Raw genomic sequence first — 57671 nt, 5'->3', positions numbered from 1 at the left:
GTTTGAATAACCTGCGCGACAAAACACTAAGATTAAGCGGCCGTTTTAGTTTGCACCTGTCTCTCTGGGTTCTAAACCAATTGGAATGAACCTCAATTCTTCGTCAATGTTCTCATGAAGCCGTGTTCCCATTACGGCTCGCATCGTTCCCAGCGTGTTATCAACATAAGGAAAGCCGCGAACAAGCTGACCCCACATCTTACGGCCACATACTCGAATTTCCGGAACATTTAGCGCGCGAACGCTATGAAGCCATATCATTGCACCCGCCGCATCAGATGGCTGCCCGATTTTCTGGAATTTCTTTACACCATTTACTAATTTTAACGAACACATGTCACATTGATGCATAACGTCCTCATCCCGAGGGATGCTTAGGTCGAGTGCTGCGGCTGGAATCACACCGCTATCTAACATTCTAAGCCTTAAAATATTTTCTATAACCAACATTGTTGAAATTTCTTCGGCATCAGCACCTTCTAAGCCAGCCGTGAAGCGCTCGATATCGTTTTTCATTGCATCCGCGGATGCGTTTAAAACTCGTTTTTTCAACCATCCAAACATAATTTTTCCAATCGTTTTAATACCAATCTATTGGCTTTTTTGGACGTGTTGGCAGGCAACAGCAACGGGAATGCCAACTTCGATCGCCTCGAATTATTGTTTGGTTTTTTATGCTCTTTCTTTCCACACCAGTTTTATGACCCCGGCTTCACGCTCGCCGTCACATAATTCACGCTCAAGTCCCGGTCCGAGATCGACCAGCTCCACAAGATCGGGTTGAACACAAACCCCTTGCGATCCACCGGGTCCAGCCCGGCCTGGCGCAGTAGCTCGAACAGTTCGTCAGGTGTGATGAACTTGTTCCACTCATGCGTGCCGCGCGGCAACCAGCGCATGACCACCTCGGCCCCGAAGATCGCCATCGCGTATGATTTCGGATTACGGTTTATGGTGGAACAAATCTGCAGCCCACCGGGTTTCAGCAAGTGTTGCGTGGCGGTCAGGAAGCTTTGCGGGTCGGCCACGTGTTCAACCACTTCCATGTTCAGCACGACGTCGAACTGCTCACCAGCGGCTGCCATGTCCTCGGCAGTGGTGTGGCGATAGTCAATCTCCAAGCCCGATTGTTCCGCATGGATGCGAGCGACAGGAAGATTGCGTTCGGCGGCGTCGGCACCCACGACCGCCGCGCCCAAGCGCGCCATCGGTTCACTGAGCAACCCACCACCGCAGCCGATATCCAGCAGGCGCAAACCCTCGAACGGGTTTTGCGCGGTCAGATCACGGTCAAACTCACCTGCGATCTGCTGTGTGATATAATCCAGACGGCACGGATTCAGCATGTGCAGAGGTTTGAATTTCCCGTGGGGATCCCACCATTCCGCCGCCATCGCCTCGAATTTTGCGATCTCGGACGGGTCCACAGTGCTCGGATGCGCTTGCATTCCTGTCTCCGTATGCTCTTTTACGCTTAAGGACTATATAGGGCCATAATGGACAAGTACCCGGACCAAAAGCGCGCAGTTCAATATCTGTACCCGCCGATCGACCCGTTCGATCAGCGCATGGTCGATATGGGCGATGGGCACCGTATCTATGTGGAACAATGCGGCAATCCCGATGGGATACCGGTTGTTATCCTTCACGGAGGCCCAGGGGGCGGCTGCAGCCCTGCTATGCGGCGCTATTTTGATCCGCGTGCGTACAGGGTGATTCTGTTTGATCAACGCGGATGTGGTCGGTCGCGGCCCACAGCATCGGTCGAAAACAACACGACGTGGCATCTTGTCGCTGATATCGAACGGCTACGCGAACTGTTCGAAATTGATGAGTGGATCGTTTTTGGCGGCAGCTGGGGGGCGACGCTGGCTCTGATCTATGCGCAGACGCATTCTGATCGGGTCAGCCGTCTGGTGCTGCGCGGTGTGTTTCTGGCCACGCAGGCCGAGTTGGACTGGTTCTACGGCGGTGGGGCCGGACGGTTCTGGCCCGAGCACTGGCAAAAATTCACCGCTCTGCTGCCCGAGGGTGAGCTGGACGATACAATTGCTGCTTATAATAAGCGCCTGTTCTCGGGCGATCGCGCGACCGAGATCCTGTATGCACGCGCCTGGTCGCATTGGGAAAATGCGCTGGCCTCGATCCATACCAACGGATCGGTGGGCGAAAGTCCGGGTGAATACGCCCGCACCTTTGCGCGGCTCGAGAATCACTATTTCATCAACAAGGCGTTTCTGGAGAGGGATGGGCAGATTCTGGATCAGATGGATCGGATCGCCGATATTCCCGGACATATCGTTCAGGGGCGGTACGACATGATCTGCCCGCCTCAGGCCGCATGGAATCTGGCTGAACGCTGGCCCAATGCCGAGTTGAAGATGGTGCGGCAGGCGGGCCATGCGTTGTCTGAACCCGGCATCAGCGCCGAGCTTGTGCGCATCATGGATCGCGTGGCGGAGGGTGTGGCATGACCCGGATTGACCGCCGTGCCTTGTTTGCGTCAGGTGCCGCTGCCGCGCTTTTGGCGGCGACCGGTGCGTCCTTGGCGGACACGCCGAAGAAAGGCGGCACGTTGCGTCTGGCCGTACCGCGCGACGACAGCCTTGAACAAGTTGCACGCGGGGCTGTTTTCGACTCTTTGACCGAGATCGCGCCCGACGGAACGCTGCGGGGTGAGCTTGCAACAGGGTGGCAGACCGACGCCGACGCACGGGTCTGGACCTTTGATCTGCGTGATGATGCGGTTTTCCACGATGGTACACCGTTGGAAATTACGGACGTTCTGGCCGTTCTGGCGGAAGTTGGTCGCGCCGAAGCCATGGCCCCCAATCGCGTGCACTTGGAACTGGCTCAGGCCAATCCGGGTCTGCCCTTTATGTTGGCAGACAGCCGGTTTGTCGTCAAACGATCGGGTCAAACTGTGTCGCCATTACATGCCGCCAACGGCACTGGCTGTTACCGCGTCGAACGGGCCGAAGACGGGCGACATTTCCTCGGTCGCCGTGTGGTGGGGCATTACAAGGATGGTCAGGCCGGATGGGTCGATGCCATCGAGGTTATCGTAATTCCGGACGCGGGGGTTCGGGCCGAAGCGCTGCGCGATGGTTATGTCGATGTGGCGGCTCTGCCGGATAAGGCGGAAATGCAGGGTGTCCGCGGTCTTCGGTTTCACCCGTCCGAAGCGGACATGGCCCTTGCTGTAGCTGGTGCTGTCGGAATGCCGCGCCATATTGCAGGACCTTCGGTTTTGGACGACGGCCGTATCGCAGAACGGTGGTGGATGGCGTAAATTCGGCTGCGAATCCCGCCGGGGGTTGCAGACTCGGACCATCCTGCGTATATGCAGTTTCAACAGCGGCGCGTTGGACTTCTGGTTCAAGGCTCCACCGGAAAATTCGACGGGCCGCGCGCCCGTTTTTTTGTGCCCGATTAAAGGGTAGAGCACCTGATGACAAACGACTTGATAGCCAAAGCTGCCATTGACCGGCGACTGGCCGAGATCATCGCCCCCGTGATCGAGGATCTGGGGTACGAACTCGTGCGTATCCGCCTGATGAGCGGTAAGCAGACCACGCTGCAGATCATGGCGGACAAGCCCGACGGCGGCATCGAAGTGGACGACTGTGCCGAGATTTCGAACGCGGTCAGCGCCACGCTGGATGTCGAAGACCCGATCCTTGATGCCTATACGCTGGAAGTGTCCAGTCCCGGTATCGACCGCCCTCTCACGCGCCTCAAGGATTTTGAGACGTTTGAAGGCTATGAGGCCAAGATCGAAACGGCCGAGCTGATCGACGGTCGCCGCCGCTTCAAAGGTGAATTGGCCGGGATCGAAGGGGATGAGGTTCTGATCAACATCCCCGAGGGAGATGAGACGATCACCATCGGTCTGCAATTCGACTGGTTGAGCGACGCCAAGCTGGTCCTGACCGATGATCTGATCAAGGAAATGCTGCGCCAGCGCAAGGACGCCGGCGCCCTGAACGAAAACGCTTTCGACGAGATTGAGACCGAAGGGTCCGAAGAGGAGACGAACTGATGGCAATCACCTCAGCCAACCAGCTGGAGCTGCTGCAGACCGCCGAGGCCGTGGCCCGCGAAAAGATGATCGACCCCGGTCTGGTTGTCGAAGCGATGGAGGAATCGCTCGCCCGTGCCGCCAAGAGCCGTTACGGCGCGGAAATGGACATTCGCGTGTCCATCGACCGTAAGACCGGCAAGGCGACCTTTACTCGTGTGCGCACCGTGGTCGAGGATGAAGAGCTTGAGAACTATCAGGCGGAAATGACTGTCGAACAGGCGCGCCAGTACATGGAAGCGCCCGAGGTTGGTGACGTCTTCGTCGAAGAAGTGCCCCCCGTGGAAATGGGCCGTATCGCAGCGCAGTCCGCGAAACAGGTGATCCTGCAAAAAGTCCGCGAAGCGGAACGTGATCGTCAGTACGAAGAGTTCAAGGATCGTGCGGGCACCATCATCAACGGTGCAGTCAAGCGCGAGGAATTCGGCAATGTCATCGTCGATCTGGGCGGTGCCGAGGCTGTTCTGCGCCGCAATGACAAGATCGGTCGCGAAAGCTATCGCCCAAATGACCGCGTTCGTGCGTATATCAAGGAAGTGCGTCGTGAGGTTCGTGGCCACCAGATCTTCCTGTCGCGCACCGCGCCAGAATTCATGGCGGAACTGTTCAAGATGGAAGTGCCGGAAATCTATGACGGCATCATCGAGGTCAAGGCCGTGGCCCGTGACCCCGGCTCGCGCGCGAAGATCGCCGTGATTTCGTATGACGGTTCGATTGACCCCGTCGGTGCTTGCGTCGGTATGCGCGGCAGCCGCGTACAGGCGGTTGTGAACGAATTGCAGGGCGAAAAGATCGACATCATTCCGTGGAACGAAGATCAACCGACCTTCCTGGTGAACGCGCTGCAGCCCGCCGAGGTCTCCAAGGTGGTTCTGGACGAAGAAGCCGGCAAGATCGAAGTTGTGGTCCCCGAGGAACAGCTTTCGCTGGCCATCGGCCGCCGTGGTCAAAACGTACGTCTGGCCAGCCAGCTGACGAATCTGGACATCGACATCATGACAGAAGCCGAGGAATCGGCGCGTCGTCAGAAAGAATTCGAAGCCCGCACCCAATTGTTCATGGAAACGCTGGATCTGGACGAGTTCTTCGCTCAGTTGCTGGTGTCCGAAGGCTTTACTAACCTCGAAGAGGTTGCCTATGTCGAAATCGAAGAACTGCTGGTCATTGACGGCGTTGATGAAGGCACGGCACAGGAACTGCAAACCCGTGCACGTGAATTCCTGGAAGCGCAGGCCAAGGCAGCACTGGACGCAGCCCGTGCGCTGGGCGCTGAGGACAGCCTTATTGAATTCGAAGGCCTGACACCCCAGATGGTAGAAGCGCTGGCCAAGGACGATGTGAAGACTTTGGAAGATTTCGCAACCTGCGCGGACTGGGAACTGGCCGGTGGCTGGACCACGGTTGATGGCGAACGCATCAAGGATGACGGTGTACTTGAACCTTTTGGCGTGACGCTGGAAGAGGCACAGGACATGGTCATGACCGCGCGCATCCTGTTGGGTTGGGTTGATCCGGCCGAGTTGGAGCAGGCGGAAGAGGATGTCGACGGCGACGCAGAAGACGAGGAGGTCGAGGCCTGATCTCAGGCCTCGGGTGGCGCGTATGGGTCGCGGTGGCGTCCATAAAGATCGGTCTGACGGACCCGAACGCAAGTGCATTGCCACGGGCGAGGTTCAGCCGAAATACGGTCTGATCCGCTTTGTGACGGGACCGGACGGTCAGGTTTATCCCGATGTTGCGGCAAAGCTGCCGGGGCGTGGGGTCTATGTGGCGGCAGATCGCGCCGCGCTGGACAAGGCCGTTGGCAAAAAGCTGTTTGCGCGCGGGTTCAAGGCGCAGGTTTCTGTGCCGAGCGATCTGAGCGACGAAGTTGAAAAACAGATCGCGCGCCGCGTGGTTGAGTTGCTCAGTCTGGCGCGCAAGTCCGGTGACGCGGTTGCCGGGTATGAAAAGGTCAAGACGTGGCTGGACCGAGAAGAGGCGCAGGTGCTGCTTCAGGCCATTGATGGATCGGGGCGCGGCAAGTCCAAACTCAGCACGCCGCACTTCGGAAAATACATTGGTTGGCTGACTGCGGACGAATTAGGGCAGGCATTTGGACGCCAAACGGTGATTCATGCTGCCATGGCCTCTGGCGGACTCGCCAAACGTGTTGTAGAGGAAGCGCAGCGCTTGCGTGGCTTGCGCGAAACGGATGACGGCGGCAGGGGCCGCGCGGAAGGGTAAGAAGCTTTATGAGCGATAATGACGGCAAAAAGACATTGGGTCTTCGTGGCGGGGCACGCCCCGGAAATGTGAAACAGAGTTTCAGCCACGGACGCACCAAGAATGTCGTGGTGGAAACCAAACGCAAGCGCGTGGTGGTCCCCAAGCCGGGCGCGGCAAAGCCAAGTGGCGGTGCTGCACCTTCGGGTGATCCGTCGCGTCGCCCGGCGGGTATATCCGACGCGGAAATGGCGCGCCGCATGAAGGCGCTGCAAGCAGCCAAGGCGCGCGAGGCTGAAGAGGCCGCCGCCCGTGAGGCCGCTGAAAAGGCGCGCGAAGAAGAGCGCGCCCGCCGCCGTGCGGAACAGGAAGCCAAGGAGCGCGAACAGCGCGAAGCCGAAGAGCGTGCACGCCAGAAGGCGGAAGAAGAAGAGCGCAAGCGCAAAGAGGCGGAAGAAGCTGCCAAACGTGCTGCTGCAGCGCCTGCGCCGGAAGAGCCGAAAGCGGCACGCGCTCCGGCCAGCAAACCTGCGCCTGCTGCGACACCGCGTAAACAGGATCGTGAACGCGAGCAGCGCGGTCGCGGCAAAGGTCGTGAAGATAATCGCCGTTCTGGCAAGCTGACACTGGGTCAGGCCACTGGTGGCGAAGGCAACCGCCAACGCTCGATGGCTGCGATGAAACGCAAGCAAGAGCGTGCGCGTCAGAAAGCCATGGGCGGCACGGTTGAGCGGGAAAAGGTGATCCGTGACGTGCAGCTGCCCGAGGCCATCATGGTCTCGGAACTGGCCAACCGTATGGCCGAACGTGTGGCTGACGTTGTCAAATCGCTGATGCAGATGGGCATGATGGTCACACAGAACCAGACCATCGACGCTGACACGGCTGAACTGATCATCGAAGAATTTGGCCACAAGGTCACGCGTGTTTCTGACTCGGATGTTGAAGACGTCATCAAAGAGGTCGAAGACAGCGATGAAGATCTGAAGCCGCGCCCGCCGGTCATCACCATCATGGGTCACGTTGACCACGGTAAAACCTCGCTGTTGGATGCAATCCGCGATGCGCGTGTTGTGGCGGGCGAGGCCGGTGGCATTACCCAGCATATCGGCGCCTATCAGGTGAAAACCGAGGGCGGCACCACGCTGACCTTCCTGGATACACCGGGCCACGCAGCGTTTACGTCGATGCGTTCGCGCGGTGCTCAGGTCACGGATATCGTGGTTCTGGTTGTTGCGGCTGACGACGCAGTGATGCCGCAGACGATCGAGGCGATCAACCACGCCAAAGCGGCAGAAGTGCCCATGATCGTGGCGATCAACAAGGTCGACAAGCCGGACGCAAACCCGGACAAGGTGCGCACCGATCTGCTGCAACACGAAGTGATCGTCGAGAAAATGTCGGGTGAGGTTCAGGACGTCGAAGTGTCCGCGATCACCGGTCAGGGTCTGGACGAGCTGCTGGAAGCCATTGCGCTGCAAGCCGAAATTCTGGAACTGAAAGCCAACCCCGACCGCGCCGCCCAAGGTGCTGTGATCGAGGCGCAGCTGGATGTTGGTCGTGGTCCTGTGGCCACCGTTCTGGTTCAGAACGGCACGTTGCGCCAGGGCGACATCTTCGTTGTGGGTGAGCAATACGGTAAGGTCCGCGCGCTGATCAACGACAAGGGTGACCGCGTCAAAGAAGCTGGCCCATCGGTTCCTGTCGAGGTTCTGGGCTTGAACGGCACGCCCGAAGCCGGTGACGTTTTGAACGTGACCGAGACCGAAGCACAAGCCCGCGAAATCGCCGCTTATCGCGAACAAGCTGCCAAGGACAAACGCGCCGCCGCTGGTGCCGCAACGACCCTTGAACAGCTGATGCAAAAGGCGAAAGAAGACGAGAACGTGGCCGAGCTGCCGATCCTCGTCAAAGCTGACGTGCAGGGGTCTGCCGAAGCTATCGTTCAGGCGATGGAAAAAATCGGCAACGACGAAGTGCGCGTGCGCGTGCTGCATTCGGGCGTGGGCGCGATCACCGAGACCGACGTCGGCCTGGCCGAAGCATCAGGCGCGCCAGTCATGGGCTTCAACGTTCGTGCCAACGCATCGGCCCGGAACACCGCGAACCAGAAGGGTGTTGAGATCCGCTATTACTCGGTGATCTATGACCTTGTGGACGACGTGAAAGCAGCTGCATCCGGCCTGCTGAGCGCCGAGATCCGCGAGAAGTTCATCGGCTATGCCGAGATCCGCGAAGTCTTCAAGGTCACCGGCGTCGGCAAAGTTGCCGGCTGTCTGGTCACCGAAGGTGTTGCCCGTCGTTCGGCAGGTGTCCGCCTGCTGCGCGACAACGTGGTGATCCACGAGGGCACGCTGAAGACGCTCAAACGCTTCAAGGACGAAGTGGCCGAGGTTCAGTCGGGTCAGGAATGCGGTATGGCGTTCGAGAACTACGACGATATTCGCCAAGGAGACGTTATCGAAATCTTCGAGCGCGAAGAGGTCACCCGGACACTGGATTGATCCGGTTCAAAACGAAATTAGAGAAAGCGGCCCCCTTGGGCCGCTTTTTTGTTGGTTCTTGTTGGGTTTCAACATCTGCCGCGTGGGCAAAACCAATCTTGGATTCCGCACCTTTTCTGACGCAGCATCCTGACGCATTCGCGGCAACTGCATTTCCTCTCAACACTGCGTTGGATGGTGCCTTTGTTCCAAATGTATGGACATCTTCGGGTGCAGCAGCGGCTGAATAGTACGAGTTCGCCTTTTAGTTGGTCGCGCTCTCAAACCGGGATCCCGTTTAGCCAAGTAGGGGGTTGGACTTGAGGCACTCGGCGGCAAAATCCACAAAGGCGCGCACTTTCGCAGACACGGTTCGGCCCTCTTGATGCACAAGATGGATGGGAACCTCGGGCGGTTCATAAGGCTTTAAAACAGTCTTGAGTCGCCCATCTGCTATGTAGGGTGCCACCTGATAAGACAGAAGCCGCCCGATGCCATGGCCTCGCAAGGCCAACTCGATCACAGCATCATTTGTATTCATGCTGATGCGCGGGCTCACGCGTTTGACAGTTGTCTTTCTGCCCGTTTGAAAATGCCATTGGGCCGATGGATTGAGCGCAGTTGAGTTGATTATGGCACGATTGGATAAGTCTTCGGGTGTTTCCGGTTCGCCGTGTTGGTCAAGATATGCCGGCGACGCAAATAGTACCTGCCTCACTGCGCCGCATTTGACAGCCATGAGGCTTGAATTCGCCATGTTGCCAATTCTGATCCCGACGTCGAGACCCTCATCAATCAGATTGACCACGCGGTCCACATAGAGCGTGCGCGCTGAGAGCTTTGGATACAGATCCAGAAATTCGCCCAGAAGCGGAGTGATGAACATACGACCAAACAAGACCGATGCGGTGACACTTAGTTCCCCGGTTGGTTCGGCATAGGAACCGAAAGCGGCGCGCTCGGCCTCTTCAAGATCAGCCAAAATACGTCTGGCATCCTCAAAAAACCTTTGTCCACTATCAGTCAGCATAACTGAGCGCGTTGTGCGCACAAAAAGACGTAGCCCGAGGCTTTCCTCAAGCATGGAAACCATTCGGGTCACTGTTGGCGGCGACATTCTGAGGAGACGGGCCGCAGCGGCAAAGCCTTTCAGCTCGGCCACTTTGACAAAGACGTTTAGCGCGTGAAATCTGTCCAAAATATTATTCCATATTTTGGAATAATATATTGCCAATTATCCTAATTCCGCAACACAGAAGCTCTGATTAACTTCACCTCAGTCCCAGGGCATAGCCCAGATCAAGGTGGAGAATACGATGGTACGACCCTTTGCAGAGATCAGTTTCACGCCCTCCGTACGCGAAACGCAGGCCAAGAATGGGTCAGCGACCGGTTACGCGAAGTTTCTGGCAGGTGCCCGTCAGGAGGACCTGATCAGCCCGGTTGAGGCCAGCTTCATCGCGCAAAGGGACGGCTTCTATCAAGCTACGGTCTCGGAAACCGGCTGGCCTTACGTACAATTCCGCGGTGGACCAGTTGGTTTTTTGAAGGTTTTGGATGAACGGACACTTGCCTACGCCGATTTTCGGGGCAACCGGCAGTATCTCAGTACAGGCAACCTGCTGATCAATGACCGCATCTCGCTGATCCTAATGGATTACCCCAATCAGAGACGTCTCAAGATCTGGGGTCGGGCGATGCTCATTGATGCCGAGACTGATCCGGCCCTGATGCGGCGCCTGAGTGCGCCAGGCTATCGCGCTCATCCTGAGCGGGCGATTGTGATCAAGCTTGAGGCGATGGACTGGAACTGCCCGCAGCACATCCCCCAACGCATGACCCTTGAAGAATTTGAAGATTATCTGGCCCCGTTTCGCACTGAACTGGCAGCGCTGAAAGCGCGAAACGCAAGGCTCGAAGAGGCGCTCGGCTAGCAAAACTGACCGGTGTCAAACCCCGCGCGTTAAGACGCGCGCCCTAGAATGACGAAAGGAAATACCCATGCCGCGCAATCTGAAATCCATCCTGAGCGCCAGCATTCTCGCACTTTCCATTGCTGTGCCATTTGCTCCGGCCCCTGCAATCGCCGCAGAGACCCAAGTTGAAGCTACTCAGGCCATCAGTTTCCGTACGGAACAAATCGGCGACATCAATATCGCCTATCGTGAGGCCGGAGATCCGAACAGGCCCACTGTCCTGCTGCTTCATGGCTTTCCGACTTCTTCACACATGTTCCGAAACCTTATTCCTGAACTGGCCAAGCGCTACCACGTGATTGCGCCCGATTTTCCAGGATTCGGGGCATCGGATATGCCGATGGCCGAAGACTTCGAGTATTCCTTCGCGAATATATCGAAAATGATGACGTCGCTGCTCGACCGAAAGGGCGTGGATCATTACGCGGTCTATCTGATGGATTACGGCGCTCCGGTTGGTTTTCGTATGTTTGCGGAACAGCCCGAACGAGTCACGGGTTTCATTATTCAAAACGGGAATGCCTATGAGGAAGGGCTGCGCGAGTTCTGGGATCCAATCAAAGCCTATTGGGCCGAGCCATCGCAAGAGAATGGCGATCAGCTTCGTGGATTCCTCACTCTGGATGCTACCAAATGGCAATTCACCCACGGTGTCCAGAAACCGGAACTGATTAACCCGGACAATTTCTGGCACGTCCAATACTTGCTCGACCGCGAAGGCAATCAGGAGGTACAACTTGAACTTTTCCTGGATTACGGCACCAACGTTGCCGAATACCCAAAATGGCAGGCGCTGTTTCGCAAGCATCAGCCACCGGCGCTGCTGATGTGGGGCAAGAATGATCACATCTTCCCTGCCGAAGGTGCCTTTCCCTATCAACGTGATCTGAAGGATCTTGAGTTTCACCTGCTCGATACTGGACACTTCGCGCTGGAAGAGTATGGACCCGAGATTGCCACGCAGATGACTGCCTTTCTGAATCGTATCACCAACGCCAGCAACTGACGTAGAAATGGCCGCACCATGCTCAAGGGTGCGGCCTTATGCATGGAGACGAACAATGAACACGCAGGCAAATACAGCCAGACAGGCAACGGTTGAAGTCGTACACGGCTTTGTCGACGGTGGCACCGGAGGAAATCCCGCAGGTGTCATTTTGGACGCTGATGAATTGAGTGAGCAAGACATGCAGGACATTGCAGCAAGGGTTGGATTGTCCGAAACGGCCTTTGTCTCTCGGTCCGAGACCGAAGGCTTCAAGCTGGATTTCTTCACACCGAACCGACGCATCGCTCATTGCGGTCACGCGACAATCGCAGCCTTTTCGCACCTTGATGCGTTAGGTCGGATCCCCAACCCCGATACTTCCAAGGAGACGGTTGATGGGCCGAGGCGCATCCTCATGAAAGAAGGTGCCGCCTACATGGAGCAATTGGCCCCACGCTATTCAGGAGTTGAAGAGTGGGCCAAAAAGGGCGTGAAAATCGATGATGTTCTGAACTCACTCGGGATCGACAATTCTCAAATTGATCGGAGGTTCCCACCGCTTCTGGTCAATACCGGTAATAGCTTCATCGTTGTTGGTCTTTCAAATGCCAGGGCTCTTGCCAATGTCAAACCAGATTATGCCAAAATCACTCAAATCAGTGAGCAGCTGGATTTGATCGGCTACTACGTCTTCACAAACGATCCCTTAGCGACAAGTCGAGATGCCACGACTCGCATGTTCGCGCCCAGATACGCGATTGAAGAGGAAGCAGCGACCGGGATGGCCGCGGGGCCGCTGGCATGTGTATTGCACGATTTTGGCGATTCATCTCAGCGTTCATTCCAGATCGAGCAAGGAGTGTTTATGAACCCTGCAAGCCCGAGCCTAATTAAAGTTGAATTGGAGGTTGAGGATGGCGCAATCTCGGGCCTCATGGCGGGTGGCTACGGCAAGGTCGCGCGCTCGCTTCAAATTGCTTTCTAGCGACAAAAAAGCTGATCACGTGTGACGTTCGTTGGGGCCAATTCCGCGTAGGACGAGTTTACGAAATGAGTTCATCCCATTGGCGTATGGACTGCTTTTCCATCGCAATGCGACACGAGTATTTGCGTTTCGGAACAAAAATTCGTGCTGCTCGCGGGGGCAGCACGAAATTTCAATGGCCGGGTTGCGCTTGGGGCTGGCATTTGCAGTTCCGGTACAAACCTCGGTTCGTGTTTGATTATTTGGCTCTCGGCGAAGGGGACAAATCTTTTGGGCGCCCGATGTCCTTGACTAACGCGACACCGATAAAAACGTCCCCGGATGCATGATGATGTCAAAATGGTGCATCCCACGTTTCAGATCGAAACTGACGGAATGCCCGGCTTTGCGCAGCTGTTCGGCATAGTCCCGGCTCTGGCGGATGAACTCGGGCGTATCGCGTTCGGCCACGGTCACGTGATAGCGCGGGCCGGGGCGGGGCAGGTGGCGGGTGGGGGACAGGTCGTTCACCTCAACCGGGGTCAATTGCAGGGGGTCGTTGATCGGCGTCAGGCTGATCGGTTCAAGATCATAAATTCCGCTGATCAGGATCACGTCGCGCACACGCAGCCCCGCGCGCGCCAGTTTGTTGGCTGAGCTTGCCATTACCATGCTGACCAACTGAGCCCCGGCGCTGTGCCCGGACAAGGTGATCCGCGACGGGTCAAAACCCAGATCAGATGCGTTGGTTGCTAGCCAGAGCAAAGCGTCGCGACATTCTTCGACCATCTCTCCGATCCGTGCATTCGGGGCGAGTGTGTAGTTCAGCGTCGCAAACGACTGTTCAGCCTCGATCAGGGCAGGTGCCATCATCGCCGAATCGCGCTGGCTGAGGGCTTGCCAATAGCCCCCATGAATAAAGACATGCAGCGGAGCACCAGCACCTTTTGCGGGAAAGAAATCCAGAACCTGAGCGGTTCCATCACCGTAAGAGATGTTCCCGATCACCTCCATCTGCGCGCGATGCTGTGCACTGAGCGCGGCGTAGCTGTCCAGATAGGGTGTGAGGTCTCCACCGATCATTGACGAGGGCGAATACTCCTGATCCAACTCGGCCTGTGTGAACCCCCGGTACAGCATTGCTCACTCCTGATCCGCATACATCAATTCGGTGCGTAGGTCGTAGAGATCATGGAAAAAGCGTAAATCCAAGGCCTTGCGCAAAAACGACACGCCACTGGAGCCGCCGGTGCCGGGTTGGTTGCCGATCACTCTTTCCACCGCTGTGACGTGATCGAAACGCCAGCGCTGGAATAGGGATTCCACGTCCATCAGCTTTTCCGCCAGTGCATAAAGATCCCAATACTGCGACCTATCCCGAAACACCTGCAGCCAGATTTTGACCACGCGCGGATCACCGGAATAGGGCTGTGCAAAGTCGCGGTCTAACAGGTCCTTTGGTACGTCAAAGCCCTGGCGGGACAGCATGAACAACACCTCGTCGTACAGAGATGGTTTGGTCAGCGCATGATTCAGCATCGCCATAACTTCGGGGTCATGCTGATGCACTTTTAGGGTCGCGGGGTCCTTGTTGCCCAGTATGAACTCGATCTGCCGGTACCCATAGCTTTGAAACCCTGAAGAGTTGCCCAGAGCCTGCCGAAACGTCATGTAATCGGCGGGCGTCATGGTCAGCAGGGTTTCCCACGCCGCGATCAACTGTCGCTGGATCGCCTTGACCCTGTCGAGGTTCTTCATCGCCGGGCCGAACTCGTCCTGTTGCAGGAAATGACGTACTTCCACCAGTTGGTGGTGCATCAGTTTCAACCACAACTCGCTGACCTGATGGATGATGATGAACAGCATCTCATCTGGTTGCGCAGGGTCCTGAAAGGTCTTTTGCAGGTTCAGCAGTGTCTTGAGCTGCAGGAAATCGCCATAGCTTTTGCGATGGGTCTGCGCGAAATCGGTGACCAGAGTGTCTTCGATCCCGCGTTCAAGAAATCGATCATCCTTATCGCTCATGTGCTTCTCCCTGCGCCGGCGTCCCCCCATGTGTAGGGGGTGAATCGGCGCAGGGCCAGAGTGTCAGGTCCAGTCGAGGACCACCTTTCCTGACCTACCCGATTTCATCGCGGCAAAACCCTCGGTAAACTCGTCGACTTTCATCTGGTGTGTGATCACGCGAGAAATATCCAGCCCGTTTTGCAGCATGGCAATCATCTTGTACCAGGTCTCGAACATCTCGCGCCCATACACGCCCTTGATGGTGATGGCCTTGAACACGATACGCGACCAATCGACCGGTGATTTCCCGGGCGGAATGCCCAGCAAGGCGATCTTTCCACCCATCACAAGAGCTTCGACCATTTGGTCAAGCGCGGCTTGAGACCCGGACATTTCAAGACCGACGTCGAAGCCTTCTTTCATTCCCAATTCGGTAATGACGTCTTGCAGGTCTTCTTTGGACACGTCGACGGTGCGGACAGTTGGCACCACATGTTCAGCCAGCTTCAGGCGATCTGGATTGATATCGGTAATCACAACATTCCGCGCACTGGCATGGCGCGCAACTGCGGCGGCCATGATTCCGATCGGGCCTGCGCCAGTGATCAGAACATCTTCGCCCAGCAGATCGAAGCTCAGCGCTGTATGAACAGCGTTGCCGAGGGGGTCGAGAATGGCTCCGATCTCATCCGGTATATCGTCGGGCAGTGGCACGACATTAAAAGCCGGCAATTTCAGGTACTGCGCAAAGGCCCCTTGCTCATTCACACCGATCCCGCGAGTGCCGGGGTCGAGGTGGAACTTGCCCGCGCGGCTCTGGCGGCTGTCGGTGGTGATCAGATGCCCCTCTCCGGAACACCGCTGACCGATCTCAAGCCCCGTCACGTTGCGCCCGATCTCGACGATCTCACCGGCGAATTCGTGGCCGGTGATCATCGGAACCGGCACAGTGGCAGAGGCCCATTCATCCCAGTTCCAGATATGAATATCGGTCCCGCAGATGCCGGTTTTGTTGATTTTGATCAGCACCTCTTCCGGCCCGATCTCGGGCACCGGGGCCTGCACCATCCACAGGCCCTCTTCGGGTTTGGATTTTTCCAGTGCCTTCATGGTGTTGGGGCGCATTAGATCACCCCCAGTTCTTTGCCAACCTTGCCAAAGGCGGTCAGCGCGCGATCCAATTCATCCTTGGTTAGAGCCGCATTCATTTGCGTTCTGATCCGCGCTTGTCCGCGTGGAACAACCGGGAAGAAGAAACCCGAGACATAGACGCCCTCATCAAACAGCTTTGTCGCCATGTCCTGCGCCAGCGTCGCTTCGCCCAACATCACCGGGATGATCGGGTGTTCGCCGGGCAGTAGATCAAAGCCCAGATTTTCCAGCCCCGCGCGCCAGTATTTGGCGTTGCCAAACAGCTGGGCACGCAGCATGTCGCCTTCTTCTACAAGACGGATCGCCTCAAGCCCTGCGGCGACGATGGAAGGCGGCAGCGAATTTGAGAACAGATAGGGCCGCGCCCGCTGCCGCAGCAGGTCGATCACTGGCTGCGGCCCGGCGATGTAACCGCCGATTGCCCCCCCAAGTGCCTTGCCCAAAGTTCCTGTTAGAATGTCGACATCAACACCGAAGTGGTCCGGCGTACCCGCACCGTTCGGCCCCATGAAGCCGGTGGCGTGGCAATCATCAACCATGACAATGGCGTCATACTTGTCCGCCAGTTCGCGAATCTTCGGCAGGTTAGCCAGATAGCCATCCATCGAGAACACGCCATCCGTTGCGATCATAATGTGCCGCGCCCCGTCCTCACGCGCCTGTTTCAACCAGGCTTCGAGGTCGTTCATGTCATTATTCATGTAGCGATAGCGCTTGGCCTTGCACAAGCGTACCCCGTCAATGATCGAGGCATGGTTCAGACTGTCCGATATAATCGCGTCCTCGGGTCCGAGCAGCGGTTCAAACAAACCGCCATTGGCATCGAAACAGGCTGCAAACAGGATGGCGTCGTCCTTGTTCAGGAAAGTCGCCAGCTTCTGTTCCAATTCACGATGAATATCCTGCGTCCCGCAGATGAACCGGACCGATGCCATGCCGAATCCTTTGGGCTCCATCGCGCCCTTGGCGGCGTCGATCAACGCCGGATGATCGGCCAGACCCAGATAGTTATTGGCGCACAGGTTGATGACCTGTTTGCCGCCCACCGTAATCTCACCGCCCTGAGGCGAAGTGATCATTCGTTCGCGCTTGTACAAACCTTCGGATTCGATCTGCGCGAGTGTGTCCGTGATGTGGGACAGGAATGCATCTGCCATGGCGACCTCCGTTCAACTGAGTCGCACATCTAACATAGCGGATGAATTTCCCAAATAGGGGAAATTCAATATGAAGGAAAAATTTCCGTGAAGGCGGAATTTTGCCGGATTCAGGCGTTTTTCACGATCAAAAAGACTCGTGCGGGCCCTTTGGCAACAATGGAATGCGCGATGTCTGCAGCGTAACGCGCGGTGTCTCCTTGGTTCAGGTCCGACATGGCGCTGCCGGACGTGACCCTGACCCTGCCTTCCAGCACCGTCAGCTGCTCGTGCGCTCCGCGGGCGTGGGGTTGGCTGTTCAAAGCTCCGCCTTCACCAAACTCAATTTCATAGACCTCGTGACCTCCGGCTTCTTCCGGCGGGGAAAGGATGCGAATACGGCAGTTTTGCCCCATATTGTCGATACTGGGGACCTCAGAGCTTCGCAGAACCTCGATCTGGTCACTGGCTTGTGCGCCTTCCAACAGACCTGCAAAATCCACCTGCAAAGCGCGGGTCAGGTTCCAAAGGGTCGAGATCGTAGGGCTGCTTTCGCCGCGCTCGATCTGGCTGACCATGGACCGGGAAACGCCGCTGAGTTTGGCAACCGCCTCAAGCGACAGTCCTTTTGCCCGGCGTGCCTCTTTCAGGCGTGCAGGCAGGAGGTTCAGGATATCGTCTGTGTTTTCCGTCATGACGGAATCCATGCGTGTTGCGCAACGTAATGTCAATTCCGGGCGTGACAGTGAGTCTAATTTGAAGATCATGCTGCAAGTGCATAATGCGCGCGGGTTTTGGAGGAGAAAATATGACTGACGTAGTGATTCTGGATGGTGCGCGTACCGCCATCGGCACATTTGGCGGCGCTTTGGCCTCGATGGCTCCGATTGATCTGGCAACTGTTGCCTCCGAAGCAGCCCTTGAACGTTCGGGTGTTGAAGGCGCGCAGATCGGCAGCGTTGTCTTTGGTCATGTCATCAACACCGAACCACGCGACATGTATTTATCACGCGTGGCTGCGATGCAGGCGGGTATCCCCAACGGTACGCCGGCCATGAATGTGAACCGTCTGTGCGGGTCCGGGGCTCAGGCCATTGTATCCGCCGTGCAGTCCCTGATGCTTGGCGATGCGGAATTTGCTGTGGCGGGCGGTGCCGAGAGCATGTCGCGCAGCCCTTACATCGTGCCTCAGGCGCGGTGGGGCGCTAAGATGGGTGATGTTACCTCGCTCGATATGATGCTGGGCGCACTGAATTGCCCGTTTGGCACAGGGCATATGGGTGTCACGGCCGAAAACGTGGCCGACGAACATCAGATCAGCCGTGAGCAGATGGACGAGTTTGCCATGACCAGCCAGACCCGTGCGGCTGCTGCGATTGAGGGGGGATTTTTCGAAAGCCAGATCGCTCCGGTGCAGGTCAAGGTCAAACGCGACATGGTCGATTTCCAGGTCGATGAACACCCCAAAGCGACTACAGCCGAGGCGCTGGCCGGGTTGAGGCCAGTGTTCAAGAAAGACGGGCGCGTCACGGCCGGGAATGCCTCGGGCATCAATGACGGCGCGGCTGCGATGGTTCTGGCAACGGCGGACGCGGCAGAAAAAGCCGGTTTGAAACCGAAAGCACGCGTGATCAGCTATGCCCATGCTGGTGTGCGACCCGAAGTTATGGGTATTGGCCCGGTCCCGGCGGTGCAAAACCTGTTCAAGAAGACCGGTTTGTCGGCTGATGATTTCGATGTGATCGAAAGCAACGAAGCTTTCGCCGCACAGGCATTGGCCGTCAATCAGGAGCTGGGTCTGGATGCGGCCAAGGTAAACCCCAACGGCGGTGCCATTGCGCTGGGCCATCCGGTTGGCGCGACCGGCGCGATCATCACCCTCAAGGCGCTGTACGAGTTGGAGCGTACGGGTGGGTCAAAAGCGTTGATCACCATGTGCATTGGCGGTGGTCAGGGGATTGCCCTTGCCATCGAGCGGCTCTGAACGACAACGGAGCAGGGGGGCTGTCTGCCCCCCATTGCGCTTTTGGCGCAATTCCCCCCGAAGGTATTTTTAGCCAGATGAAGCAGGCGGGTTTGAATTAGCCCAGCACCACGGCAATCAGCGTTGCGGCTATTCCAAAGAGCGCACCTATCGTGGCAGGTAGGGCATATGCACCAAAGCCGTTACTCTTTTTGTCGTCTTTTTGGGTTTGCGCGATCAGTGCGTTTTCAACAAGCGCTGGCAGGCGCGGGCCGAAACGGGCGAGCACCATTGCGGTTTTCCCCAAATCCCTCAGAGCGGCGCGAGGGCCGATAGATCGCTTGATGTAGTCTTCGACTACAGGGCGGGCGACCTCCCAGATGTTCATGTGGTCGTCGAGTGAGCGCGCGACACCTTCGACCACCACCATGGTGCGTTGCAGCAGGATCAGCTCGGTTCTTGTTTCCATGCCAAAGCGCTCGGTCACCTCGAATAGGTAATTCAGCAGGCGGCCCATCGAGATATGTGAAGCATCCATGCCGAAGATGGGTTCGCCAACTGCACGCAGGGCGCGGGCGAATTCATCTACGTCCTGGTTTGCGGGGACATATCCTGCTTCGAAATGTACCTCGGCCACGCGTTTATAATCGCGGCGGATGAAACCAAAGAGGATCTCGGCATAAACCCGGCGCGTGTATTCGTCGATATGGCCCATGATGCCATAGTCATAGGCGATGATATCGCCATTGGCGGCAACCTTCAGGTTACCCTGGTGCATGTCGGCATGGAAATACCCGTCGCGCAGGGCGTGCAGCAGGAACAGGCGCAGGACGCGTTCGGCCAGATCGCGGCGGTTGTGGCCTGCGGCGTCGAGGGCTGCGTTGTCGCCCAGCGGGATACCGTCGGCCCAGCTCAGTGTCATCACGCGACGCGCAGACAGCGACCAGACCACGGGCGGCAGCCAGAACCCGGCATCATCCTTGGTGTTGGCGGCGTATTCCGATGCAGCAGAGCTTTCCAGCCGCAGATCGAGTTCGCCACGGACAACGCCATCGAAATGTTCGATCACTTCCATCGGACGCAAACGGCGCGCGCCGGGGGCGAAAAGCTGCACGATACGGGCCGCGAAATAGAAAGCGTCTACATCCTTGCGGAACGCGCGTTCGATGCCGGGTCGCAGGACTTTTACGGCAACATCCTCGCCCGTGCTGACCAGTTTGGCTTTATGGACCTGCGCGATTGATGCGGCGGCGATTGGTTCGCTGAAATCGCTGAACATCTCGGCAACAGGCTGCCCAAGTTCTTTTTCGACCTCGGCCATGGCCTCAGACTTAGAAAACGGGGGTAGTTTGTCCTGAAGAACGCGCAGCTGTTCGGCCAGTTCATTGCCGACGACATCGGGGCGGGTGGACAGCACCTGACCAAACTTGATGTAGGCCGGACCAAGCGCTGTCAGAGCACGGGTGGCAGGCGGCATGTCAGGATCGCCTTTGTAGCCCAGCCACTGGAACGGCTTGCCCAACGCGTGGGCGATAAACCGCAGCGACCGGGGGGCCTCAAAAGCGTCCAGAACCACGTTCATGGCACCGGTGCGCTCTAAAGTGGCGCCTGTGCGGATCAGGCGGATAATATTGTGAGGACCGCGCATCAGATTTTCCAGCCGGAATGCAGCGCGGCGATGCCCATGCTCAGGTTTCGGTACTTGGCGTTCTCGAAGCCAGCAGCGCGGACCATGCCCAGAAAGGTTTCTTGATCGGGGAATTTACGGATAGATTCCACAAGGTACTGATAACTGTCATAGTCATTGGCGATCAGCTTACCCATGCGTGGGATGACGTTGAAGCTGTAGAGATCGTAAAGCTTTTGCAGCCCGTCATTGGGCAACTGGCTGAATTCCAGCACCATCAGGCGACCGCCGGGTTTCAGTACGCGGAACGCTTCGTTCAGGGCCTCTTGCGGGCGGGTGACGTTCCGGATGCCGAAAGAGATCGTGTAAACATCAAAGGTGTTGTCTTCAAACGGCAGGGCCATCGCATCCCCGACCACCCAATTCAGGCTGTCCGACATCTGGTCGGCTTCGGCGCGTTGGCGGCCTTCGACCAGCATAGGTTCGGTCAGGTCCAGAACAGTGGCGTGGCCGTGGCCTGCGCGTTTGAGGAAGCGGAAAGAGATGTCCCCTGTTCCGCCCGCCACATCCAGCAGCCGTTGGCCAGGGCGTGGGGCCAGCCAATCCATCATCGCGTCTTTCCAGACTCGGTGGATGCCCATCGACATGACATCGTTCATCACGTCATATTTCGAGGCCACCGAGTTGAATACGCCCTGCACGCGCCCGGCCTTGTCAGCCTCGCGCACGGTTTCAAACCCGAAATGAGTGGTCTTGTCGCTGTTGTCGGACATTTGCCTTGCCGTTCGTCGAATTTCGCCTCTGTTATAGGGCCATAAGAGGCGCGCACAATGCGGCCCTTTGAATTAGGAGCCGTGTAATGCCCGAATTGCCCGAGGTCGAGACAGTAAGACGCGGCCTGAGCCCTGCGATGGAAGGCGTGGTGATTGAACAGGCAGACGTAAATCGCCCTGATCTGCGCTGGCCCTTCCCCGAGCGTATGGCCGAACGGCTTACGGGTCAGCGGGTGGATCGTTTGCGGCGGCGCTCGAAATATATTCTGGCCGATCTCAGCAGTGGAGAAACGCTGCTGATTCATCTGGGCATGTCGGGCCGCATGACAGTATCAGGTGATCCTTTGGGGCGGTTTGTACATGAGCACCCGATGCCTGAGAAGCATGACCATGTCGTCTTTCACATGGCCAACGGTGCCCGCGTGACCTTCAATGACCCACGTCGGTTTGGCGCCATGGACCTGATGCCGACAGCAACGGCGGATGACCACAAGTTGCTGTCGGTTCTGGGGCCAGAGCCCTTGGGCAATGACTTCCACGAAGAGCACCTGATCGAGGCCTTCAAAGGCAAGAACACCCCGGTCAAATCCGCGCTCTTGAATCAGGGAATCGTTGCCGGATTGGGCAATATCTATGTCTGCGAGGCGCTTTATCGCGGCAAGGTGTCGCCACGTCGCAAAGCCGGGCAGATTTCTGCATCCCGTGTTGCCGCATTGGTTCCGATCATCCGGCAAGTGTTGCAGGACGCCATAGAAGCAGGCGGCTCTTCCTTGCGAGATTTCCGCCAAGCTGATGGAGAACTTGGATATTTTCAGCACAGCTTTGACGTCTATGGGCGCGAGGGAGAGCCTTGCCGGACAGAGGGCTGTGGCGCGACAATCAAGAGAATCACACAGTCCGGTCGCTCATCCTTCTATTGTGTGCAATGCCAAAGATAACTTGATCCAACGAAATCGCGTGATAAGGAATCGTATCTGAACGGAACAACCGGAAGCTTTCACCTCATGGCTTTTGAGACGATCATCGTCGAAATCGAAGACCACGTCGCTCTTATCAAACTCAACCGACCGGATGCGTTGAATGCGCTCAATACCCAGTTGCTGGGTGAGTTGTGTGCCGCGCTGGAAGATGCAGACAGCAACGACAAGGTGCGATGCATTGTGATTACCGGATCGGACAAGGCCTTTGCCGCCGGTGCGGACATCAAGGAAATGTCCGAGATGAGCTTTGTGGACGTCTACAACGTGAACCTGTTTGCCGATGCCAACGACCGGGTTTCGGCGATCCGCAAGCCTATCATCGCCGCTGTTGCGGGCTATGCGTTGGGCGGCGGATGCGAGCTGGCGATGCTGTGCGATTTCATCATCGCCGCAGACACTGCCAAGTTCGGACAGCCCGAGATCAATTTGGGTGTCATCGCGGGGCTCGGTGGAAGTCAGCGCTTGACGCGGTTCGTCGGCAAATCGAAATCGATGGATATGAACCTGACGGGCCGGTTCATGGATGCAGAAGAGGCCGAGCGCGCAGGTTTGGTAAGCCGAGTTGTGCCCGCCAAGAAGTTGATCGAAGAGGCAACTGGAGCGGCTCAAAAGATTGCTGAGAAGTCGCAGATTACCGCCATCGCAGCCAAAGAAGCCGTCAATCGCAGTTATGAACTTCCGCTAAGTGAAGGCATGTTGTTCGAGCGTCGCGTCTTCCATTCGATGTTTGCGACTGAAGACCAGAAAGAAGGCATGGCGGCGTTTCTGGAAAAGCGCGCGGCGCAATTCCGCGACAAGTAAGGCGTAGCTAGCCAAGGTTCGGGGGCGGGCTTTTGCCCGCCTTTTTTTGTCCGGTTCGCAAGCGCAGAGAATCGGCTTGGCAAACCCGAAAAACTTGGATACATACCGCCGCCATACATGCGCGTGCGGCCCGCTTGGCCCGACTCACACTCGTGATTTCTGATCCGGTGCGGATATGTCCGTGGCGCGCAACCCAAGATAACCGTACCGAACGAAGGTCAGAAACACATGGCAAATTCGCCCCAGGCAAAGAAACGCGCACGTCAGAACGAAAAGCGTTTCGCAGTCAACAAAGCGCGTCGTTCGCGCATCCGTACTTACCTGCGCAAAGTCGAAGAAGCGATTGCTTCTGGCGACAAGGACGCGGCAACCGCTGCTCTGCGTGCCGCTCAGCCTGAACTGATGCGCGGTGTTACCAAAGGTGTGTTCCACAAAAACACCGCAGCCCGCAAGATGTCGCGCCTGTCGGCCCGCGTCAAAGCACTGGGCTAAGTCCACTGATTGACCAATGGTCATGTCAGCAAGGCTGATCTAAATACAAGGCGTCGCGTGAAGCGGCGCCTTCTTTCGTGTTGCCGGAAAACCGCGCCTTCACAAAACTGAGAGATTCTTTCGGCCAAAGAACCGAGTCAATAACAGAGTTTCGTTGCCGCGCCCCGCAAGGAGTTGTTACCACTGTAATCAGCGATTCACTCGCTTGGGGGGACAGGCTGTTTCTTCGGTCGAACTGACGGGCATCAGGACGATCCGGAGAAGTTGTCGACGACTGGCTGATGTCAGGCTGCCGATTTGTCGAGAAATCCGGGACAAGCCCGGTGTGCTCGGCCCTGTCTAAAAAATTGAGAGTGCGACGTGCAACCCGGTTTTCCGGACGCTCAACTATTGCCGGGCGTTTAGCGGGGACATGTGTGCATTTGAAAGACATCCCGCCAAACCGGGTTGGTTTTGGCGCTTGGATACCTGTGTGCGAGTGAACGCTTAACCGGGCGACCGGGTTTGTATGAATAAGGCCGACAGGCCAATAAGAATGGGATGCGTGAGGCGCTGAATGACACAAGAGAAATGGGGACTACTGCGTAACAAATTGCTGAAGGCCGTCGGTCGGAACAACTACACCACCTGGATCGAGCCTTTGGAATTTAAGGAGCTGCAGAATGGTGTGGCGGTTTTTTCCGTGCCGACCAATTTTATGGGCAACTATGTCAGTCAAAATTTTGCAGACCTCATTTTGTATGAACTGAACACGGCAGGTGAAACCGTGCAGCGGCTGGATTTCCGGGTTGCCGCCAATTCGCCCGCACGTCCGAAACCAAACTTGCAAGCGGCCCCGGACGCGCCTGCAGATCCTGTTGTCGCGCCCGTGGCTGAGGTTGCCTCGGATGCGCTCGAGTCCTTGCAGGCCGCGCCTTTGGATTCCCGCTTTACCTTTGACAGCTTTGTTGTGGGCAAGCCCAACGAACTGGCGCATGCCGCCGCCCGCCGTGTCTCGGAAGGCGGACCTGTCACCTTCAACCCGCTGGTTTTGTATGGTGGTGTGGGTTTAGGTAAAACCCACCTGATGCACGCCATCGCGTGGGAGCTGAAGACAAAACATCCTGAGCTTAACGTGCTTTACCTTTCGGCCGAGCAATTCATGTATCGCTTTGTTCAGGCGCTGCGTGAACGCCGGATGATGGATTTCAAACACTTGTTCCGCTCGGTCGATGTGTTGATGGTGGATGACGTGCAATTCATCGCGGGCAAGGATTCGACGCAGGAAGAGTTCTTTCACACCTTCAATGCGCTTGTGGATCAGAACAAGCAGATCATCATTTCGGCCGACCGCGCCCCGGGTGAGATCAAGGATCTGGAAGACCGTGTGAAATCGCGCCTGCAATGCGGTCTGGTCGTCGACCTGCATCCAACTGACTACGAACTGCGCCTGGGCATCCTGCAGAACAAGGTGCAGCAGTACAGCAGCACCTATCCCGATCTATCGATTGCCGATGGTGTTCTGGAGTTTCTGGCGCATCGCATCTCGACCAATGTCCGCGTTCTGGAAGGTGCTCTGACCCGTCTGTTCGCCTTCGCATCGCTGGTGGGCCGCGAAATCGATATGGAGCTGACACAGGACTGTCTGGCTGACGTGCTGCGTGCCTCAGAACGAAAGATCAGCGTTGAGGAGATCCAGCGGAAAGTGTCCGAATATTACAATATTCGCCTTTCCGACATAATCGGGCCCAAGCGCCTGCGGTCTTATGCGCGTCCGCGCCAGGTGGCGATGTATCTGTGCAAGCAGCTCACCAGCCGCTCGTTGCCCGAGATTGGCCGCCGTTTTGGCGGGCGAGACCACACAACGGTCATGCACGGCGTGAAACGTATTGAAGAGCTGAAACTGACCGACGGTCAGATCGCCGAAGATGTAGAAATGCTGCGGCGGTCGCTGGAAGCCTGATCTGAGCATTTCATGAAGAAAACGCCCCGGTGCTTTGCGTCCGGGGCGTTTTCTTGTGCGCATTAATCCACGGTTGGACCAGAACTGAGGCTAGTTTGGCACGATGCCCTTGACGCTAAGGGCTTTCCAACCCAGAAATCCGTAAAAAATCCTTGTGCCTCAGGGTGGAACCGCTAACGTGCCAGTCCCGCCCATGTCGGTACGCAAGTCAGAGGAACTGAGGGTATGAAGATCAGCATTGAACGCGGCACCCTTCTCAAGGCCGTTTCGCAGGCTCAATCCGTTGTGGAACGGCGCAATACCATTCCCATACTTGCCAACGTGCTGATTGAGGCGGAGGGCGATCAGGCCCAGTTCCGCGCCACCGATCTGGATATCGAAGTGCTCGATAAAGCGCCCGCGCAGGTCGAGAAAGCCGGTGCGACCACTGTTGCGGCGACCACCCTGCATGAGATCGTGCGGAAACTGCCGGATGGGGCGCTGGTGACTCTGACCGCAGACAGTGCTGCAGGTCGGTTGACCGTCGAGGCAGGCCGGTCAAATTTCTCGTTGGCGACGCTGCCGAAAGAAGATTTTCCGGTCATGGCGTCCTCGGAATATCAATCGAATTTCACCGCGTCAGCGGCGCTGCTGCGTCGGCTGTTCGACAAATCGAAATTCGCCATCTCGACGGAAGAGACCCGGTACTACCTGAACGGTGTCTACATGCATGTGGCTGATGGCTCTGACGGCGGCAAAGTTCTGCGTTGTGTGGCCACCGACGGTCACCGTCTGGCGCGTATCGATGCAGATCTGCCGGATGGGGCCGCAGACATGGCGGGAGTGATCGTGCCACGCAAAACCGTGGGCGAGCTGCGCAAGCTGCTGGACGATGATGAAATGGATATCGCCGTTTCGGTCAGCGAAACCAAAGTACGTTTTGCCACGCCGGATATAACTCTGACCTCGAAGGTCATCGATGGCACATTCCCCGATTACACACGCGTCATCCCGCAAGGGAACACGCGCAAGCTTGAGGTCGATGCGGCCGAGTTTGCGCAGGCTGTAGACCGGGTGGCGACAGTGTCGTCCGAACGGTCGCGTGCGGTAAAGCTGCAACTGGACGGCGACAAGCTGGTCCTTTCGGTTAATGCACCAGACAGTGGCGCTGCTGAAGAAGAACTGGCCGTCGCCTATGGGGATGAACGGTTGGAGATCGGGTTTAACGCCAAGTATTTGCTAGAGATTGCGTCTCAGGTCGATCGTGAGAATGCAGTGTTCCTGTTTAACTCTGCGGGTGATCCGACCCTGATGCGCGAAGGCAATGACCAGAGCGCGGTTTACGTTGTCATGCCGATGCGCGTCTGATCGCGCTGGCGCGCGATGCCTTCGGCGACCGTATTTTTGACAAGAAGAAGGGAGGGGTCATGGGATTGGCCCTGACCGAGCTTACGGTCTCGCATTTTCGATCTCACAAACTGGCGCGGGTGTCTTTGGATGGGCGGCCCGTCGCGATTCATGGGCCGAACGGAGCCGGCAAGACCAACATCCTTGAAGCGGTATCTTTGTTTTCGCCTGGGCGCGGAATGAGGCGCGCGAGCGCGGCAGAGATGACGCGGCGGCCCGAGGCGTTGGGCTGGAAGGTGTCAGGGGTGTTGGGTGCGCAGGGGCAGCGATATGAGATCGAAACCTGGTCCGAGGGCGGTGCGGCGCGGCAGGTTCGGATTGACGAAAAAGCCTCGAGCCAGATCGAGCTTGGTAAACTGGCGCGGGTCGTTTGGCTGATCCCTTCGATGGACCGGCTTTGGATCGAAGGAGCCGAAGGGCGGCGGCGATTTCTGGACCGTATCGCGCTGAGTTTTGATCCGACCCATGCCGAAGCGTCTTTGTCATATGAAAAAGCTATGCGGGAACGGAACCGTCTGTTGAAAGAGCAGGTGAGGGATGCCCATTGGTATGCGGCCTTGGAGGGTCAGATGGCTGAGTCCGGACATCGCATCCATGCTGCGCGCCTTTCGGCGTTGGATTATCTGCGTGCCGCGCAGGATCGGGCGGAGACGGCTTTTCCGTCGGCTGAGCTGGAATTGATCCAGACTGAAGGCGCGATGCCTGAGACAGCAGAGGATCTGCGTGACGCCTTGAGTGAGAGTCGCTTCCGGGATCTGGCTGCGGGCCGGACTTTGGTAGGGCCGCATCGGTCAGACGTGTATGGGGTTTTTGCTGCAAAGGGCGTTCCGGCCAAGGATTGCTCGACAGGCGAGCAGAAAGCGTTGCTTGTGTCTTTGATTTTGTCGAACGCGCGTGCGCTGGCAGAGATGGTTGGGGCGCCTCCGATTGTACTGTTGGACGAAGTGGCTGCCCATCTGGACGCAGGTCGGCGCGCGGCGCTTTATGATGAGATTTGCGCTCTGGGGGCTCAGGCCTGGATGACGGGCACCGGGCCTGAGTTGTTTACTGAATTGGGGGACCGGGCCCAAACGGTGGTTGTCACCGAAGGGGATGAGGGCTCGGTCGTGACCGCTTAGGCCGGTTCGCTGACTTTACGTTCCCACAGGAAGCCGCGCATAACTTCGTCGACCGGGGTTTTGGCCATGTGGTTGACGTAGTTCGACATGGTTTTTTGTGCCAGGCCCAGCACCACATCCAGAACAGCGCGGTGTGAATAGCCCGCATCGAAGAACGCCTGCAGCTGTTCCTCGGTCGGGTTGCCACGTGTTTCCATAACTTGCAGAGTGAAGGTGCGCAGTGCCTCGAGCTTGGCCGAAGGCAGCGGAGTTTCATTGCGCAGCGCCTCGGTGATTTCGTCCGAGACTTTCATCATCTTGGCGATACCGGTGTGCGCGGGCACGCAATAGTGGCACTCGTTTTCCACGTTGATGGTCTGCCAAACAACGGTTTTCTCATCGTTGCCGAAATCGGTTTGCAAGAAGAGGCCGTGCAGAACCTGATAACCTTCCAGGTGCTGCGGGCTTTCGGCCATCACCTTGTGCAAACCGGGCAAGCGACCAAACGCGGCCTGCGATTTTTCGAGAAGAGGTTTGGACCCTTCGGGAGCGGTTTCGAGGTCGTGCGACGGAAAATTGGCCATGTCGGAACTCCTGTTTTTGGCGCGATGAATTGTATTTAGAGTTTATTGAACGATCGCTCAAGTATATACTTGAGTGAACGTTCAAGAATTGGTGATGCTGATGCCCCGGAAACCCGCATATGATCGTGATGCTCTGATTGCTAAAGCAAAGGACATCTTCTGGCGTCAGGGCTGGGCCGGGACGTCGTTGAAGGATTTGGAGCGGGAATTGAAGCTAAAGCCCGGCAGTTTTTATGCGGCATTCGGCTCGAAGGATGCGCTCTATGCGCTGACGATGGAAAGCTACACCCGGGAAGGCGTGGCACGCCTAAAGGCTTTGGCTGAAAAGTTGGGGCCCAAAGGGGCGTTGAAAGCGCAGCCCCGTTTCGTGATCGAAGCGGTCGAGAACCCGACGAAAGCCTGCATGTTGGCAAAGACATATGCGGAGTTGCAAGCGAAAGATCACGATCTTGCGGATCAAGCTGCGCGGCACATGACTGAGATGAAAGCGTGTTTTGCTGAGCTGTTCCGAAGCGCTCAGAAAGCTGGTGAAATCCGGTCCGAACACGATCCGGATCGGCTGGCGGCACGGTATCAATCGGACATTCTGGGGCTGAGATTGTCGGCAGAGCGCAAGGATGTGGACGCAGATGAAATAGCGGCGGATATTGCCGCTGACATCGACCGTTTGTGAGCCTTTTGCCGGCAGCCAAAAAACGACCCGCCAAACCACAAAATCTTGGGGGATCGCGTGACATTCCCCACCAGAAAACGTATAAGTTACCAAAATAATATAGGTACTGACTGAATGTCCGAAGACGCACAGGCTCCTCAAGAATACGGCGCAGATTCCATTAAAGTTCTCAAAGGGTTAGAGGCCGTTCGCAAGCGCCCCGGCATGTATATCGGGGACACGGATGATGGCTCGGGCCTGCACCACATGGTGTATGAGGTGGTCGACAACGGGATCGACGAAGCCTTGGCGGGGCATGCTGACCATGTCACGGTAAAAATCCACGCGGATTCCAGCGTTTCTGTCAGTGATAACGGGCGCGGAATTCCGGTCGATATTCACCCGGAAGAGGGCGTTTCAGCGGCTGAAGTCATTATGACCCAACTGCACGCGGGCGGTAAGTTCGACAGCAATTCCTACAAGGTGTCGGGCGGTCTGCACGGCGTGGGCGTTTCGGTTGTGAACGCCCTGTCCGATTGGCTGGAATTGCGCATCTGGCGTGCGGGCAAGGAACATGTCGCACGCTTTGAGGGTGGCGAGACAGCGGAACATCTGAAGGTCGTGGGTGATTGCGGCGATCGAACAGGAACCGAAGTGCGGTTTCTGGCCTCGACCAACACGTTTTCGAACCTCGAATACTCATTCGACACGCTGGAAAAGCGTCTGCGCGAGTTGGCCTTCCTGAACTCAGGCGTGCGGATCATCCTGATTGATGAACGCCCTGCCGAGCGGTTGGAGACCGAGCTGTTCTATGAGGGCGGTGTCAAGGAGTTCGTCAAGTATCTCGATCGGTCCAAGACCCCGGCCATGCCCGAGCCGATCTATATCAAGGGTGAGCGTGACGACATCGGCGTGGAAATCGCGATGTGGTGGAATGACAGCTACCATGAGACGGTTCTGCCCTTCACCAACAACATTCCGCAGCGGGATGGCGGTACGCATGTCGCCGGTTTCCGGGGCGCTTTGACTCGGACAATCAACAATTATGCGCAGTCCAGCGGGATCGCAAAGAAGGAAAAGGTCAGCTTCACAGGGGACGATGCGCGTGAGGGTCTGACCTGCGTGCTGTCGGTAAAGGTGCCAGACCCGAAATTCTCATCCCAAACCAAGGACAAGCTTGTCTCGTCCGAGGTTCGCCCGGCGGTCGAAGGTTTGATGAATGAAAAACTGGCCGAGTGGTTTGAAGAAAACCCCAATGAAGCCAAGGGTATCGTCGGCAAGATCATCGAGGCTGCTCTGGCCCGTGAGGCTGCCCGAAAGGCCCGTGAACTGACTCGCCGCAAGACGGCGATGGATGTGAACTATCTGGCCGGTAAGCTGAAGGATTGTTCCGAGAAAGACCCGTCCAAAACCGAAGTTTTCCTGGTCGAGGGGGACTCGGCAGGTGGTTCCGCGCAAACAGGTCGGGATCGTCTGACTCAGGCTGTTTTGCCCTTGCGCGGGAAAATCCTGAACGTGGAACGCGCGCGGTTTGATCGAATGCTGTCGTCGCAGGAAATCGGCAACCTAGTGATGGCGCTGGGCACTGGTATTGGCCGCGATGAGTTCAACATCGAAAAGCTGCGCTACCACAAGATCGTCATCATGACCGACGCCGACGTGGACGGTGCACATATCCGGACGCTGCTGCTGACCTTCTTCTACCGGCAGATGCCGGAACTGATCGAGGGCGGGTACCTTTATATCGCTCAGCCACCGCTTTATAAGGTTTCACGAGGTAAATCAGAGGTTTACCTGAAGGATCAGGCCGCGCTGGACGACTATCTGATCAATCAGGGCGTCGAAGGGGCCGTGTTGAAGCTTGGCTCGGGTGAAGAAATCATCGGCCAAGACCTCACGCGTGTCGTAGACGAAGCGCGCCAATTGAAGCGTGTTCTGGACGCCTTCCCGACGCATTACCCGCGTCACATTCTGGAACAGGCTGCCGTAGCCGGGGCCTTCGTGCCAGGTGCCGTTGATGCCGACCTGCAAGGCGTGGCTGACAAAGTTGCTGCCCGTCTCGACTTGATCGCGCTGGAATATGAACGCGGCTGGCAAGGCCGGATCACTCAGGATCACGGCATCCGACTGGCCCGTATCCTGCGCGGTGTGGAAGAGGTGCGCACGCTGGACGGCCCCATGCTGCGTTCGGGCGAAGCGCGAAAAACCGGCAGCTTCACTCAGAGCCTGCAAGAGGTCTACAACACCCCGGCAACGCTGGTGCGTCGCGACCGTTCCCAAGTGATCCACGGACCGCTAGACCTGCTGCGCGCTATCCTGGAAGAGGGCGAGAAGGGTCTGTCGCTGCAACGCTACAAAGGTTTGGGTGAAATGAACCCGGATCAGCTGTGGGAGACCACACTGGACCCGGACGCCCGCACGCTGCTGCAGGTGCGCGTGGACGATATGGTCGAGGCCGACGATCTGTTCACCAAGCTGATGGGTGACGTGGTCGAACCACGCCGCGAATTCATCCAGAAAAACGCGTTGAGTGTTGAGAACTTGGATTTTTGATCGTTTGTAGGTTTGCGCATAACACTTCGCGCACCCCATAAGTTTACGTAGTTCGCCCATAGTTTTGCGCTGCGCGTTTGTCTGCATTAGCGACGAATTCAATCAGTTTATGGCTTAGTCGTCGCGGTTATGGCCCTTTGCATTGCTCAACCCCGCAAAGGGCCTCCCTAAGGAAACTTGGATTCTCGCGAAGGTCTGCGATGCGCAGAAAGCTGACTTTGCAAAGTCACAGTCTCCACTTCAAGCAGCACTTCAATGCTTGGTGGGCGCCAGATTGATAATCGTATTAAGCAATTTCATTTAAGTATTACTTCATGACATTCTGTTTTATCCACAGTCTGGGCACGTAACACACTGGCTTTCATATGCTTAAGACAGGCGGTTTTTAATTCGAATTTGCTTCACGCGCAGCTTTGGCTCGAAAACTTGCCAATTTTGACGCGTCAAATTTTGCAGCCCCGGAACCTAATTTTCCAATGGCGCTTGGATCGTTGACCTCATCCGCGTCAGTGAACTTCCAACCATAAGCTGGGAGATCATCGCCAGCCTCTACATACTGAGCTTCAAATGAATACGTTGCTCTCATTGGAACGAACCCATCCACGAAATTCATCGTCCTCTCTGACGGCGAAATAGAAACTATCCCTGTAAGGCGAACTGGCTCGTGAAAGCGTTCTGGATACCAACCTTCCGGCAATCGAACACGAATAAGCTGGTTTGGGTTCGGTGGAGGCGTATGGCTGCACATACCTCTCTCCGGAACCAAGTAAGCGACGTTTGTACCATCAGGATCCGGTGGTGCGGGTATCGCATAGCCCGCCAGCTTTACGACTTTTCCGTCAATTTCTGGATTACCAGCCGTGGCGGCTTTCTTTCGTCGCTCTGCAACGACCCATCGTTGTTCAATCAACCAATCAACGTCGATCCCAGCCTTTTGCAGCGGCGTCTCATTTTCCAGAATTTTCGCTTCAAGACTTTTGCGGACATCTTCGGAATGGGCTCCACTATCCAGTCTGAGCTTTAGTCGGACGACTTCAACAAGACCACTAAGCTGGTCAGGTGTCAGTTCTTTGAAAGGATCTACGTATTCCTGAGATTCTTCATCAATCAATTGGTTCCAGTCTAACTCAGCGATTTCTGCGGACAACGACGTTGAAATCAAAGAGGCAACACAGACTATTCTCCAAATCTTCATGACTTATCCTTTTCAACCGTATGGCCACTTGGATGTTGGTCAATGCGTCATCACCTGCCAGCTTAAGACATTTATGGACACTTGGGCTCTAAGCGAAACACAGTTCAAAGCTCGTTTTTATAGATGACTCCGTCCTTCATAATCAGGTCGAAGTTTTCTTGTGGGTCCCCTACAAGCTCCAAGTTTTCAAGCGGGTTGCCGTCCACGAGGATCAGATCAGCGTATGCGCCATCTCTGATAACTCCGAGTGGACCGTCTTGGTAGGGATGACGAGGGCCACTCATTTCCATTAGGCGGGCATTTTCAGAGGTCGCTATCTTGAGCGCTTGATAAGGCGTCATCCAAGTTCCCAACCTCACAAGATATTCGCTCTGTTGATACGCCTTTGATGGATCCATGAGTTGATCGGTGCCAAAGGCGAGATTCACGCCAATTTCGACGGCCATTGGGTACAGCGCGTCTACAGCATCAGTCACCTGTTTCCACTTTTTGGCACTAACTGGGCTATCCCAAACCATATCGGCCTCAAACATCGCCTGAGGACTGAGCCAAGCGCCTTTTTCCTTCATCAATTCCAGTGTTTCTCTTGATGCGAAGAAGCCGTGCTCAATGCTCATCACGCCGTTTTCTATTGAGGTACGGATACCTCTGTCTGTCATCACATGCGCCAAAACATAGGTGTTAAAGTTCGTTGCCTCTTCGACTACCGCACGAATTTCGTCGACCGAATACTCGCTCACATCCAGCGGATCGTATTGGGAAGAGACACCACCACCAGTCGTGATTTTGACCTGAGTAGCACCAAACTTGAGGATTTCTCTGGTTCTCTTTCTGACTTCCGGTACGCCATCAGAAATCATCGCCATCATATTTTTTTCCCAATAACTCAGTTCAGAGTTGGAGTTTCTTGGGTTTTCAAGCAGCGTGTGAAAGTCGGCATGGCCTGACGTTTGGCTCATGAATGGTCCGGAGGGCAAAATGCGGTGACCGGGGTATTCACCAGCGTCAATCAGTTTCTTGATCGTAAACGGATTTCCGCCAGGGTCTCTAACGGTGGTAAATCCACGCATTAAAGTCTCTTCAGCCCCCTTCATACTGCGAATGGCCACTTCCGACATGTCGCCTTGATTCAACATTAGAACGGATGCAGGGGTGTAGGCATACGTCGTGTGCCAATGGACATCGATCAATCCTGGGATCATCGTGCGACCGCCACCGTCAATCACCACCGCGTTCTCGGCTTCGATTGGGTCGGAAGAAACAGCGGTTATGAGATTATCTTCGATCAAAACGTTAGCATTCTCGATGCGTGCTTCGTTTACCCCGTCAAAAACATGAACATTCGTTATGAGAGTTCTTGTAGAATCCTCTTGAGCGCTCGCCAGCGTTGCCAGCATGCTTGAGATTACCAAGCAGAGCGTTGACAATTGATTTTTGCGCATATCTTTCACCCTAGGAATATCAAAGCATTCGATTGTTTAATTTTAACGAAGGTAGCCAACTCTCCGAGGAAAATCGATATGAACTTTTTTAAGGAACTTGGCGAAGGCAAACCGGAGCTTTTTGCGGCAACCGTACGTGAAGCAATGACAGGAGAGGTTTTCGATGGCGATGTGATACAGTTGGGAAAGGGGGCTGACGAAGGCGCAATTTTCACAGCTCGTTTAGGGCTTTCCCGTTTGTCTAGTATCCGCTTCAAGCCCAATGCATTGGTGAGAACCGCACAAAGTGAAAGCTTCGCTAATTTCACTGTACCAATCTGCGCTTCAGAGTTATGGACGGTAAGTGGCGTTCCTTTGAAAGAAAACTCCGTTTTCTTCAATTTCACTGCATCGGAAACCGAGGTAGTCGCGCGCAATCGAACTTCGTTATGTGGTCGTGTGCCCTTGCAACGATTTCTCAAAGAGGTTCAACTTTTTTCCGGCAGAAATACATCGGATTTTCGCGGACCAACGGTTATCGTGAAACTGTCTTCTGATTTTCACGCAGCTTTGGTGCGAACACTTAGCTGCATAATGAACCAAGCCGATGGTCAATATACCCAGAGTGATTTGGAGGCGCGTCTTGCAAGGACGCTTGCGATCTTCTTTGCCTTATCTCAGAATAGTGGGAATGCACGCAAAGCGACTTGGTCTCAAAAAGTGGGTTTGGTCTCAAAAGCACGAGAGTACTATTCTTCCGCCTTGTCAAAAAGGCCATCAGTGGCAGATCTGTGTCGAGTAACCGCGGTAAGCGCGCCAACATTGATCTCAGCATTTCGCGACGTAACGGGTGAAACACCAGCACGATTTTTTGCTCTTCAAAGACTGGCCAATGTCCATGATGAACTTGTTCAGGCGTCTCAGCAAAAACCCATGGTGAAGCAAGTGGCGCTCGCTCACGGATTCACCGATTTGGGACGATTTGGGAGCCTGTACAAAAGCATATATGGAATTTTACCATCAGAGCAAATTGAGCGTACTGTACCCATTTGACCGGTTGTCTTTTTAGTTCTGCCGAAAACCGATTAATACGAATCTCGGCTCCGATGTAGCAGAGTTCCCTTGACGGATTGCAATGGCACCTCAACGATTTGCCAAACAGAACTATGGATTGGACGGCGGAATGTTTTCATTTTTTTTGAATTTCTACAGGCTCTTAAAAGCGATTGTCCGCTCGTGGAGTAGCCCTAGATTCCGCGGAGCGCTTACCCTTGCAATACTCTTGTTGCTTTCCGGAACTTTGTTTTATGTCAGCGTCGAGGGGTGGTCTTGGGTGGACGCGCTGTACTTCAGTGCAACTACTATTTCTACGGTTGGCCTCAGTGACCTAACGCCCGTAACCGACACAGGAAAACTCTTTACCGTGTTGTATATTTTCGTAGGCGTCGGGGTCTTCATCACGCTGTTTGTACAATTCACACATGCCCTTCTTAGGGACTACGATGAGAAAAAGTCGTCAGATAATTGAAGACTGAAGCAACGGTCTTTCGGTCGTTGCACCCTAGCGCTTCGCTCTGCCGTATGCGGTTAAGGTCGTTGAGAAACTGCTTGGATTAAGGCAAACAAAGCAAAGACAAGGTTCTTTATCATCTTGTCTAAGCAGCTAGTTTGAGAACATGGCCTCCGTAGCACAACTAACCGACTGGATGATTACCGAAGGACGCCGCTCAGGCGACCCTGTTAAAGTAGTTTCGCATTTCTGCTCGTCCTTAATTGAGGAAGGTGTACCGCTCTGGCGGGTCAATATCGGTCAGCGCTTCGCCAATCCGCTACTCATTGCATGGGGGGTCGTTTGGACACCTGATGGGACCGACAGCTACGACGTAACTCATGAAACGATGTTGACGGAAGGGTATGTTGGTAGCTCGTTTGAGTACATTCTGGAGCACAGAAAGCCGCTTCACAAAAGCCTGCGACAACTGGATCCAAAGACTGAGCATTTATCGTATCTAGAGTTCGCTGAGCTCGGTGGCACAGATTACTATGCAACTCTGATGTATTATGGCGACGGATCTCTGCACGGCTGCACATTTGTCACGCAGGAACCAGACGGCTTTTCACCGCAACATCTGGAATTGATTGAGGCAGCGCTGCCTGCTTTGTCTTCCGCTTTGGAACCTGTCACGATGCGCAAGTCAGCCAAGGGTCTATTGCGAACATATCTTGGCGATGGGCCCTCCGACGCCGTATGGAGCGGGCGGATCAAGCGAGGCGAACGAACGACCCTTGATGCGGTGGTCATGTTTTCTGATTTACGAGGGTTCACGGCGCTTTCAGAAGCCGCACCCGAGGCCGATGTGTTTGACGCGCTGAGCGGCTACTTTGATCTGGTTGTTCAGTCCGTGGAAGATAACGGTGGCGATGTTCTCAAGTTCATGGGTGATGGAATTCTCTCGATCTTCACCATCGCAACTCAGGCTGATCACGCCGACCGATGCCGAAAGGCTGCGCAAGCCGCACAAAGTGTATTGGCCGGTTTGACGGTCCTCAACCGTCGCCGCGCTGAAGCGAAAAAGCCGTCTTTGGACGTTGGGATCGGGATCAATGTTGGACAAGTCAGCTATGGCAACATCGGCAGCCCTGGTCGACTTGATTTCACGGTTCTCGGAGGTGCAGTGAACGTTGCGAGTCGAATTGAGGGGCTGACTAAATCTATTGGCCGGAGAGTGCTGGCAACATCTGCGATTGCCGAAGTCTCCCCTGATCTGTTTTCCCCTTGTGGGTTTCAAGAAGTTCGTGGACTTGCGCGTCCAATCGAATTGTTTTCTCTCGTCGAAGAAGAGCTTTGATTCAGCGCTGACTTAATTTTGGCAGCATCGCGAGAAGCAGGAACCAGATATTGGGCACCAAGTGTTAAGAGGCAGGTTTTTACCTCATTTGGGAGTTTGCAAAGCCCGACGATGGATGTCCGGTTTGGGCTGCTGCTCGACAGACGAGTATCTGGCCAATCTGGGCTGGCCATATCCCGAGCCTGACAGAAGGAAAGGAAAGACTTCTTCGGTTGAGAACAGATGGGCCAAGTCCGGAGGCTTACGACTTTGCAACTGGCAAAGATATGGTTGTTAAATAAGCAGCCCAGCGACCTCAAATCTGGATCGACTATCCTTAACCCGTTGCTTACTCCTGAACCACCAAGTCTTCAAAACGCCTGGCTCCAGCTTCTGGTAATGTTGCGAAACGAATTCCATCAAGACCAATCTCATCTCGGAGCTTTGCCAGATGTTTCAGGTCATAACCAGAGTCTTGAGGTACGACTAAGAGCGCCTCTGGTACAAGTCTCCTAAGGAGCCAAAGATAGCCAAGTGTATTTATTGCGAACTGTCTTTCTACTCTTGTCCTGTGCGCGTTTATTTCGACCGCTACTTTGGGCTTCCCATCAACTTCGATGACGTAGTCAGGATACAATGAACCTAGGCTCCTTCCGTCTTTGAGCACCGCGTTGTCGGATCCGAACATCTTGGGGCCATATACCCTTAGAAAAGAGAAAACAGTTTGATCAAAAATTTGCGCGCGTTGAGGAGAGGATAGTTTTGAAAGATTTGTATCCGAGTGCTTTTCTGCTCGCTCCTGTCGGAGTCGGTCGAACTCGGCCTTTAGCTCGACTTGTCTCATTTGTCCGCCGAAGACCTGGGGCGCTAGTCTTTCAGCAGTGGTCGGATCCAGTTCTTCTATTTTCATCAAAAACATGACCAGGGTCATACCCAACCAAGCTGGTCTATCTTTTTCTACGTCAGGAAATCTCTTTTTTAACCACTTGTATGCTTCGAGCGGGTTTCTCAGGGTATGAGCACGCTTCCCTCTTAGTTCCGCCACCAAATTCAGAACTTCCGAAGATGTGCGAAGGTCATATTTTATTGGGTTTTCGACCGCTTCTGCTAGGGCCTCACCAAAATCTATCCAATTATCTTTTTTTGCCACGTCTTCGAGGCCGTTGCTTTTTCGCATCGGTTAGTTCACCATTATTGTGCATCGTCAACAATTATTTGCAAAAGACGACGCCGATATTGTAGGGAATACCCTATGAAAATCGACAGTAGAGCAGAAATCCCTGCGCGCCAAGCTTGGCGAAGAGGGCAAAAAAAGAAGTCGCATTTCTTGTCTACAAGAAAAGCAAAAGGCGTGATCCAGACTGAAAGTGGGTTAGAGGCAAGTTTTGCCTTTGGTTGTGACCTGCATCCGAAGGTTAAGGCTATCCGGCCGCAACCCTGCACATTCGATCTGAAATCAGGTCGTGTTTATCCAACAAAAGCGGAGCTCATCACCAAGTTCAAGGGAACGGGATACAAACCAAAACCTTACACCCCTGATTTTGAAGTCATCTGTTTTGATGGCCGGAAGCTCTTCGTGGAAGTGCGACACTCTAGATTGTTGAAGCACAATGAGAGCACGTTGCTACTGCCAAACATCTTTAGAAGCCTCGGTTTAGAGCTTCTGATCCTCACCGATCAATTTCTTGCCAGAGATTTGGTGCACAATATCCGATCTCTGCATCCCTACATTCAGAGGTCTCCGACTGACGAGTTCCTTCGCAAACTGTCTTCAATTGAAGCACAAACGTTCCGGTTGGAATTTCTCCTGCAAGAACTGGGTTGTAGCCAGATCGATGTACTAAGTTCAATCGTATTGGGCCACATCTCAGTTGATCTTAGAGCAGGCATGCTCCGACCCAAATCTGTTGGACAGTTAGCCTACGGCCAAAAGTCTCATCTGGAGATCTTTCCACTGTGACGCAGCAAGGCCCCAACTATGTCGGATGGAATGTTCTCATCGGAACGGAAGCTTTCGTGGTCAAGGAGTTTGGTCATCAACGAGACCACGTTTTGCTTCAGGATGAACAAGGGACATACAAAGAAATTACCAATGAAGAATTCAGGACGCTTTATTCTCTCGGTGTGGTAAGCAGCCCGCATCTTCATGGTACGACTTCCAAAAGACTGGGTACACCAGAGGAAAACAACGAAACGTGCTTTCGAGAACTGATCCTTGTCAGAGCAACTGAACTACAAAGACAAGGATACTCGTGGGCTAAGATTAGAGACAAATTGGCTGGTGAGTTCGCTGCGCATCCGCTTCATGTACATCGGAAGAAACCTTTTCCGACTGTAAGGACCATTCAGAATTGGCGCACGCAGTACCTACTTTCAGGAAAAGCAGGTCTACGATCCAAGACAAGTAATTCCGGCAATCGTACTCCGAGGAATAACGCGGAGTTCCGGGAGGTCGTTTTGGATCTTTTGGAAGAACATTTTCTTAACAACGACCTAAAAACTATCACTTGGATTGCCCGGCAAGCCAAGCGGCTGTACCGAAGGCAATGCGAATCCGAAGGCAAGGTGCCCGGTCCCTGCGGAAGAAAGTGTGTTGAAGCAATTGTTTACAGCCTGCCACATGCCGGACTTTTAAAACGGCGACTGGGGGACGAAGAGGCAAACAGGCGCTATCTAATGGCGCTGGAGTACCAAAGAGTATCCACCCCGCTCGAAAGGGTAGAATTGGATTGCACCACGCTCGATGTTTGGTGCGTCGATGATGACGGAACCCCAATTGGCCGCCCCCACATTTGCGTAGCAATCGACTGCGCAACCGGTGTTATTCTTGGGATGCAACTCAGTTGGAGCCGTCCCGACACTGCATTGGTTTCTCGAACTGTAAAGGAAATCTTGGAGCCCAAAACACCAGCATTTTTCATGATGCACGGTGTCGAGAACGATTTTCAGACATTCGGGACGCCTCAGCTGTTGATTACAGACCAGGGCACCGAAAACAGCGGTGACGTCTTCCATACGATCATCGATTGTTCGAGCCTGGAATGGCGCAAGATGATCCCAGGTCGACCGGATAAAAAACCGTTCATCGAACGTTTCTTCTTGGAGCTGAGCCGGTTTGTCACTCAATTCCCTGGTGCTTCGCAAACGTCCCTCATCGGCCCGAGAGATCGGACGGACAAGGCACAAAAAGAGGCCCGCCTAACTTTGCAAGAGATTGAAACGCGACTGCAAAAATGGCGCTACGATGTGTACTTACGCATGCCCAGGCGACGCGTACAACACGTGCTCCGAAGACTGGAATCTCCGATGCAATCTTGGCGTAGGACTTCCAAAGACTGTTTTGTACCAATGCCCCCAGATCCCCACGAACTCAGAGAGATGTTTATGGTTCAGGCTGCGACGAGAACTGTGCAACGGTACGGTATCTCCTACGGAGGAGTGACATACCATAGCGCTGAACTCGCCAACTACTTGAAAATGGTCGGTGTACCCACGACAGTCGATATCCGCGTTGACCCGAATGACATTCGAGAAATTGCGGTTTTGGATCGCCTGAATAATGAGCATTTCTTCGTACCCGCAAAGTATGAAGAGTGCCCGGCTCTATCCTTCGATGAGTTGGCGAGGCTGCGAAAGCAAACCTTCACCCCGGAAGACGAAGAGCTTCAAGAAAAGGCGCTGATCGCTGCGATGGCTCTGCACCTTTACGAAGAAGAACCAAAGGCAAGGACAAAGACCGCAAAGTCTCGGGAGAAGGCCGCCAAAGAGGAGCGAAGACAGGAAATCTTCGCCCAATCCAAGAAAGTCATGGATAAGCACGGGCATTCAGAGCCCGCGTACAGGGTGGAAAAACCTGAGTTTGATCTGCCCAACAAACTGCCAAGTTTTGTCTCTAAAGGAGGGTGCCCGCAATGACAGAGCGAGTGTTTGAAGTTCTGAACCAGACAATTGAACATCCGAGCTATTTGGTTGCCAAAGACAAATTGGTTGAAGCCGTCTCCATCTCTCGCAAGTTAAACGGCGCCGCAGTTTTCTTGTCCGGACCTACACGCTGCGGAAAGACGCAACTCTTGAATGACGTTCAAGTTGAACTCGGCAAGCGACCAGATCTCAGTAGCGACCTGCTTGAATATTCTGGTTTGAGCGGAGCAAGTGATTTTGTCATCGGAAGTATTCCGACCAAACCAAACAGCAAGACACTGCTTACAGCGATGCTGGAAGCCGTTGGGGTCAAAGCCGGACCAACCCAAAGCGCGCACGATTTACAGGCCCGTCTGTGCTTCGCTGTGCGTGAAAAAGGTATTCGCACAATCGCGTTGGATGAATGTAGCCATTGCGCCGAACGAGGTGCTCATCTGTCAAAACGTGGCGCAACCGACCATTTCAAATGGCTAATCGATCAAACAGGGGTCACGTTGATCCTCGCCGGTTTGCCTAAGTTTCAGGGGCTCATTGATGAAAACGAGCAATTGAGGGACAGAACGCTGTCGACCATCGAGCTGTTTCCGTATGCTTGGTCGAATGGCGCCGATGCTACAAGCTTTGCCGCAGCGTTCTCTGAAGCTCTATGCAACATGCAAGCCGCCGGTGGCCAGTTTGACTTTGATTTTGAGGAACTGGTGGTCAGATTATACGGCGTAACGGGAGGTCGCGTTGGAATGCTCGTGCGCATCCTCCAAGTGGCTGCTCTCAAGATGAAGTCGAAGACGCTGACATCCAAGATTATCTCGGACAGCGCAATTCAGTTAACGCAACAGAGCCTAAACGCTGATTACTTTTTTGGGGAGGAAGCACCTCAGAAAATCGACCTTGTTCGATCCTACATTCAAGTCATGCAGGACGCTGGCTTGGATGTGACCCCAGAGTCACTCATTGACCTGGAGGCGTTAGAGGCCGCATGACATCGAAACGCTCCGACTTCCTGCGACCAGAAAATTCGGAAAGCTTGTTGGGCTATTTTAGGCGATTAGGGCGGGCAAAAGCACATTACTTTACGTCGGACTTCTTGACGGAACTTGGCAATCGATACGGGCGTCGATTGGTTGATGATATCGCAGCCATTGAAGAGGAGTTGGGAGTTCCACCCGGGACACTTGAACGTCTCGCACCTAGCTCGCCACCGAAAGATTCTAGTCGAGACTGGCAATACGAACGTCTTTACTCTGACCCAGTTTGCCCCCAATGCCTGGCGGAAAAGAAACCATATCAAGCGCATTGGCGGCACTCCCTGGTAACTGCGTGTCATGAACATCGATTGAGGCTGGTTGATGTTTGTCCAAACTGTTCGGAGAGATTGACACCAAAGGTAGGTGGCTATCGTTTGTGCAGTTGTGGGTTTGCCCTTGATAAACTGCCGCAATACCAAGCTTCAGAACACGAATGCGATATTGCATCCGCAATCTCAGGCACCGGGTCATTGGTCCCCCATGCAAAAACAGGAACAACGCCCCCGAGCAACATTGGTAAGTTCATTCATTTTCTAGCCTCTGGGTTTCAGGTTAGCCGTACAGGAAAGTCCGGAAAAACGAAAATTCCGAAGACCGTTGAAGACGCCGTTCGATTAATGGCACCGGTCGAGCACCTTTTGGCAAATTGGCCACATGGTTTCGAAGACTACGTGAAAAAGCTGCTCCATGAAGGTGATCCCGTTGCCACTTCTGCTCCTGAGCGGCTTGGCAACTGGTATCAGCGCCTAATGCGGTTTCGAGAACCTGAATACGATGTGTTTAAGGACGCAGTGGCTCGTGTGATCGAGAAAGAATTCAGTGGCTTCCATCCGGGTCATTTGGCGTCTACTTCATCGAGAGAGTGGTTGCCCGCAACGGAAGCGGCGCGACAACTCGGAATTTCTGCACAGCGTCTCGTTGCGGCAGTCCAGAAAAAAGAGATCGCTGGTAAGATCAGTCAACGCGGATTTGGACATAATCAAACAGTCGTTCCCAAATTCGAAGTTCTCAACATTGCAGCAGATCGTCGGCGCTTCTGGAGCGCGGCAGAAACATGTGACTATCTGGGAGTTGGACGTACACAATTCCAATTTCTCAAAGAACTTGGTGTGGTCGGCGAAGTCCCAGTTTCAGATCGGCCACCACTCGTGGATGGCCGGTTCCACTCGAATTCTGTAGAGGAACTTGTCCTCAAGATTAGAGCATCGGCCACTGAATTGACGGGAGAGGCAGTTTTGTTCAAAGAGCTTACGCTTAATCGAACAACCGACAAGACGGCGCTGAAGAAACTCATTCGTCTAATTTGTGAAGGTTCTGTCGCTGCTGCATTGGAAGATCAGGATGTCCAACTCGGTGATTTCAGGTTCCAGAAATCGGCTGTTGAAGAACTTCTCAGATCAGAAAGGCACTCGTTGGACTGGACTGCAAATGATGTCGCGAAGTTAACGGGCTGGAAGGCCCAGGCTGTAACTCACTGGTGCAAGCTGGGCCTGCTCGGATCTCGCACCGTTCCGCATGGCCCAAGCGAGTCTTTCTTGGTCAAACCGCAGCAGCTTGTGATCTTTCAAAGCGAGTACATGCCCGTTGCGACACTGGCGAGGTCAAGAGGAACTACGTCCCGAAAGCTCCTGTCTGATTTTGAGAGCAAAGGGATTGAGACCCATGGTGCGCAAATGGAAGGTAAGACGACGCGAGGACACTTGGTCAAACTGAGTGATCTGGCTTCGCTGCTGTCTGAGGCTGCCTAGTGCTCGCCTGCGCCATCCGAAAAGAACACCACTGAAATGCGTTGTCCAATTGCGGGTTCGTGGTCGCGTGAAACCTGCTCAGCTTCCTCGATGACCCGGACCATCTTTTCATGGATCTCAGTGGACGCCTGATGATCGCTTTCGAGCTTTTCCAGGATAACCTGAAGCGCGATGTACCCCTTGGGAAGATCCTCATAGGCGAAGCTATCACGCACTTCGTGTTTTGCTTGTTCCCAGAAGGGATCAAGCTCACGGCTCCACGCCTCGCACACCATTTCCACGGCCGGCAGTGAAAGATGGCCAAACCATTCTTGATCACTGAATCCGACACCACTCTTGCGTCCCATGAACTCGGCGCAGGCTTTCATGAGGCTCTCAACGCGCGCCGGGCGCAAGTCCCACTCGGTCAGCTTGCCAATCTGCTCTGAAATCGTCTCTAGCGCTTCAGAGAGATCTTCCAGTGACATGTGGGCGTGTTCCATGCCAAGGCTTCTGGTCCGTTCGTATGCAGTCTCCAGAGTTTGGACACAGGCCAGCTGGTCGCGTTCCAATATCAGGCCTGGCGCAGTATCCTTAAGAAGCAGCAGGCGAGGCGGAAAGAAGCTATTGCTCTTGCTAAATCCTTTGAGATGTAGCGCCGTGAATTTCTCACGGGCCGACAAGAGCGCCAACTCCGCGCCCCAGGTTCCCTGGATTTTGGCTTTGTCGATGAGTTTGTAGCGGTCTTCGGGGATTGTTTGCTTGGTGCGTTCCAGCACGTCGTGAAAGTTATTGTCGCGAAGCTGCCGCGGGGATCGCAGGTATTCAACGACACTCTCGAGGATCAGTTCTGCGTCTTCAGTGCTTTCTTCCAAGACGGCGTCGATTGGCGCCTCCCCAGCCAAAGTTCTATAGTTCTCTATGCGCTGGGCGATTTTTTCGTCAGATGCAAACTGACCTACTGGCACATCAATAAGGTGGTAATTGACGACCCCGAACTCACTATCGATCCTGTCGATCCTACCCAGACCTTGGATGAGCTCTTTCAGGTTCGAGGTCAGGCCAAGCAGCACCAACGTGTCTGACGACTGAAGGTTGATACCTTCAGCCATCTTGTAAGTCAGAAAAACCGATGCAGATCCTTTTGGTTCGTTCTTTCCTCCAGGTCGGAAGTAAGCCTCTACGGACTTGCCCTGTTTGATACGCTTGAAACTGTCGGGGCCATCTCCAAAGATCGCCTTCACGGCGCGATCTTCACCCTTGGTTTGGTTTCCCACGACATAGTTGGTGTGGAGGCCTCTGCGCGACAGCGCTTCTGCAAAAATCTCCAGTGTGTCCGTCCGTTCTGCGAGAAAGACGACCCTGTCTTTTTCATTTTGTATTCTCACGCACGCCTCATACCGCTTCTCATCAAGCTCCTTGAGAACACTGAGACCCAGTTTTTGGTTTAGAGCGTCGCATTTCTTTGTGGGTTCAGGCGCTTCTATTCCCAGTGCTGCGAACATGTCGGACTGGTCGCGGTGGGATACCTTTTTCTTCGATTTTCCACCACGCTCGAAGTCGCGAAGCGATTTGCCAATAGCTCCATGAGACATCTCCCAATGGGCTTGGGCGGCGCTCACGCGCAGAATGTTCAAAAGGTTGCGGATGTAGAGTTGGTCCTGGGTGCTTTGTTGCGTGCTGACATGCCCGAACCGGCTTTTCTCGACAGCGGTCACCCTACCGCCAGGCGCAAGTTCTTTACAGAGTGCCACAATCTCATCCAGGCGCGTTTGCTGAGGCTTTGTCACCTTAAGTTTCTTCGGGCGCCCGTGGTTTTCTAGTCTTGGGTAACTGTGCTTGGTCGGATCTTCGTCCTCGCCAATGCATTTCCGTTGTCTGCGTGTCAAAAACGGCGAAACCAACTGAGCGAGTTCGTTGCGAGCCTCTCGCGTGAGCGTCGTGTCAGGTTCTGACAGGACGGCCAGTTGCGCATCCTGGTTGAAGATATCCTTAGGAACTTGGGTTTCGCGCTCGAACAATTCACCCATGGCCTGAATGAAATGCGGAGTCATAAAAATGGACGCTCGCTTTTCCTGCATATGGGTCAACCAGTCGACATCGCGGTTCCCGAGCAGAGTCGCCGACAGGCAGACGTTCCAGCTTGGCGGGGCGAGCTCAATAGCTGAGGCCATTTGAGATGCTTGTTCAAAGCCCGGTGTCACAGTGTGGCTCTCATCGATTATTAGAATGCCAAACTGATCGAGCCTGAGCCCAGATTTTTCTTCATCGCCAGCGCCGCGGAGGTGTTGTTTGGCAAGTTTGCTGTTTGCGACAGGTTGGAGCGAGTTTGTCGAGTACTTGCGCCAACTGGGAATGACTTTGGGTGGGGCAATTACAGCTGCATTTTTTCGCGCAACGCCATGGACCGGGGAGCGAGGCACGACTTCTGAGAACGTTTCTGACAACGCTTCGGCCAGGTGACAGCCGATCTCTGTCTTTCCTGAACCGGTTGGCGCTTCTACAAAGGCGATCCCATGATCATAGACGATGGAACACGCCTCATAGGTCAGCTCCTGTTGATACCCAAACAGCATATGGCTCGTGATATCTTTTCGGTCTCCGGTGAGCCAAGGTTCGAACCCCTTTTGTTCGGAGATCGTACGCGCCATCGCATCTTCAGCGGTCACCGGTTTGATGAGCTTTTCGAGTATCTCCAGCGCTTCGGTATTCCAATCGACAGATACATCCCAAGCCTGCTCAGCGGCTTCTGTGCGTTCGACCTGAAGTTCATGAGTGCCCGCATCCAGGTCATCGGCATACTCGATGTTTCTGTAGAGCCCTGAGTAGGAAAAGTTTGCGGATCCGGCGACGGCACCTTTTGGCGAGCTGACGATTTTTGAGTGTAGCCGCCGGTCCCCGGTTATCCCTAACTTGCGTTTGGCAAGCTCCGGATCGAAGACACGCAAGTCAATTTTGCCGGTTTTGATGGCGTGTTTTGCCAGCACCGCGATAAGATCGTGATCCTCTTCCACTTGAAGCCCGGAGCGCTCCAGCCAGTAGAGTTTCATTTCTTCGGTGACTGGTTTGGGGTTGGTCAGCCTTTTGGTATTAGCCGTGTCGATCCCGAACGATATCCGGATCCGGATATCGCTGTCGTTTTCGGGATCCCTCAGCTCTGGCAATTCCTTCATCAAAATCGACAGTGAAGACAAGAAGTCCTGATACCCGGTGACAATCAGACAATCCCCAGAGGTGATATGGGGCCGATAAAGATTGATGACCGGCCGGTCGATATTGGTGCCGACCTTCGCAACCGGTTCGACACCAAGCTTGTCTTCGGGCTTTTGATTTGCTTCGGTGAGCTGCTTTGGTTTGGAACGCAGCCAATCAGGGAGTGAAAACAATGAACAAGACTTGGTTTTAGGACGCTTAGTCTAATATTGATACTGCGGGCATCGTCCTTCAAGACATCACAGGAAGAAACATTCGTTTTCCTGAAACTGTCGAAAACGCGCACCGGTTTTGTGGCAGAAAGCCAGGATTTCGAGATTTAACATAAGTCGCAATTATGGAGCGGTTGCAGCCCTTGCGCCTTTGTCAGCCAACCGCCGGCTAATCCGAACTTCGGACACTCGTGAACATCCCTTCAGCGGTAATCGTGAGCACAAAGTTCAAAGAGCTTCCTCGAACTCAAAGGTCAGCGATGCGCAGAATGCTGACTTTGCAAATTTACGAGAACGGCTCAAATGAAATTGCCTTTAACCAAGCAGCAACAAGTTGGGGGTGTCGTCTGGCAAACTTACCGTTCGCAGTATCCCAACAGAATCTCTGAGCGGAACCCGAAATTGCTTTAAGGTTGCGTAAACAACGTTGGTTCCTCACTTTGAGAAAACGTAATCCATAGCAAGATTGAAAGAGAATTAAATGAAACGCCTGTTTCCATCTCTGCCGGAGAACGCGACACTTGGAAGTGTCTATCAAGCCTTTCCAGATAAACTTTCTCCGCTTTGTGCGTACGAAAGCCTTGTGATGAGGGGCGAGAGCGACCTCTCGGTTGCTGAACGTGAACTCATTGCGGCCTATGTCTCGGGATTGAATGCTTGTGCGTATTGCCATGGGGCGCACATCGTTTTCGCCAAAGCCTACGGTATTGAAGTCGAGACAATCGAGGCACTGATGGAAGACCGCGATACGGCGCCCGTCGAGGATCACCTCAAACCGTTGCTGGCATACATTGAAAAGCTCACTGTCTCACCATCCCGAATGACAGAAGCCGACGCTAGAGCAGTCTACGCGGCAGGCTGGTCGGAGAGTGCGCTGTTCGATGCTATCCAAGTTTGCGGTGTCTTTAATCTCGTGAACCGCTTCATAGAAGGAACAGGTGTCCAAAGCCCTGGCACCGACCCAAGAGAAGCGGACGAAGCCACTTTAAACCGATGCCGCAGTGACAGCTTCTATACCGATTTCGGACGAGAGAACGGCCTCGACATCCCTTGAATTGATGTTGTTCTAACGTTCGAAACGCCACGAAAAGCTGGTCCGATAGAGCGGCAGATGCGTCCTTCGCTCTCGGGGTTAAATCATTCGTCGGATCAAGTCGGCGCATTCATTTATTGTTGGTGGATCCATGTTCAAGCCTCAACGATCCGTCCTGCTTTTCGTAGATAACTCAATTTCTGATAAGGTTTTGGGGGCATGTGGGCTTTGTAAGGGTGGAGAGTTGCTTAAATTTGACGCTGAAACAACGAAATTACTTGAAATCGCCTATCAAGGCGCAGAACTGACGCGGCGAAGACAGGCTTCATTCGATGCGCTGTGCCCGGCTCCTGGTGAAACTATTTTGGACATCGGTTGTGGCAACGGGATGTTGACAGTTGAGTTGGCCCGGGCAGTTGGCTCGGATGGCTATGTCATCGGGATCGACCCAAGCGCTGACATGACGGCAGCTGCTAGAGAACGGTGCAGCGACTACGCAAACGTGGAGTTTCGTGCTGGTGCCGCAAATAGCTTGCCCATTGAGGATGAGAGTGCTGACAAGGCCGTCTCGGTACAGGTCTTTGAGTACATCGAAGACGTAGACGGTGCGTTGGCTGACACGCTGCGGTGCGTCAAACCCGGCGGGCGCCTCGTCATCAGCGATCTACACTTTGGCAGCTTGATCTGGTTCAGCGATGAGCCCGACAGAATGCAAAAGATGCTGACATCCTGGAACCAGCACTTTGTGAGTGGTTCCGTCCCGGAAAGACTGCCCGCGCTGATAAAGGCTCGCGGCGACCGTGTGGAAGATGTCTTGTCGTTCACAATGACGGATCACCAGTTGAAGCCTGATGGCCTCGCAATCATGATGATGCACCTCATGAAGCAATACACTGTCGCAAATGACCATGTTGATCCCGCAGTTGCGCAATCGTGGTTTGATGAGCAGCTCAGCCTTGCAAGGACTGGACGCTTCTTCTTTTCGATGACCCAATTTGTTGTCGTGGTGCGCAAAAAGGGGTGATTGAGCTAAGTAAATCGGCCTGGGTTCTTTCGCGGGCTTCATGAAAGTCTCGTATTGGTACTTACTCAATGGCTACAACACAGGTGCGTGGCTGCCACTTCCAGCTTGCAGCTGCATTTGGCGTGATCTAATCGCCTTATTCGGCCGATTGTCACCAAGTGTCGTCAGAACCTTCCTGGATACAGACTCACCATGTTCTGCACGTCAAGCTCACTCGAAAACGCATCGGGATTACTCCAGATCACGTCATTAATATAGTCGCGTTCAGCGTGAAAATCGTCAGCTGTAGGCCGCGGCTTCCGGGCTTCGGGGAAGCCTCTCTTGGTCCTACCGAACAGTCCACCAAATACGGTCCAGATGCTGGGTGACATTGTATGGGAAGCCATCTCATGGTCCTTTCCGAGTTGCTTGCGCTGTCGCAACAACAGTAACTGTTCACCTGTTTTTCTGGTATCCGGCACAAAATTGTGCTGTTCTAAAAAAATGAAGAACGGGTTCCGAAATTGGTCGGATATTCGTGTGTTCCTCTCTGTCTTGAGAGAAGGATCGACGCTTGCGGCCTCCAGAAAGCTAAAGGTCTCCCAACCAACGGTCGCCCGACGCATTGATGTTCTCGAAAGAGAAACAGGCTTGACGCTGTTTGAGCGTGGTACGCACGGGTTCAAACCGACCCCAGAAGCCCTTCGCCTCGTTCCCCTCGCCGAAGCAATCGAGGCTTCAGTCCTCGAATTTACCGATTGCGCGAAGGAATTGACGTCGACACAACCCATCCGTATCACCGCTTATTCGGCAAACTTCTCCGCACGCATGATTGAAATCGTAAACGAGTTTTCCGCCGACAATCAGGATGTCGCATTCGAGTTTTTGTCCAGCGTTCGGGCGCTGGACCTGATGGCGGGCGAGGCCGACATTGCTTTGCGCCTTGCAAGAACCGATCCCGATCCTGACCTGATCTGTCGTAAGATCAGCACGGCCCGCTGGTCTTTGTTCGGCAGCAAAAATTACGCGGACAAATTTGGCTTACCGGGGTCAACGAATGATCTGGCCGGGCATCAGTTTGTTACCTTTCAGCGGGACGATGTGCCCAATGTATTCCACGAATGGTTGACCAATCACGTGGAGCCGGACCAGATCGTCATGTCTTTCACTGAACTGGAGCTAATGCATGCGGCGATCAGGTCAGGGCAAGGCCTTGGGATCAGCAATGTCAAGCTGGTGGAAACAGACATGTCTTTTATCCGATGTTTCGACGAAATCCCCGAACTTGCGGTGCCGCACCTAATGCTCATTTCGCCGGAAGCTTATCGCCGGCCAGAGGTTAGAGCCTTCGTTAAGTTCTTCGCACCTCGCTATGCGGCAATCTACAAGTAGTTATTTAGGCAAAAAGGATTGATAACACGCGAACAAGCTAGTTTGCATGTACGCCACGACCGCAATTGCGAATAGAAGCCTTATGTAGCAAGCCCAAGGATACTCTTGAAGATGACAATGGGAGTTCAAATTGATCGCCGCGCCCAAGTCGCTGCAAACTGCCTTAACTCCGATATGCCATCACGTGGTGCATAACCAGGTTAAGAACTTCAACATCGTTCTGGTTAAATGTCTGGTATCGGAATTTGACCGTTCCCCGGTCTGGCTTCGAACGTGACGGTGTAATCGCCTCAACCGTGACGCGCACGCTGATCGTGTCACCGGAATACACCGGAGCCAGCCACCGTACCTCGTCCATTCCATGTCCACCCAGATTGGTTCCGGTAAGTACACCAGTGTCGCGAAACAACCTGAAAGTAAGCGCTATTGTCTGAAATCCACTGGCAATGAGACCGCCGAACATCGACTCTGCGGCAGCCACTTTGTTAACGTGGAAGGGCTGCGGGTCATGAACCAGTGCGAAGTCAATAATCGCTCCCTCGGTCAGCGTGACGCCACCGGTTTCGAAGGTTTCGCCAACCGACAAATCGTCGATGTATTTTCCGCTAGCCATGGCAAAAGTATAGTTTGATGCAGACTCAACCGTCAACGCGGAGCCAGGCTCGGCCGCCACTAATGCTGCATTGTCTTTCGACCATGGCAAAGATCGTAATGGAGAACTAAGTCAGTGGTCGTTGACCTATGCCGCGGCGACAAATAGGTGCGCTTCTTGCGGTACGTGCAATACGCCTTCTTTGTCATATCTAGACAAAGCGTCTGCAACCTCTTCCACGACCTTGTTGGTGACGTCAGCACCTGCATCCTTAAGATCGGTTTCGATTGGCAGCGCCATGATTTGCGCGCGAAGATCAATAAATCTTCGCTCAAGTACCAATGGCTCGTGACGAGCTATCTTGAAGCCTGCATCGACCAACAACTTAGAAATGAGGTCCCCATCTCGAAACGAAAAAGGCGCTCTGGCCTTGATTGCGGCATCTGTTCCAACATGGCGCTCGAGAGCTTTTGCAAGCGCTCCATTGAAGGGCGACACTGCACGCCAACATGTCAAAAATAGCTGACCGTCATTGCGCAAGATCCGATGAACCTCTTGCAAAGCGGCGGATTTGTCGGGGAAGAACTGAAGCCCCTGTTGTATGAAGGCATAGTCAAACGTAGCATTTCCGAAAGGTAACTCGGTTACATCTGCTGCATACCACTCGAGCACATGACGACAATCCGGCTGATTGGACTGCGCGACATCAATCATGGTTTCGTTCAGATCTACGCCAACAACCCGGCCTTCGCCCGTCAGTTTCCTTGCAATCTCTCGCGTCAAAGCCCCGGTGCCGCATGCGATGTCGATAACACAAGTGCCGCTTCGAAGCTGAACCTTCTGCATTGTTGCTTCAGCCAATGGGCCGAACATCGCAGGCACACTATGGTTGTTGTACTTCTGCGCAGCCTCTTTGGTCAGCCGGAAATTGTCCGTCATCAAAAATATCCTCCTAGCAACGCGTCAATAATTGGACCGCCCAAAGTGACCCAAAATCGTAGTCTCACGAGGTTTCAACCGGAAGGCTCTCATCGGCGCTCCACTCAGCCCATGAACCATCGTACAGGCGGGACTTTTCGAACCCCATTTGGCGCAACGCAAGGAGCCCACAAGAAGCAGCTATGCCACGGCCGCAATAGGCGATGACCTCATCGTCAGTTTGAATTCCCTTGTCCTGATAGTGCTTGAGGAGCTTGGAATGATCCGCCAACTTGAATGAACCACGTTCCTTTAGTTTAGCTGCACGTTCGGCAATGGGTATGTGTGCCAAATCCGGATCGATGTTCGATATCGCCGGTATGTTGACGGCACTGGGAATATGTCCCGAGCGACCTCCCCATGTGTGAACTCCGTCGCCTCGGAAGAGGTTGTTTGGTAGAAAGTCCACAATTCTGACTCCGGGCTTACCCATCGCATCCAAGACATCAGCTTTGCGGGCAATCCAATTGCTCTGCACTGTTGGTTCAAAGTCACCATGCTCAACGGTTAGATCGCCAGTTTCAGTGGGTCGACCTTCGAGTTTCCATTGCTGCAAGCCGCCGTCCAAGACCTGCACGTTTTTATGGCCATAGTGCGAAAGTGCCCACCAAAGACGCGCAGACGCCAATGGAAGCCCGGAGTCATCGTAGACCACGACATGACTGTCGTTGGAAACACCCAACTCGCGCATCCTTTCCCCGAAGTCCTCTCGGCCGAGCATCATGTCGGGAGTGTTCTGAGTGCTGTCTGCAAGCTCCGTCGACATGCCAACATACACGGCGCCAGGAATGTGCTCGGCCTGGAACTCGCTCCTATCGTCATAGGCTACGCCCTTGCCGTTTTCCTCCCTAAACTTCCAGCGAACATCAATGATGCGCAGTTTCGGGTTAGTCAGGTTATCTGCCAACCAAGCCGTATCAATGAGCGGGCGAGTTTGGGTTGTCATACCTACTTTCTCCTCTAACCGGACGCGGGTCGAGCCGTATGGAATAATCCCCAAAATTGCTTTCGGAGTCCAATTTTGGAAAATCGGGATTTGATAAAGCAAATATGATTTAAACGGCATGTTGATGATTTCATGAGACTTCTGAAAGAAACGGATGCTGAAATCATGGCGCCTCGTAACGTCGATTTCCTTTGACTCGTTTATGGGTAGGCATGCTCATATAGCTCACTGACGGACAGGTTTGGTACAGAAAGTGGAAGGTTTGGATGCTTGAAGATCGGTACGGAAGCCCGCTAACGACCACATCACAAACTGCGCGAGACGCCTACGTTGAAGGCATCGACCGATTTCTGGGTGCTTTTGATGATGTTGAAGAAGCTTACCGTTCTGCAATGCAGGCAGATGATAGCTTTGCCATGCCCCATGTCGGGCTTGCTCGCTACCTTGTTACCGTCGGGCGTGGACAAGATGCAAAGCGTCAAATAGCCGTCGCAAAGGAACTGTCGCATGGTGTCAGCCCGCGCGAAGCCGCCCAGATCGACATTATCAGCGATCTCATTGAGGGGCGTGCACCGCAGGCCTACAGGCGCATCCGGGATCACGTCACAGACCATCCGCGAGATATTTTGCTTGCTCAGACATGTACCAGCGTATTTGGCTTAATAGGGTTTTCAGGTCAGGCTGGACGCGAGGCGGAGCAGCTTGCGTACACAACCATGTTGAAGCCGCACTATGGTGACGACTGGTGGTTTCTCTGCCAGCATGCATTTGCCCAGATGGAGGCCGGACAGATCGGCCCGGCCGCGGAAAACATCGAGCGCGCGCTTGAGTTGAAGCCAGACAGCGCACACAGTGCACATGTCAGGGCCCATCTCTACTATGAGAACGGGGAGACGGACGCTGGCTACGCTTATCTGCGCGAATTCTGGCAAGACTATCCCTTCACAGCGTATCTGCACTGCCATCTCAGCTGGCACGTCGCTCTGTGGGCGCTTGAGAGCGGCGATGTGGCAGGTATGTGGAAGCTGTTCGATGATTATGTTTCCCCCGACCGACCTCCTGCGCCACCACTGAACGTTTTGACTGATAGTGTGGCAATTGTTCACCGCGCCTTTTTGGCTGGCGAGCAAATTCCTCAGGAGCGTTGGCAACAACTCAGCGACTATGCTGTTCAGTTCTTTCCTTCACCAGGCTTGGCTTTTGCGGATGTTCACGCTGCTCTTGCGCATGCGATGGCTGGAAACAGAGAGCGTCTGGAAGCAACCATTGACGGCGCAAAGGGACCCGCAGGCCCCACCGTTGCTTCGGTAGCAGGCGCATTCCGTGCTTTGGCGGATGGAAACGCGGACGAAGCGATTGAGAAATTCGTAAGTGTCATGTCTGAGCACGAACGCCTTGGTGGTAGCCGGGCGCAACGCGATATTATTGAGTTTTCATTGGCGCATGCGCTGGCAATATCGGGAAAATCGAATGAAGCTCGACGTATCCTCAACATGCATCGACCGCATACCTCTCACGACCATGCAGTTGCCACGCTAGAAGAATAGGGTGCCCGTATTTTTGACGCCCGCAATGAGCGCAAATTACACGTTTTCAACGCCAGTTAGAACAGAAGCTGTCGCACGACGTTACCAGGCCCCAAAAGTGTTAGTTGGCGGAAAAGACCAACCTGACTGCCGACATCAGCTTTGTCAAAAGCCCGTCTTAGGTGTGCGAGCGGTGTTTGTGGTCTTGTCGGTGGGCTACTGTGGATGGATTGGACGACGCGTCACTCACGTAGCCGATAAGTTGGTCAGTCGCCAAGAAGAGTGCTTCGATCAAATGGGGCTCATATAAGTCGGGTCTATGCCTTGGGTCGGCTTTGATGTCGCCAGTATCGAGAAACAGCCCATTGTGGTAACCTCCTACCTTTAATTAGGGGGTTATTGTGATGGAATACTATGATCTCGGTAGCTACAGCCGAAAGATCACAACCTCGTCGGACGAAGCCCAGCTTTGGTTTGATCGTGGTTTGGCTTGGACTTACGCGTACAACCACGAAGAAGCGATTGTATGCTTTCAGAATGCCGTGGCTGCGGATCCAAATTGCGCAATGGCGCACTGGGGCATCGCGTATTGCATTGGGCCGAACTACAACAAGCCCTGGGAAACATTCGAAGAAGACGAGAAGCCTGACTGTATCGCCTTGGCAAAAGCGTCAATCCAGGCTGCTGCATCGTTAAAGGACAAACTGACGCCTGTTGAACGCGCGCTCATCGAAGCCATTCCAGCGCGTTATCCATCCTCATCGGATATCGAGGATTTCAGCCCATGGAATGATGCATTCGCTGATGCGATGCGAAAGGTTCACTCCGAATTCGATCAGGACCTGGACGTGTCCGCGATTCTGGCCGAGTCGCTCATGAACCGGACACCTTGGCAGCTTTGGGATTTGCCGTCCGGAAAGCCCGCCGAAGGGGCCGATACGCTCGAGGCAGTATCTGTGCTCGAAAATGCGTTCGATACACTTTCCGGAGCATGGGAGCACGCAGGACTATTGCACATGTATATTCACCTGATGGAAATGTCGCCCCACCCCGAACGGGCACTGCGTCACGGGGATGTGCTCGGCACGCTGGTGCCCGAGGCCGGGCATTTGTTGCACATGCCGACCCATATCGACGTGTTGTGCGGAGACTACATGAACGTGGTACTGCGAAATCACAAAGCCATATTGGCAGATCGCAAGTTTCTTAAGCGAGAAGGCCCTGACAATTTCTATTCCGTCTATCGGTGCCACAACTATCACTTTAAAATATACGGTGCGATGTTCTTGGGGCAACCATCGGCAGCAATCGAAGCCGCCGATGAGCTTGTCGAAACTTTACCTTCAGAGACACTTCGGCCAATGGCTGATTGGTTCGAGGCGTTCATTCCTATGAAACAACATGTATTGATCAGGTTTGGACGCTGGCAGGCTATCCTTGATCAGGAGTTACCTGAAGATGCGGAGCTCTACAGCGTCACTATCGCCATGATGCGGTATGCAAGGACGGTTGCCTTGGCCAACCTACACAGGGTCGCCGAAGCCGAGAGTGAAAAAGCCAAGTTCTATGATGCTCTGGCCAGAGTTCCTGAGACCCGAATGCTGTTCAACAACACATGCCGGGACATTCTGAAGGTCGCTGAGCAAATGATGCTGGGTGAGTTGGCCTATCACGCAGGAGAGCACGAAACGGCCTTTGACCACCTGCGAAAGTCAGTCGAGATCGACGACAACTTGCCGTACGACGAGCCCTGGGGCTGGATGCAACCCACCCGTCATGCGCTGGGTGCTCTTCTTCTTGAGCAGGGCCAGATGGAGGAAGCCGAAGCTGTTTACCGTGCAGACCTTGGCCTGGATGCAACGCTTAGCCGGGCCTGTCAGCATCCGGGCAACGTCTGGAGCCTGCATGGCTTGCACGAATGTCTCGTCCGGCGCGGTGAAACGGTCGAAGCCACCCACATTAAGCTACAACTGGACAAGGCCACTGCTCGCGCCGAGGTGCCGATCAAGGCATCGTGTTATTGCAGGCAGAACGCTTTGGCCGCAGAGTAGTCACTGATCAACAGCAATGGCTGGGGCATTTGCGAGGCCCGCTTCTGCCGTTGACCGGGACTTGTTTAACTTCGTTGATGGCAACCGTCTGGGCGACCACAAGACCGGCAATCATCGCTTGGATGCCGTTTTACGGTAAATCAGCCGCATGGTAGCATAGCGTAAGATTTGCAGTCGGGGGGCAACATGGTCTTAACATTCGCACAAATGGAAGCTCAAGAAATATCCAAAGCAAATCCAATTTCAGCAACTGACGCGCTGGCAGTACTGATCGAAGACCCCAACGCACTTGTGGTGGACGTAAGGGATAGCGCTGAAATGGCGGCCACAGGTATCAGCCCGAGAGCAATTCCGGCTCCTGGTCGCGCCGTCGCTTGGATGGCAGACCTTGAAAGTGAATACAGATCTCAAGAGTTACAGGATCGTGCAAGGCGAATTTTCACCACTTGTGGCGGAGCTCCGAGCTATCGAGGCGCGGCAGCGGCAAATGTATTGACTGCGATGGGTTTTCAAAACGTGCAGTTCATCGATGGAGGGATGGCGGCTCTGATCGCAGCGGGCTCCTCTACAAAGCAGCCTTAAAAAAGGCGAAACCAACGGTGATGAGCAAACACGCAGGGGTCAATAGAAGCTTCTCAGCTTGCAGAGTTGTGTCTCGATACGACTTGCGACTGAGATTTTAGCCAATTGACGAAAACCTTAGCCTCGGGGCGCTGAAATTCTGCCTGCGTCTGGATGTAATAGACGCCGAAGAGAGGCTCAGAGA

At 54.5% G+C, this 57671-nt stretch carries 50 protein-coding genes; 32 read left to right on the top strand and 18 right to left on the bottom strand.

Annotated features, from left to right (window positions below; translation table 11 throughout):
- Positions 1–45 precede the first annotated feature (45 nt).
- Together GS630_RS19005 and ubiG are read right to left on the bottom strand one after the other, a co-directional pair.
- Positions 46–564: a hypothetical protein gene (locus GS630_RS19005; RefSeq protein ID WP_171621131.1), complete on the bottom strand. Its 519-nt coding sequence runs from the start codon at positions 562–564 to the stop codon at positions 46–48.
- A 134-nt stretch (positions 565–698) separates the two neighbouring features.
- Complete coding sequence (gene ubiG, locus GS630_RS19000; protein WP_171621130.1) at positions 699–1448, bottom strand: bifunctional 2-polyprenyl-6-hydroxyphenol methylase/3-demethylubiquinol 3-O-methyltransferase UbiG; 750 nt, start codon at positions 1446–1448, stop codon at positions 699–701.
- Positions 1449–1496: 48 nt separating this feature from the next.
- Here ubiG and pip point away from each other — a divergent pair, with 48 nt between their 5' ends.
- From pip to infB, 6 genes are all read left to right on the top strand, one after another.
- Positions 1497–2474, top strand: coding sequence for a prolyl aminopeptidase (gene pip, locus GS630_RS18995; protein ID WP_171181140.1), 978 nt, complete (start codon positions 1497–1499; stop codon positions 2472–2474).
- Positions 2471–3292: an ABC transporter substrate-binding protein gene (locus GS630_RS18990; protein ID WP_171181142.1), complete on the top strand. Its 822-nt coding sequence runs from the start codon at positions 2471–2473 to the stop codon at positions 3290–3292. The genes pip and GS630_RS18990 overlap by 4 nt, the downstream gene beginning before the upstream one ends.
- Positions 3293–3451: 159 nt before the next feature.
- Positions 3452–4042, top strand: a complete 591-nt coding sequence (gene rimP / locus GS630_RS18985) for a ribosome maturation factor RimP (RefSeq protein WP_171181146.1) — start codon at positions 3452–3454, stop codon at positions 4040–4042.
- Positions 4042–5661: a transcription termination factor NusA gene (nusA, locus tag GS630_RS18980; protein WP_171621129.1), complete on the top strand. Its 1620-nt coding sequence runs from the start codon at positions 4042–4044 to the stop codon at positions 5659–5661. The genes rimP and nusA overlap by 1 nt, the downstream gene beginning before the upstream one ends.
- Before the next feature lie 22 nt (positions 5662–5683).
- Positions 5684–6307, top strand: coding sequence for an RNA-binding protein (locus GS630_RS18975; protein WP_171181171.1), 624 nt, complete (start codon positions 5684–5686; stop codon positions 6305–6307).
- 8 nt (positions 6308–6315) lie between these two features.
- The gene (gene infB / locus GS630_RS18970) at positions 6316–8790 is read left to right on the top strand and encodes a translation initiation factor IF-2 (RefSeq protein ID WP_171621128.1); all 2475 of its coding nucleotides are present in this window, start codon (positions 6316–6318) and stop codon (positions 8788–8790) included.
- A gap of 277 nt (positions 8791–9067) precedes the next feature.
- Here the strand turns inward: infB and GS630_RS18965 are convergent, their stop codons facing one another.
- Positions 9068–9967: a LysR family transcriptional regulator gene (locus GS630_RS18965; RefSeq protein ID WP_171621127.1), complete on the bottom strand. Its 900-nt coding sequence runs from the start codon at positions 9965–9967 to the stop codon at positions 9068–9070.
- 118 nt (positions 9968–10085) lie between these two features.
- On the opposite strand from GS630_RS18965, the gene GS630_RS18960 reads away from it, so the two are divergent.
- The 3 genes from GS630_RS18960 to GS630_RS18950 all read left to right on the top strand — a co-directional run bounded on the left by GS630_RS18960 (position 10086) and on the right by GS630_RS18950 (position 12718).
- Entirely contained in the window at positions 10086–10703 is a 618-nt protein-coding gene (locus GS630_RS18960; protein ID WP_171181179.1) for a pyridoxamine 5'-phosphate oxidase family protein, read from the top strand.
- 67 nt (positions 10704–10770) lie between these two features.
- The gene (locus tag GS630_RS18955; protein WP_171621126.1) at positions 10771–11751 is read left to right on the top strand and encodes an alpha/beta fold hydrolase; all 981 of its coding nucleotides are present in this window, start codon (positions 10771–10773) and stop codon (positions 11749–11751) included.
- 7 nt (positions 11752–11758) lie between these two features.
- Complete coding sequence (locus GS630_RS18950; protein WP_371809165.1) at positions 11759–12718, top strand: PhzF family phenazine biosynthesis protein; 960 nt, start codon at positions 11759–11761, stop codon at positions 12716–12718.
- Between the two features lie 291 nt (positions 12719–13009).
- Here GS630_RS18950 and GS630_RS18945 read toward each other — a convergent pair whose 3' ends face one another.
- The 5 genes from GS630_RS18945 to GS630_RS18925 form a co-directional block, all read right to left on the bottom strand.
- Complete coding sequence (locus GS630_RS18945) at positions 13010–13837, bottom strand: alpha/beta hydrolase (protein ID WP_171181185.1); 828 nt, start codon at positions 13835–13837, stop codon at positions 13010–13012.
- Positions 13838–13840: 3 nt separating this feature from the next.
- Positions 13841–14722: a tryptophan 2,3-dioxygenase gene (locus GS630_RS18940; protein WP_171181187.1), complete on the bottom strand. Its 882-nt coding sequence runs from the start codon at positions 14720–14722 to the stop codon at positions 13841–13843.
- Between the two features lie 63 nt (positions 14723–14785).
- On the bottom strand, positions 14786–15814 hold the full coding sequence (gene tdh, locus GS630_RS18935) for an L-threonine 3-dehydrogenase (RefSeq protein WP_171181246.1): 1029 nt from the start codon (positions 15812–15814) through the stop codon (positions 14786–14788).
- A gap of 14 nt (positions 15815–15828) precedes the next feature.
- Complete coding sequence (locus tag GS630_RS18930; protein WP_171621125.1) at positions 15829–17013, bottom strand: glycine C-acetyltransferase; 1185 nt, start codon at positions 17011–17013, stop codon at positions 15829–15831.
- A gap of 110 nt (positions 17014–17123) precedes the next feature.
- On the bottom strand, positions 17124–17687 hold the full coding sequence (locus GS630_RS18925; protein ID WP_171181191.1) for a helix-turn-helix domain-containing protein: 564 nt from the start codon (positions 17685–17687) through the stop codon (positions 17124–17126).
- Between the two features lie 113 nt (positions 17688–17800).
- On the opposite strand from GS630_RS18925, the gene GS630_RS18920 reads away from it, so the two are divergent.
- Positions 17801–18976 (top strand): acetyl-CoA C-acyltransferase family protein, encoded by a 1176-nt coding sequence (locus GS630_RS18920; protein ID WP_171621124.1) that lies wholly within the window; start codon positions 17801–17803, stop codon positions 18974–18976.
- 97 nt (positions 18977–19073) lie between these two features.
- On the opposite strand, the gene ubiB is transcribed toward GS630_RS18920, so the two are convergent.
- Positions 19074–20603, bottom strand: a complete 1530-nt coding sequence (gene ubiB / locus GS630_RS18915; protein ID WP_171621123.1) for a 2-polyprenylphenol 6-hydroxylase — start codon at positions 20601–20603, stop codon at positions 19074–19076.
- A complete protein-coding gene (gene ubiE, locus GS630_RS18910) occupies positions 20603–21355 on the bottom strand; it encodes a bifunctional demethylmenaquinone methyltransferase/2-methoxy-6-polyprenyl-1,4-benzoquinol methylase UbiE (RefSeq protein ID WP_171181199.1) in 753 nt (250 codons plus the stop codon). The genes ubiB and ubiE overlap by 1 nt, the downstream gene beginning before the upstream one ends.
- An 86-nt stretch (positions 21356–21441) precedes the next feature.
- Here ubiE and mutM point away from each other — a divergent pair, with 86 nt between their 5' ends.
- The 6 genes from mutM to recF all read left to right on the top strand — a co-directional run bounded on the left by mutM (position 21442) and on the right by recF (position 28074).
- Entirely contained in the window at positions 21442–22293 is an 852-nt protein-coding gene (gene mutM / locus GS630_RS18905; RefSeq protein ID WP_171181201.1) for a bifunctional DNA-formamidopyrimidine glycosylase/DNA-(apurinic or apyrimidinic site) lyase, read from the top strand.
- A 66-nt stretch (positions 22294–22359) separates the two neighbouring features.
- Complete coding sequence (locus GS630_RS18900; protein ID WP_171181203.1) at positions 22360–23136, top strand: enoyl-CoA hydratase; 777 nt, start codon at positions 22360–22362, stop codon at positions 23134–23136.
- A 228-nt stretch (positions 23137–23364) separates the two neighbouring features.
- Positions 23365–23628: a 30S ribosomal protein S20 gene (rpsT, locus tag GS630_RS18895; protein ID WP_039541017.1), complete on the top strand. Its 264-nt coding sequence runs from the start codon at positions 23365–23367 to the stop codon at positions 23626–23628.
- A gap of 556 nt (positions 23629–24184) precedes the next feature.
- On the top strand, positions 24185–25570 hold the full coding sequence (dnaA, locus tag GS630_RS18890; protein WP_171181206.1) for a chromosomal replication initiator protein DnaA: 1386 nt from the start codon (positions 24185–24187) through the stop codon (positions 25568–25570).
- A gap of 225 nt (positions 25571–25795) precedes the next feature.
- Positions 25796–26917 carry a DNA polymerase III subunit beta gene (gene dnaN, locus GS630_RS18885; RefSeq protein ID WP_171181209.1) on the top strand — a complete coding sequence of 374 codons (1122 nt, stop codon included), beginning with the start codon at positions 25796–25798 and terminating at the stop codon, positions 26915–26917.
- A gap of 59 nt (positions 26918–26976) precedes the next feature.
- Positions 26977–28074, top strand: coding sequence for a DNA replication/repair protein RecF (gene recF / locus GS630_RS18880; RefSeq protein ID WP_171621122.1), 1098 nt, complete (start codon positions 26977–26979; stop codon positions 28072–28074).
- On the opposite strand, the gene GS630_RS18875 is transcribed toward recF, so the two are convergent.
- Positions 28071–28637, bottom strand: coding sequence for a carboxymuconolactone decarboxylase family protein (locus GS630_RS18875; protein WP_171181213.1), 567 nt, complete (start codon positions 28635–28637; stop codon positions 28071–28073). The genes recF and GS630_RS18875 overlap by 4 nt on opposite strands.
- A gap of 100 nt (positions 28638–28737) precedes the next feature.
- Here GS630_RS18875 and GS630_RS18870 point away from each other — a divergent pair, with 100 nt between their 5' ends.
- Both GS630_RS18870 and gyrB read left to right on the top strand, forming a co-directional pair.
- Positions 28738–29310: a TetR/AcrR family transcriptional regulator gene (locus GS630_RS18870; RefSeq protein ID WP_171621121.1), complete on the top strand. Its 573-nt coding sequence runs from the start codon at positions 28738–28740 to the stop codon at positions 29308–29310.
- 114 nt (positions 29311–29424) lie between these two features.
- Complete coding sequence (gene gyrB / locus GS630_RS18865; RefSeq protein WP_171181218.1) at positions 29425–31842, top strand: DNA topoisomerase (ATP-hydrolyzing) subunit B; 2418 nt, start codon at positions 29425–29427, stop codon at positions 31840–31842.
- A 385-nt stretch (positions 31843–32227) separates the two neighbouring features.
- On the opposite strand, the gene GS630_RS18860 is transcribed toward gyrB, so the two are convergent.
- A complete protein-coding gene (locus GS630_RS18860) occupies positions 32228–33037 on the bottom strand; it encodes a DUF3299 domain-containing protein (protein WP_170380014.1) in 810 nt (269 codons plus the stop codon).
- A 104-nt stretch (positions 33038–33141) separates the two neighbouring features.
- Positions 33142–34479 (bottom strand): amidohydrolase family protein, encoded by a 1338-nt coding sequence (locus tag GS630_RS18855; RefSeq protein ID WP_170380015.1) that lies wholly within the window; start codon positions 34477–34479, stop codon positions 33142–33144.
- A 78-nt stretch (positions 34480–34557) separates the two neighbouring features.
- Between GS630_RS18855 and GS630_RS18850 the strand changes: the two genes are divergently transcribed.
- The 4 genes from GS630_RS18850 to GS630_RS22675 all read left to right on the top strand — a co-directional run bounded on the left by GS630_RS18850 (position 34558) and on the right by GS630_RS22675 (position 37588).
- Complete coding sequence (locus GS630_RS18850) at positions 34558–35511, top strand: helix-turn-helix domain-containing protein (protein ID WP_171712182.1); 954 nt, start codon at positions 34558–34560, stop codon at positions 35509–35511.
- Between the two features lie 82 nt (positions 35512–35593).
- Positions 35594–35986: a potassium channel family protein gene (locus tag GS630_RS18845; protein WP_367397140.1), complete on the top strand. Its 393-nt coding sequence runs from the start codon at positions 35594–35596 to the stop codon at positions 35984–35986.
- A 148-nt stretch (positions 35987–36134) separates the two neighbouring features.
- Positions 36135–37307 carry an adenylate/guanylate cyclase domain-containing protein gene (locus GS630_RS18840; RefSeq protein ID WP_170332093.1) on the top strand — a complete coding sequence of 391 codons (1173 nt, stop codon included), beginning with the start codon at positions 36135–36137 and terminating at the stop codon, positions 37305–37307.
- 86 nt (positions 37308–37393) lie between these two features.
- Complete coding sequence (locus GS630_RS22675) at positions 37394–37588, top strand: DUF3291 domain-containing protein (protein WP_170679326.1); 195 nt, start codon at positions 37394–37396, stop codon at positions 37586–37588.
- 47 nt (positions 37589–37635) lie between these two features.
- Here the strand turns inward: GS630_RS22675 and GS630_RS18830 are convergent, their stop codons facing one another.
- Positions 37636–38463: a hypothetical protein gene (locus tag GS630_RS18830; protein WP_170585329.1), complete on the bottom strand. Its 828-nt coding sequence runs from the start codon at positions 38461–38463 to the stop codon at positions 37636–37638.
- A 75-nt stretch (positions 38464–38538) separates the two neighbouring features.
- Here GS630_RS18830 and GS630_RS18825 point away from each other — a divergent pair, with 75 nt between their 5' ends.
- From GS630_RS18825 to GS630_RS18810, 4 genes are read left to right on the top strand one after another with little or no spacing between them, the layout of a single operon-like run.
- Positions 38539–39246, top strand: a complete 708-nt coding sequence (locus GS630_RS18825; protein WP_170515819.1) for a hypothetical protein — start codon at positions 38539–38541, stop codon at positions 39244–39246.
- Positions 39243–41201: a Mu transposase C-terminal domain-containing protein gene (locus GS630_RS22670; RefSeq protein ID WP_171712179.1), complete on the top strand. Its 1959-nt coding sequence runs from the start codon at positions 39243–39245 to the stop codon at positions 41199–41201. The genes GS630_RS18825 and GS630_RS22670 overlap by 4 nt, the downstream gene beginning before the upstream one ends.
- On the top strand, positions 41198–42187 hold the full coding sequence (locus tag GS630_RS18815; RefSeq protein ID WP_170585323.1) for an ATP-binding protein: 990 nt from the start codon (positions 41198–41200) through the stop codon (positions 42185–42187). Before GS630_RS22670 ends, GS630_RS18815 begins: the two co-directional genes overlap by 4 nt.
- Positions 42184–43980 (top strand): TniQ family protein, encoded by a 1797-nt coding sequence (locus tag GS630_RS18810; protein ID WP_170554595.1) that lies wholly within the window; start codon positions 42184–42186, stop codon positions 43978–43980. The genes GS630_RS18815 and GS630_RS18810 overlap by 4 nt, the downstream gene beginning before the upstream one ends.
- On the opposite strand, the gene GS630_RS18805 is transcribed toward GS630_RS18810, so the two are convergent.
- Positions 43977–47153 carry a DEAD/DEAH box helicase family protein gene (locus tag GS630_RS18805; RefSeq protein WP_253740702.1) on the bottom strand — a complete coding sequence of 1059 codons (3177 nt, stop codon included), beginning with the start codon at positions 47151–47153 and terminating at the stop codon, positions 43977–43979. The genes GS630_RS18810 and GS630_RS18805 overlap by 4 nt on opposite strands.
- Positions 47154–47865: 712 nt before the next feature.
- Here GS630_RS18805 and GS630_RS18800 point away from each other — a divergent pair.
- The 3 genes from GS630_RS18800 to GS630_RS18790 all read left to right on the top strand — a co-directional run bounded on the left by GS630_RS18800 (position 47866) and on the right by GS630_RS18790 (position 50812).
- Positions 47866–48438: a carboxymuconolactone decarboxylase family protein gene (locus GS630_RS18800; protein WP_093964968.1), complete on the top strand. Its 573-nt coding sequence runs from the start codon at positions 47866–47868 to the stop codon at positions 48436–48438.
- A 223-nt stretch (positions 48439–48661) separates the two neighbouring features.
- Positions 48662–49441 (top strand): methyltransferase domain-containing protein, encoded by a 780-nt coding sequence (locus GS630_RS18795; RefSeq protein WP_093965079.1) that lies wholly within the window; start codon positions 48662–48664, stop codon positions 49439–49441.
- 357 nt (positions 49442–49798) lie between these two features.
- Positions 49799–50812, top strand: coding sequence for a LysR family transcriptional regulator (locus GS630_RS18790; RefSeq protein WP_171180438.1), 1014 nt, complete (start codon positions 49799–49801; stop codon positions 50810–50812).
- 163 nt (positions 50813–50975) lie between these two features.
- On the opposite strand, the gene GS630_RS18785 is transcribed toward GS630_RS18790, so the two are convergent.
- The 3 genes from GS630_RS18785 to GS630_RS18775 all read right to left on the bottom strand — a co-directional run bounded on the left by GS630_RS18785 (position 50976) and on the right by GS630_RS18775 (position 53448).
- Complete coding sequence (locus GS630_RS18785) at positions 50976–51425, bottom strand: MaoC family dehydratase (protein ID WP_170787436.1); 450 nt, start codon at positions 51423–51425, stop codon at positions 50976–50978.
- Between the two features lie 126 nt (positions 51426–51551).
- Positions 51552–52343, bottom strand: coding sequence for a class I SAM-dependent methyltransferase (locus GS630_RS18780; RefSeq protein WP_171621541.1), 792 nt, complete (start codon positions 52341–52343; stop codon positions 51552–51554).
- 64 nt (positions 52344–52407) lie between these two features.
- Entirely contained in the window at positions 52408–53448 is a 1041-nt protein-coding gene (locus GS630_RS18775; RefSeq protein WP_170415297.1) for a sulfurtransferase, read from the bottom strand.
- Positions 53449–53594: 146 nt separating this feature from the next.
- Between GS630_RS18775 and GS630_RS18770 the strand changes: the two genes are divergently transcribed.
- The 3 genes from GS630_RS18770 (at position 53595) to GS630_RS18760 (ending at position 57487) form a co-directional block, all read left to right on the top strand.
- Positions 53595–54875, top strand: a complete 1281-nt coding sequence (locus GS630_RS18770; RefSeq protein ID WP_170415296.1) for a tetratricopeptide repeat protein — start codon at positions 53595–53597, stop codon at positions 54873–54875.
- Positions 54876–55258: 383 nt separating this feature from the next.
- Positions 55259–56905: a tetratricopeptide repeat protein gene (locus tag GS630_RS18765; RefSeq protein WP_170554599.1), complete on the top strand. Its 1647-nt coding sequence runs from the start codon at positions 55259–55261 to the stop codon at positions 56903–56905.
- A gap of 186 nt (positions 56906–57091) precedes the next feature.
- The gene (locus tag GS630_RS18760; protein ID WP_170415294.1) at positions 57092–57487 is read left to right on the top strand and encodes a rhodanese-like domain-containing protein; all 396 of its coding nucleotides are present in this window, start codon (positions 57092–57094) and stop codon (positions 57485–57487) included.
- The last annotated feature ends 184 nt before the right edge of the window (positions 57488–57671 follow it).

The sequence above is a fragment of the Ruegeria sp. HKCCD7303 genome (assembly GCF_013111185.1).
Taxonomy (GTDB): Bacteria; Pseudomonadota; Alphaproteobacteria; order Rhodobacterales; family Rhodobacteraceae; genus Ruegeria.
Note: the sequence above shows the minus strand (reverse complement) of the source record. Positions and strands in the feature narration are given on the sequence as shown.

Bases quoted from the DNA above. Each gene is read 5' to 3' on its own strand.
- GS630_RS19005 (WP_171621131.1), bottom strand. From the start codon at position 564: ATGTTTGGATGGTTGAAAAAACGAGTTTTAAACGCATCCGCGGATGCA.
- ubiG (WP_171621130.1), bottom strand. From the start codon at position 1,448: ATGCAAGCGCATCCGAGCACTGTGGACCCGTCCGAGATCGCAAAATTC.
- pip (WP_171181140.1), top strand. From the start codon at position 1,497: ATGGACAAGTACCCGGACCAAAAGCGCGCAGTTCAATATCTGTACCCG.
- GS630_RS18990 (WP_171181142.1), top strand. From the start codon at position 2,471: ATGACCCGGATTGACCGCCGTGCCTTGTTTGCGTCAGGTGCCGCTGCC.
- rimP (WP_171181146.1), top strand. From the start codon at position 3,452: ATGACAAACGACTTGATAGCCAAAGCTGCCATTGACCGGCGACTGGCC.
- nusA (WP_171621129.1), top strand. From the start codon at position 4,042: ATGGCAATCACCTCAGCCAACCAGCTGGAGCTGCTGCAGACCGCCGAG.
- GS630_RS18975 (WP_171181171.1), top strand. From the start codon at position 5,684: ATGGGTCGCGGTGGCGTCCATAAAGATCGGTCTGACGGACCCGAACGC.
- infB (WP_171621128.1), top strand. From the start codon at position 6,316: ATGAGCGATAATGACGGCAAAAAGACATTGGGTCTTCGTGGCGGGGCA.
- GS630_RS18960 (WP_171181179.1), top strand. From the start codon at position 10,086: ATGGTACGACCCTTTGCAGAGATCAGTTTCACGCCCTCCGTACGCGAA.
- GS630_RS18955 (WP_171621126.1), top strand. From the start codon at position 10,771: ATGCCGCGCAATCTGAAATCCATCCTGAGCGCCAGCATTCTCGCACTT.
- GS630_RS18950 (WP_371809165.1), top strand. From the start codon at position 11,759: ATGGCCGCACCATGCTCAAGGGTGCGGCCTTATGCATGGAGACGAACA.
- GS630_RS18945 (WP_171181185.1), bottom strand. From the start codon at position 13,837: ATGCTGTACCGGGGGTTCACACAGGCCGAGTTGGATCAGGAGTATTCG.
- GS630_RS18940 (WP_171181187.1), bottom strand. From the start codon at position 14,722: ATGAGCGATAAGGATGATCGATTTCTTGAACGCGGGATCGAAGACACT.
- tdh (WP_171181246.1), bottom strand. From the start codon at position 15,814: ATGAAGGCACTGGAAAAATCCAAACCCGAAGAGGGCCTGTGGATGGTG.
- GS630_RS18930 (WP_171621125.1), bottom strand. From the start codon at position 17,013: ATGGCAGATGCATTCCTGTCCCACATCACGGACACACTCGCGCAGATC.
- GS630_RS18925 (WP_171181191.1), bottom strand. From the start codon at position 17,687: ATGACGGAAAACACAGACGATATCCTGAACCTCCTGCCTGCACGCCTG.
- GS630_RS18920 (WP_171621124.1), top strand. From the start codon at position 17,801: ATGACTGACGTAGTGATTCTGGATGGTGCGCGTACCGCCATCGGCACA.
- ubiB (WP_171621123.1), bottom strand. From the start codon at position 20,603: ATGCGCGGTCCTCACAATATTATCCGCCTGATCCGCACAGGCGCCACT.
- ubiE (WP_171181199.1), bottom strand. From the start codon at position 21,355: ATGTCCGACAACAGCGACAAGACCACTCATTTCGGGTTTGAAACCGTG.
- mutM (WP_171181201.1), top strand. From the start codon at position 21,442: ATGCCCGAATTGCCCGAGGTCGAGACAGTAAGACGCGGCCTGAGCCCT.
- GS630_RS18900 (WP_171181203.1), top strand. From the start codon at position 22,360: ATGGCTTTTGAGACGATCATCGTCGAAATCGAAGACCACGTCGCTCTT.
- rpsT (WP_039541017.1), top strand. From the start codon at position 23,365: ATGGCAAATTCGCCCCAGGCAAAGAAACGCGCACGTCAGAACGAAAAG.
- dnaA (WP_171181206.1), top strand. From the start codon at position 24,185: ATGACACAAGAGAAATGGGGACTACTGCGTAACAAATTGCTGAAGGCC.
- dnaN (WP_171181209.1), top strand. From the start codon at position 25,796: ATGAAGATCAGCATTGAACGCGGCACCCTTCTCAAGGCCGTTTCGCAG.
- recF (WP_171621122.1), top strand. From the start codon at position 26,977: ATGGGATTGGCCCTGACCGAGCTTACGGTCTCGCATTTTCGATCTCAC.
- GS630_RS18875 (WP_171181213.1), bottom strand. From the start codon at position 28,637: ATGGCCAATTTTCCGTCGCACGACCTCGAAACCGCTCCCGAAGGGTCC.
- GS630_RS18870 (WP_171621121.1), top strand. From the start codon at position 28,738: ATGCCCCGGAAACCCGCATATGATCGTGATGCTCTGATTGCTAAAGCA.
- gyrB (WP_171181218.1), top strand. From the start codon at position 29,425: ATGTCCGAAGACGCACAGGCTCCTCAAGAATACGGCGCAGATTCCATT.
- GS630_RS18860 (WP_170380014.1), bottom strand. From the start codon at position 33,037: ATGAAGATTTGGAGAATAGTCTGTGTTGCCTCTTTGATTTCAACGTCG.
- GS630_RS18855 (WP_170380015.1), bottom strand. From the start codon at position 34,479: ATGCGCAAAAATCAATTGTCAACGCTCTGCTTGGTAATCTCAAGCATG.
- GS630_RS18850 (WP_171712182.1), top strand. From the start codon at position 34,558: ATGAACTTTTTTAAGGAACTTGGCGAAGGCAAACCGGAGCTTTTTGCG.
- GS630_RS18845 (WP_367397140.1), top strand. From the start codon at position 35,594: ATGGCACCTCAACGATTTGCCAAACAGAACTATGGATTGGACGGCGGA.
- GS630_RS18840 (WP_170332093.1), top strand. From the start codon at position 36,135: ATGGCCTCCGTAGCACAACTAACCGACTGGATGATTACCGAAGGACGC.
- GS630_RS18830 (WP_170585329.1), bottom strand. From the start codon at position 38,463: ATGCGAAAAAGCAACGGCCTCGAAGACGTGGCAAAAAAAGATAATTGG.
- GS630_RS18825 (WP_170515819.1), top strand. From the start codon at position 38,539: ATGAAAATCGACAGTAGAGCAGAAATCCCTGCGCGCCAAGCTTGGCGA.
- GS630_RS18815 (WP_170585323.1), top strand. From the start codon at position 41,198: ATGACAGAGCGAGTGTTTGAAGTTCTGAACCAGACAATTGAACATCCG.
- GS630_RS18810 (WP_170554595.1), top strand. From the start codon at position 42,184: ATGACATCGAAACGCTCCGACTTCCTGCGACCAGAAAATTCGGAAAGC.
- GS630_RS18800 (WP_093964968.1), top strand. From the start codon at position 47,866: ATGAAACGCCTGTTTCCATCTCTGCCGGAGAACGCGACACTTGGAAGT.
- GS630_RS18790 (WP_171180438.1), top strand. From the start codon at position 49,799: ATGCTGGGTGACATTGTATGGGAAGCCATCTCATGGTCCTTTCCGAGT.
- GS630_RS18785 (WP_170787436.1), bottom strand. From the start codon at position 51,425: ATGGCTAGCGGAAAATACATCGACGATTTGTCGGTTGGCGAAACCTTC.
- GS630_RS18780 (WP_171621541.1), bottom strand. From the start codon at position 52,343: ATGACGGACAATTTCCGGCTGACCAAAGAGGCTGCGCAGAAGTACAAC.
- GS630_RS18775 (WP_170415297.1), bottom strand. From the start codon at position 53,448: ATGCCGTTTAAATCATATTTGCTTTATCAAATCCCGATTTTCCAAAAT.
- GS630_RS18770 (WP_170415296.1), top strand. From the start codon at position 53,595: ATGCTTGAAGATCGGTACGGAAGCCCGCTAACGACCACATCACAAACT.
- GS630_RS18765 (WP_170554599.1), top strand. From the start codon at position 55,259: ATGGAATACTATGATCTCGGTAGCTACAGCCGAAAGATCACAACCTCG.
- GS630_RS18760 (WP_170415294.1), top strand. From the start codon at position 57,092: ATGGTCTTAACATTCGCACAAATGGAAGCTCAAGAAATATCCAAAGCA.